At 67.1% G+C, this 57,113-nt stretch carries 49 protein-coding genes (2 of these 49 running past the window's edge); 28 read left to right on the forward strand and 21 right to left on the reverse strand.

Features of this window, described 5'->3' with window-relative positions; all coding sequences use genetic code 11:
* Positions 1–101, reverse strand: the 5' portion of a protein-coding gene (locus tag P2PM1_RS06185; RefSeq protein WP_186398521.1) for a VOC family protein. It extends 331 nt beyond the left edge of the window; 101 of the gene's 432 nt are visible here — the first part of the coding sequence; its start codon is at positions 99–101; the stop codon falls past the left edge of the window.
* A gap of 163 nt (positions 102–264) precedes the next feature.
* Here P2PM1_RS06185 and P2PM1_RS06190 point away from each other — a divergent pair, with 163 nt between their 5' ends.
* Entirely contained in the window at positions 265–891 is a 627-nt protein-coding gene (locus tag P2PM1_RS06190; RefSeq protein WP_305849905.1) for a TetR/AcrR family transcriptional regulator, read from the forward strand.
* Positions 892–909: 18 nt separating this feature from the next.
* Here the strand turns inward: P2PM1_RS06190 and P2PM1_RS06195 are convergent, their stop codons facing one another.
* Entirely contained in the window at positions 910–1,617 is a 708-nt protein-coding gene (locus P2PM1_RS06195; RefSeq protein ID WP_186398522.1) for a glutathione S-transferase family protein, read from the reverse strand.
* A 125-nt stretch (positions 1,618–1,742) separates the two neighbouring features.
* Between P2PM1_RS06195 and P2PM1_RS06200 the strand changes: the two genes are divergently transcribed.
* Positions 1,743–2,618, forward strand: coding sequence for a LysR family transcriptional regulator (locus tag P2PM1_RS06200; protein WP_186398523.1), 876 nt, complete (start codon positions 1,743–1,745; stop codon positions 2,616–2,618).
* A 68-nt stretch (positions 2,619–2,686) separates the two neighbouring features.
* Here P2PM1_RS06200 and P2PM1_RS06205 read toward each other — a convergent pair whose 3' ends face one another.
* The 6 genes from P2PM1_RS06205 to P2PM1_RS06230 form a co-directional block, all read right to left on the reverse strand.
* The gene (locus tag P2PM1_RS06205; protein ID WP_186398524.1) at positions 2,687–3,076 is read right to left on the reverse strand and encodes a DoxX family protein; all 390 of its coding nucleotides are present in this window, start codon (positions 3,074–3,076) and stop codon (positions 2,687–2,689) included.
* Between the two features lie 1,345 nt (positions 3,077–4,421).
* Complete coding sequence (locus P2PM1_RS06210; RefSeq protein ID WP_186398525.1) at positions 4,422–6,101, reverse strand: toll/interleukin-1 receptor domain-containing protein; 1,680 nt, start codon at positions 6,099–6,101, stop codon at positions 4,422–4,424.
* A gap of 844 nt (positions 6,102–6,945) precedes the next feature.
* A complete protein-coding gene (locus tag P2PM1_RS06215; protein WP_186398526.1) occupies positions 6,946–8,328 on the reverse strand; it encodes a DUF930 domain-containing protein in 1,383 nt (460 codons plus the stop codon).
* Between the two features lie 751 nt (positions 8,329–9,079).
* Complete coding sequence (gene rpoD / locus P2PM1_RS06220; protein ID WP_186398527.1) at positions 9,080–11,110, reverse strand: RNA polymerase sigma factor RpoD; 2,031 nt, start codon at positions 11,108–11,110, stop codon at positions 9,080–9,082.
* Between the two features lie 563 nt (positions 11,111–11,673).
* Complete coding sequence (gene dnaG / locus P2PM1_RS06225) at positions 11,674–13,770, reverse strand: DNA primase (protein ID WP_186398528.1); 2,097 nt, start codon at positions 13,768–13,770, stop codon at positions 11,674–11,676.
* A gap of 120 nt (positions 13,771–13,890) precedes the next feature.
* On the reverse strand, positions 13,891–14,346 hold the full coding sequence (locus P2PM1_RS06230; RefSeq protein WP_186387274.1) for a GatB/YqeY domain-containing protein: 456 nt from the start codon (positions 14,344–14,346) through the stop codon (positions 13,891–13,893).
* Between the two features lie 243 nt (positions 14,347–14,589).
* On the opposite strand from P2PM1_RS06230, the gene carA reads away from it, so the two are divergent.
* Positions 14,590–15,801 (forward strand): glutamine-hydrolyzing carbamoyl-phosphate synthase small subunit, encoded by a 1,212-nt coding sequence (gene carA / locus P2PM1_RS06235; protein ID WP_186398529.1) that lies wholly within the window; start codon positions 14,590–14,592, stop codon positions 15,799–15,801.
* Positions 15,802–17,006: 1,205 nt separating this feature from the next.
* Here the strand turns inward: carA and P2PM1_RS06240 are convergent.
* Entirely contained in the window at positions 17,007–17,459 is a 453-nt protein-coding gene (locus P2PM1_RS06240; RefSeq protein ID WP_186387272.1) for a MerR family transcriptional regulator, read from the reverse strand.
* A gap of 476 nt (positions 17,460–17,935) precedes the next feature.
* On the reverse strand, positions 17,936–18,979 hold the full coding sequence (locus tag P2PM1_RS06245) for an AraC family transcriptional regulator (protein WP_186387271.1): 1,044 nt from the start codon (positions 18,977–18,979) through the stop codon (positions 17,936–17,938).
* Positions 18,980–19,279: 300 nt separating this feature from the next.
* On the opposite strand from P2PM1_RS06245, the gene P2PM1_RS06250 reads away from it, so the two are divergent.
* The 5 genes from P2PM1_RS06250 to P2PM1_RS06270 all read left to right on the forward strand — a co-directional run bounded on the left by P2PM1_RS06250 (position 19,280) and on the right by P2PM1_RS06270 (position 27,195).
* On the forward strand, positions 19,280–19,624 hold the full coding sequence (locus tag P2PM1_RS06250) for a helix-turn-helix transcriptional regulator (RefSeq protein WP_244293022.1): 345 nt from the start codon (positions 19,280–19,282) through the stop codon (positions 19,622–19,624).
* A gap of 166 nt (positions 19,625–19,790) precedes the next feature.
* Positions 19,791–23,105: a carbamoyl-phosphate synthase large subunit gene (gene carB / locus P2PM1_RS06255; protein WP_186398530.1), complete on the forward strand. Its 3,315-nt coding sequence runs from the start codon at positions 19,791–19,793 to the stop codon at positions 23,103–23,105.
* A gap of 190 nt (positions 23,106–23,295) precedes the next feature.
* On the forward strand, positions 23,296–23,769 hold the full coding sequence (gene greA / locus P2PM1_RS06260; RefSeq protein ID WP_186387269.1) for a transcription elongation factor GreA: 474 nt from the start codon (positions 23,296–23,298) through the stop codon (positions 23,767–23,769).
* 1,639 nt (positions 23,770–25,408) lie between these two features.
* Positions 25,409–26,878: an ATP-dependent endonuclease gene (locus P2PM1_RS06265; RefSeq protein WP_186398531.1), complete on the forward strand. Its 1,470-nt coding sequence runs from the start codon at positions 25,409–25,411 to the stop codon at positions 26,876–26,878.
* A gap of 56 nt (positions 26,879–26,934) precedes the next feature.
* On the forward strand, positions 26,935–27,195 hold the full coding sequence (locus tag P2PM1_RS06270; RefSeq protein WP_186398532.1) for a hypothetical protein: 261 nt from the start codon (positions 26,935–26,937) through the stop codon (positions 27,193–27,195).
* An 89-nt stretch (positions 27,196–27,284) separates the two neighbouring features.
* On the opposite strand, the gene P2PM1_RS06275 is transcribed toward P2PM1_RS06270, so the two are convergent.
* Positions 27,285–27,755 carry an Lrp/AsnC family transcriptional regulator gene (locus P2PM1_RS06275; RefSeq protein ID WP_186387268.1) on the reverse strand — a complete coding sequence of 157 codons (471 nt, stop codon included), beginning with the start codon at positions 27,753–27,755 and terminating at the stop codon, positions 27,285–27,287.
* A gap of 223 nt (positions 27,756–27,978) precedes the next feature.
* Between P2PM1_RS06275 and P2PM1_RS06280 the strand changes: the two genes are divergently transcribed.
* The 3 genes from P2PM1_RS06280 to P2PM1_RS06290 all read left to right on the forward strand — a co-directional run bounded on the left by P2PM1_RS06280 (position 27,979) and on the right by P2PM1_RS06290 (position 30,948).
* Positions 27,979–28,989, forward strand: a complete 1,011-nt coding sequence (locus P2PM1_RS06280) for a mitochondrial fission ELM1 family protein (RefSeq protein WP_186398533.1) — start codon at positions 27,979–27,981, stop codon at positions 28,987–28,989.
* 34 nt (positions 28,990–29,023) lie between these two features.
* A complete protein-coding gene (trxB, locus tag P2PM1_RS06285; RefSeq protein WP_186398534.1) occupies positions 29,024–29,989 on the forward strand; it encodes a thioredoxin-disulfide reductase in 966 nt (321 codons plus the stop codon).
* Between the two features lie 62 nt (positions 29,990–30,051).
* The gene (locus P2PM1_RS06290) at positions 30,052–30,948 is read left to right on the forward strand and encodes a LysR family transcriptional regulator (protein ID WP_186387265.1); all 897 of its coding nucleotides are present in this window, start codon (positions 30,052–30,054) and stop codon (positions 30,946–30,948) included.
* A gap of 573 nt (positions 30,949–31,521) precedes the next feature.
* Here the strand turns inward: P2PM1_RS06290 and msrP are convergent.
* The 6 genes from msrP to P2PM1_RS06320 form a co-directional block, all read right to left on the reverse strand.
* Positions 31,522–32,484: a protein-methionine-sulfoxide reductase catalytic subunit MsrP gene (gene msrP, locus P2PM1_RS06295; protein ID WP_186398535.1), complete on the reverse strand. Its 963-nt coding sequence runs from the start codon at positions 32,482–32,484 to the stop codon at positions 31,522–31,524.
* A gap of 148 nt (positions 32,485–32,632) precedes the next feature.
* Complete coding sequence (locus tag P2PM1_RS06300; RefSeq protein ID WP_186398536.1) at positions 32,633–34,018, reverse strand: DHA2 family efflux MFS transporter permease subunit; 1,386 nt, start codon at positions 34,016–34,018, stop codon at positions 32,633–32,635.
* A 144-nt stretch (positions 34,019–34,162) separates the two neighbouring features.
* Positions 34,163–35,299, reverse strand: a complete 1,137-nt coding sequence (locus P2PM1_RS06305) for a PQQ-dependent sugar dehydrogenase (RefSeq protein WP_244301427.1) — start codon at positions 35,297–35,299, stop codon at positions 34,163–34,165.
* A gap of 140 nt (positions 35,300–35,439) precedes the next feature.
* On the reverse strand, positions 35,440–37,509 hold the full coding sequence (locus P2PM1_RS06310) for an elongation factor G (protein WP_186387261.1): 2,070 nt from the start codon (positions 37,507–37,509) through the stop codon (positions 35,440–35,442).
* Positions 37,510–37,936: 427 nt separating this feature from the next.
* Entirely contained in the window at positions 37,937–39,136 is a 1,200-nt protein-coding gene (locus P2PM1_RS06315) for a pyridoxal phosphate-dependent aminotransferase (RefSeq protein WP_186394466.1), read from the reverse strand.
* A gap of 210 nt (positions 39,137–39,346) precedes the next feature.
* A complete protein-coding gene (locus P2PM1_RS06320) occupies positions 39,347–40,369 on the reverse strand; it encodes a PAS domain-containing protein (RefSeq protein ID WP_186387259.1) in 1,023 nt (340 codons plus the stop codon).
* Positions 40,370–40,723: 354 nt separating this feature from the next.
* On the opposite strand from P2PM1_RS06320, the gene P2PM1_RS06325 reads away from it, so the two are divergent.
* The 9 genes from P2PM1_RS06325 (at position 40,724) to P2PM1_RS06365 (ending at position 47,129) form a co-directional block, all read left to right on the forward strand.
* On the forward strand, positions 40,724–40,990 hold the full coding sequence (locus tag P2PM1_RS06325; protein ID WP_186387258.1) for a hypothetical protein: 267 nt from the start codon (positions 40,724–40,726) through the stop codon (positions 40,988–40,990).
* Positions 40,990–41,205 (forward strand): hypothetical protein, encoded by a 216-nt coding sequence (locus tag P2PM1_RS06330; RefSeq protein WP_186398537.1) that lies wholly within the window; start codon positions 40,990–40,992, stop codon positions 41,203–41,205. The genes P2PM1_RS06325 and P2PM1_RS06330 overlap by 1 nt, the downstream gene beginning before the upstream one ends.
* Positions 41,206–41,482: 277 nt before the next feature.
* On the forward strand, positions 41,483–41,896 hold the full coding sequence (locus P2PM1_RS06335) for a DUF3775 domain-containing protein (protein WP_186398538.1): 414 nt from the start codon (positions 41,483–41,485) through the stop codon (positions 41,894–41,896).
* Positions 41,897–42,026: 130 nt separating this feature from the next.
* Positions 42,027–42,185, forward strand: coding sequence for a hypothetical protein (locus tag P2PM1_RS06340; RefSeq protein WP_186387255.1), 159 nt, complete (start codon positions 42,027–42,029; stop codon positions 42,183–42,185).
* Positions 42,186–42,243: 58 nt separating this feature from the next.
* Positions 42,244–43,194 (forward strand): DMT family transporter, encoded by a 951-nt coding sequence (locus tag P2PM1_RS06345; protein WP_186398539.1) that lies wholly within the window; start codon positions 42,244–42,246, stop codon positions 43,192–43,194.
* A 37-nt stretch (positions 43,195–43,231) separates the two neighbouring features.
* Positions 43,232–44,200, forward strand: coding sequence for a heparan-alpha-glucosaminide N-acetyltransferase (locus P2PM1_RS06350; RefSeq protein WP_186398540.1), 969 nt, complete (start codon positions 43,232–43,234; stop codon positions 44,198–44,200).
* Positions 44,201–44,374: 174 nt separating this feature from the next.
* Positions 44,375–45,523, forward strand: coding sequence for an anhydro-N-acetylmuramic acid kinase (locus tag P2PM1_RS06355; protein ID WP_371636447.1), 1,149 nt, complete (start codon positions 44,375–44,377; stop codon positions 45,521–45,523).
* Positions 45,520–45,951 carry a hypothetical protein gene (locus P2PM1_RS06360; protein ID WP_186394470.1) on the forward strand — a complete coding sequence of 144 codons (432 nt, stop codon included), beginning with the start codon at positions 45,520–45,522 and terminating at the stop codon, positions 45,949–45,951. The genes P2PM1_RS06355 and P2PM1_RS06360 overlap by 4 nt, the downstream gene beginning before the upstream one ends.
* 167 nt (positions 45,952–46,118) lie before the next feature.
* Positions 46,119–47,129, forward strand: coding sequence for a DUF1402 family protein (locus tag P2PM1_RS06365; RefSeq protein ID WP_208985201.1), 1,011 nt, complete (start codon positions 46,119–46,121; stop codon positions 47,127–47,129).
* Positions 47,130–47,159: 30 nt separating this feature from the next.
* Here the strand turns inward: P2PM1_RS06365 and P2PM1_RS06370 are convergent, their stop codons facing one another.
* The gene (locus P2PM1_RS06370) at positions 47,160–47,819 is read right to left on the reverse strand and encodes an MBL fold metallo-hydrolase (RefSeq protein ID WP_305849836.1); all 660 of its coding nucleotides are present in this window, start codon (positions 47,817–47,819) and stop codon (positions 47,160–47,162) included.
* Positions 47,820–48,330: 511 nt separating this feature from the next.
* Here P2PM1_RS06370 and P2PM1_RS25735 point away from each other — a divergent pair.
* From P2PM1_RS25735 to P2PM1_RS06400, 6 genes are all read left to right on the forward strand, one after another.
* Positions 48,331–48,882, forward strand: coding sequence for a cold-shock protein (locus P2PM1_RS25735; RefSeq protein WP_208984383.1), 552 nt, complete (start codon positions 48,331–48,333; stop codon positions 48,880–48,882).
* Between the two features lie 251 nt (positions 48,883–49,133).
* Positions 49,134–49,655, forward strand: coding sequence for a GNAT family N-acetyltransferase (locus P2PM1_RS06380; RefSeq protein ID WP_186387252.1), 522 nt, complete (start codon positions 49,134–49,136; stop codon positions 49,653–49,655).
* Entirely contained in the window at positions 49,652–50,515 is an 864-nt protein-coding gene (locus P2PM1_RS06385; protein ID WP_186398541.1) for a 23S rRNA (adenine(2030)-N(6))-methyltransferase RlmJ, read from the forward strand. The genes P2PM1_RS06380 and P2PM1_RS06385 overlap by 4 nt, the downstream gene beginning before the upstream one ends.
* Before the next feature lie 99 nt (positions 50,516–50,614).
* Entirely contained in the window at positions 50,615–51,061 is a 447-nt protein-coding gene (locus P2PM1_RS06390; protein WP_208984385.1) for a hypothetical protein, read from the forward strand.
* Between the two features lie 29 nt (positions 51,062–51,090).
* Positions 51,091–51,792, forward strand: coding sequence for a ribonuclease T2 (locus tag P2PM1_RS06395; RefSeq protein WP_186398542.1), 702 nt, complete (start codon positions 51,091–51,093; stop codon positions 51,790–51,792).
* Positions 51,770–52,837: a DUF1176 domain-containing protein gene (locus tag P2PM1_RS06400; RefSeq protein ID WP_186398543.1), complete on the forward strand. Its 1,068-nt coding sequence runs from the start codon at positions 51,770–51,772 to the stop codon at positions 52,835–52,837. Before P2PM1_RS06395 ends, P2PM1_RS06400 begins: the two co-directional genes overlap by 23 nt.
* A gap of 19 nt (positions 52,838–52,856) precedes the next feature.
* Here the strand turns inward: P2PM1_RS06400 and P2PM1_RS06405 are convergent, their stop codons facing one another.
* Positions 52,857–53,111, reverse strand: a complete 255-nt coding sequence (locus P2PM1_RS06405) for a hypothetical protein (RefSeq protein WP_186398544.1) — start codon at positions 53,109–53,111, stop codon at positions 52,857–52,859.
* 307 nt (positions 53,112–53,418) lie between these two features.
* Between P2PM1_RS06405 and P2PM1_RS06410 the strand changes: the two genes are divergently transcribed.
* Entirely contained in the window at positions 53,419–54,033 is a 615-nt protein-coding gene (locus P2PM1_RS06410; RefSeq protein ID WP_186387247.1) for a glutathione S-transferase family protein, read from the forward strand.
* 9 nt (positions 54,034–54,042) lie between these two features.
* Here the strand turns inward: P2PM1_RS06410 and P2PM1_RS06415 are convergent, their stop codons facing one another.
* The gene (locus P2PM1_RS06415) at positions 54,043–54,861 is read right to left on the reverse strand and encodes a phosphate/phosphite/phosphonate ABC transporter substrate-binding protein (protein ID WP_186398545.1); all 819 of its coding nucleotides are present in this window, start codon (positions 54,859–54,861) and stop codon (positions 54,043–54,045) included.
* A 168-nt stretch (positions 54,862–55,029) separates the two neighbouring features.
* Positions 55,030–55,701 (reverse strand): outer membrane protein, encoded by a 672-nt coding sequence (locus P2PM1_RS06420; protein WP_186387245.1) that lies wholly within the window; start codon positions 55,699–55,701, stop codon positions 55,030–55,032.
* Between the two features lie 480 nt (positions 55,702–56,181).
* Here P2PM1_RS06420 and P2PM1_RS06425 point away from each other — a divergent pair, with 480 nt between their 5' ends.
* A protein-coding gene (locus P2PM1_RS06425) for a calcium/sodium antiporter (RefSeq protein WP_186398546.1) crosses the window boundary here: on the forward strand, positions 56,182–57,113 show its 5' portion. 58 nt of this gene lie beyond the right edge of the window; 932 of the gene's 990 nt are visible here — the first part of the coding sequence; it begins with the start codon at positions 56,182–56,184; its stop codon lies beyond the right edge, outside the window.

Raw genomic sequence — 57,113 nt, forward strand, 5'->3', positions numbered from 1 at the left:
GCGCTGAAGGCGCGGCGAAAGCCGAAATGCGTCTCGTAGAACCGCGCGGTCGCCTCCACCTCGTCCGTCATCAGCACCGGGTAATAGCTCGTCACCTTCATGGCCTGTCCTTCCGTTTCTCGCCCGCCGCCCCTGCGGCCCGGCCGTCTCGCCCCTCGTTCGGTCCCGGCAGCAAACCCTTGCCTGCCGGCACCGCCGCATGTCACATACATGCAGCCTGTATCCATATACATACAGACAGTTTGTATGTAAAGGGACGAGCCGATGGACCATACGATGACCGAAAAGCCCGACCGGCGGCGCGGCAAGGGCCGCGGCAATTCCGAGCGCTCCGCCGAAATGCGCGGCGAGCTGATCGCCGCCGGCCGGCGCCTGTTCGCGGAAAAGGGCTTCGCCGACACCTCGACGCCGGAGATCGTCACTGCTGCCGGCGTGACGCGCGGCGCGCTCTATCACCATTTCGCCGACAAGACCGCGCTCTTCGCCGCCGTCTTCGAGGCGGAAAGCCGGGCGGTCGCGCGGGAGATTGAGGACGGCTCGTCCGAGGCGCCGTCCGCGCGCGCGGCGCTGCTTGCCGGCGCGCGGGCTTACTTTGCGGCGATGCGCGCGCCCGGCCGCTGCCGCATCCTGCTGGTCGACGGGCCGGCGGCCCTCGGCCCCCGTGAGGCCATGCGCCTCGACGCCCTGCATGCCGGCCGCACCCTGCGCGAGGGGCTGGCGGAGGCGCTTGGGCAGGGCAGCTTGCGCCCCCTGCCGCTCGATGCGCTGACGGGCGTGCTCTCCGCCGCCTTCGACCGCGCCGCGCTGGACATCGCCTCGGGCGCCAATGAGGCCGGCTTCCTCGCCGTCTTCGCGGCACTCATCGACGGCTTGCTCGCCCCGGAGCAGTAACACCCGCTCCCGCGCGGGTCAGGCGAGCCCCAGTTCCTCGAGCGCCGCCTCCAGCCGCACATGGCCGAGGAACCCGCCGGTGGACGCCGCCTCCTCGCCCGCTTCCATGCCGGCGGCAAAGCGCACCGCCGGATCGTCCGCCAGACGATCGAACAGCCCCTGCAGGCGCGGGAAGGCGCTGCGGTCCGGCACGCCGTGATACTCGGCCCAGCGCGCGATCCCGTGGAAATAGGCATCGGCCAGCGTCCGGTTCCCGCCCAGCAGATACGGTCCCTCGCCCAGCATCCGCTCCAGTTGCGCATGGGCGGCCTGAAGCTTTTCCCGCGCATAGGCGGCGAGCGCTGCCTTCGCCTCGCCCTCGACGCCGTGCTCATAGGCATGCCAGAGCGGGCTGAACCCGTCGAACAGCGCCGTGTTGAGAAAGGCCAGCATCTGGTTCAGCCGGTCGAAGCCCGCCGTCCCCTGGCGAAAGCCGAGGCCCTTTTCCGCACCCTGCGGCGCCAGGTGATTGAGGATCGCCATGCTCTCCGCCACCAGCCGTCCGTCGGTCGTGGCAAGGCTCGGCGTCTCGGCGACCGGGTTGATCCGCCGATAGGCCTCGCTGCGGATCTCCTCGCCGGCCATGTCGATGCGGCACAGCCGATACGGGACCTCCAGCCATTCCAGCGCGACGATGGAGCCGAAGGAGCAGCCCGCCGGCACGCCGTAAAACAGGATCGGGGTCATGATGTCGTGTCCCTTTGCTTGCGGGGCGAGGGGTCTCGCCCGGATGCCGGGACTATGCAATCATGGACGCTGCTGCTGTAGCCGCCAATCCGCCCGCTTCAAGTCCACAGATATGGACGACTGGCATGTATAATCTCAATGACCTGCGCTTCTTCGTCCGGGCGGTGGAGGGCGGCGGCTTTGCCGCTGCGAGCCGCCTGTCCGGCGCGCCGAAATCCACCGTCGCCAAGCGCGTTGCCGAGCTGGAGCGCCAGCTCGGCGTCCGGCTGGTGCATCGCAGCTCCCGCAGCTTCCGCCTCACCGAGGTCGGCCGCGACGTCTATGAGCATGCCCGCGCGGCGGTGATCGAGGCGGAGGCGGCCGAGGCCGTCGTGCGCCGCCGTCTTGCCGAGCCGAGCGGCACGGTCCGCCTCACCGCCTCCGTGCCCGTCTCCCGTTTCCATCTGGCGCCGAAGCTCGCGACGATCCTGCAGCGCCACCCGAAACTCTCGCTGAAGCTGCATGTTAGCGACCGGTTCGTCGACCTTGCCCATGAGGATTTCGACATCGCCCTGCGCAGCCACCGTGGGCCGCTGCCCGATTCCGGGCTGATGCAGCGGCGCCTGTCGGAGGAAGCGGTGATCCTCGCCGCCGCGCCCGCCTATCTCCGGCGCGCCGGCACGCCGCAGACCCCGGCCGACCTCGCCGGTCACGAGCTGATCGACATCGGCAACGCTGCGCCCTGGCAGATGGAAGGGCCGGACGGCGCCCGCGCCGAAGTCCGGCCCGGCACCCGCCTGTCGCTGGACGAGGCCGGCATGCTGCTTGCCGCCGCCTGCGCCGGCCTCGGCATTGCCTGCCTGCCGCAGCATGTCGCGGCCGGTGCGCTGAAGGACGGGGAGCTGCACCCCCTCCTGCCCGGCTGGCGCGCCGGCACCATCACGACGACCATTCTCACCCCGCATCGGCGCGGCGTGCTGCCGGCCGTGCGCGCGGTCATCGAGGCCCTTGTCGAGACGTGAGCCCGGGATGGCAAACGGGCGCGGCACTGCTGCCGCACCCACAGGATCATGGTCCTGCGCGAGAACCCTCAGGCCGCGCCGCGCATCCGGTCGATGCTGATCGGGCCGGGGCCCGCCGCCGAAAGATACAGGAAGGCGAAGCAGTAGAGCGCCGCCAGCTCGCCGCCGTTGAGGATCGGGTAGAAGTTCTGCGGCGCATGCACCATGAAATAGGCGACCGCCATCGTGCCGGAGGCGAGGAACGCGGCCGGCCGGGTGAACAGGCCGAGGACGATCAGCGCGCCGCACACCAGCTCGATCAGGCCGGCCGCGCCGCCCATAGTCATCGGCGAGGCGCCGGACATCTGCGTCGGCGGCAGGCTGAGATATTTGGTGGTGCCGTGCTGCAGGAACAGCAGGCCCGCCGCGATGCGGAAGACGCTGAGCAGCGGTGCGGAATAGCCCTTGAGGAAATTCATTCCAGCCTCCTTCGCGCCGCGCTCCCGATTGTGGGCGCCCGCCCTTTGAACCCGATACGGACGAGATCCCGGCGCGGCAGATGCCAGCCTATGCCGGAATACGGCGAAAGGGGGAGCCCCGTGCGGCGAGAGGACGGGGATAACCGGGACGCCCCCTGAGAGTGACGCCCGACCTCGCATCCTCTCGGAGGTCGCCCCGGACGAGCATCGCGAGAACCGGGGGCTATTGGTTGCCAGAGCGCTGGCGACGACACGCTGGCCGAGCCACGCGCGCCCCTCTCCCCCCCCCCCGCGAAAGAGATGAGGGGGAGATGTCGGCGCAGCCGACAGAGGGGGGTGTGCGGCGCCGGCGATGGAGCGCGAACCTCTCCTTGGCGTCCTCCCGCTCCGCCCCCTCCTCGCGTCCTCCCGGACGGCGCGCGAGCGCCGAGCCGGGACCGGCGAGCCAAGAGCCTCTCGGCCGCGCTCCCGAACGACGCCACACCCGCCGTGCCTCCCCGGTTCCGGGTCTCGCGATGCTCGCCCGGAATGACGCGGGGAGAGATCAAGTGCGACAAACATCCGCTGAGGGGGCCATTGGTTCCCGGTTCGCGCTCACGCGCGACCGGGATGACCTCCGTGGGGGAGGCACGGCCACGCCCCACCCTCGGAGGTCACCCCGGCCGCAGGCGAAGCCGGAGAGCCGGGGGCTATTCGTTCCCAGAGCGGCAGAGGCGGCACTCCGCACCCGTGTTGCGTCCTCCCGCTCCGCCCCCTCCTCGCGTCCTCCCGGGCAAGGCGAAGCCGCGACCCGGGACCGGCGAGCCAAGAGCCTCTCGGCCGCGCGCCCGAACGACGCCACACCCGCCGTGCCTCCCCGGTTCCGGGTCTCGCGATGCTCGCCCGGAATGACGCGGGGAGAGATCAAGTGCGACAAGCATCCGCTGAGGGGGCCATTGGTTCCCGGTTCGCGCTCACGCGCGACCGGGATGACCTCCGTGGGGGAGGCACGGCCACGCCCCACCCTCGGAGGTCACCCCGGCCGCAGGCGAAGCCGGAGAGCCGGGGGCTATTCGTTCCCAGAGCGGCAGAGGCGGCACTCCGCACCCGTGTTGCGTCCTCCCGCTCCGCCCCCTCCTCGCGTCCTCCCGGGCACGGCGGAGCGCCGAGCCGGGACCGGCGAGCCAAGAGCCTCTCGGCCGCGCGCCCGAACGACGCCACACCCGCCGTGCCTCCCCGGTTCCGGGTCTCGCGATGCTCGCCCGGAATGACGCGGGGAGAGGCAGGGGCCAGCCTGAACCGGAACACGGCGAAAGCGGGAGCCCCGTGAGGCGCGCGGGGGCACAACCGGCGGTCAGGGGGCCAATCACGAGGACCAGAACCACTCCGCCAGATCCCGCATCGATCTCGCCAGTTTCTGCACGGCCGGCGAGTCGGCGATCTTCGCCATTTTGCCGATCACATCCAGCGTCTTGTCGGCCAGTGCCGCCTCCTGGGCGAGAGCGCGCTTCTTCGCATCCCTGACACGGTTGCGGCGATCCTGCTCCCGCTGGGTGTATTCGGGATCGCCATCCGTCGGCACGTCCGGCGTGCGCAGGTCGAGAGTATCGCGAACGACGCGGGCCCGGTTCTCCACGGCATCGCGATAGCCCTCCGTGACGCTGTCATCCGCGAGAGCTTCCCTGACCGCGTCCCGGATCTCGTCCCGCAGCTTCCGGCTCTCGTCCGGGCTGAACTTCTCCTCGTCGATCTCGACCGCGCGAAGCAGGCGCTCGCGCTCCTGATCGAGCGGATAGTGGGTGAGCAACAGCGCATGATGCCGTCGCAGAGTGGCGATGGAGGTCTTGAGCCCGGCTCCCGAACACCAGTATTCGGCTTCCGGATCGTCCACCTCCGCCTCGACGAAGGCCATCTGGTCGCGCAGCACACCGAGGCTGCAATTCGCCCCCCGCGCCTCCAGTTCCGCTACATAACTGCGAAGCGCCGTCGCCAGACCGCGAGGCGCGTTTCTCCCCTCGAGTACATCCAGGATTGTGCCGATGAGGCCTCGCAGCCGCTCCGGCAGCTCGAACAGATCCTCATCGACAAAGGGCTGGTCGAATACCTTGTTGGGCAATGCATCGAGCTTTTGGCCGCTCGGATCGAGGCCGACATCCGGACTTGCGGCAGCCTTCATGGCCGCTCTCTGTGCCACACGGTCGCGAGGCGTAGGCCCGCCGCGAACGGCCCTCAGCACCGCTGCGCGTTCCTCTTCGGGAGAAAGACCCAGCAGAGAGGTCCAGACCAGCCGGCGGGCGAGTGGAGGCGGATCGCAGGGCCGCACCATGAACGGCACGATCTTGCCCTTCTTGCCCGAAGGATCGGCCGTATACGCCGCTTCCCATTCCGACTGGCAGTGGCTTGAGGAAAAATAGTCGGGCGAATAGGCCGCGATCATCCGCCCCATGCCCGCAAGGCCTCTGTTCATTTCGCCGACGAAGCTCTTGCCGGCCGTCATGTCGTTGAACTGCGAGAAGACCGCGTAGCCCTCGTCCTCCAACACGTCGGAGATGCGCCTGGCAACGGCGAGGTCATGCTGACTGTAGGACAGGAAGAAATCCCAGTCGGGAGCGTTGTCGTTCGTCCACTTGGGGTGGACGTAGAGGCCCTCACTTGTCCTGATAATTCTGCTGCCTCTTTCCAGTGTTTCCAGCCGCCACTGAACAACCGAAATAGTGTGGCTAGGGTGAGAGGCGGTCACCTCGGCGTGGATTTCCTCAAGCGTGGCCGGACGCCGGACCTCCTCAAGGAACCGCAAGATCTCGACCTCCGTCAAAGACGAATTTTCCGCCAATGTATAGGACGGCTCATACCCTCCGATCTCAGCGATTTCACTCAGGATATCTTCAGCGGATCGCGCGTTCGAAACCGTCCAGAACTCGTTCGGTCGGGTGGCGATGGCGATATCCGCCTTCTGGCCAAAAAGGCTGCGCGGCTTTGCATTGGGAGAGTTTTTCAGGATCGCTCGGTACCAGTCGACGACCAGCCCCCAGGGCCCGTTCTTCACCTCGTCTCGCGCTGCAAAACTGTCAAATGGCTGAAGGACCCAAGGTGGAGGATCCGGCTGGTGGGATCGATCACTCCCGGCATCCCAAAGCCAAAGTGGTTGGTCAATTAAACTTCCTTGCTCATCTGAAGCCGATAGCCAAAAACAATCAGACGACAGCGCCTCCCAAGCTAGGGCGTGGGCCGATTCTGCAGCAACTCCATCTCCAGAATATGCATAAGCTGCATCCCTACAAGCTTCCGCACTATAGCTAGCCGCAGCGAGAGCCGATTGGCCGTCATGGAAAAACGTACCAGCAGACTTTTCGATCGCAGCAATTGACCTGGTGACCGAAGTGACTGCCGTAGACTGTCTAATGGTCTCAGATTGTCTTTCGCCTCTGTCGGAAATAAGAGAGTTAGCCTCGCCTCTATAAACAAGAGACAGCCTTCTGCTTATTAGAATGCGTCTATATTTCGAGGAGTTGAATAAATTAAATGCCACAAAATATGAATCTAGGAGGAATATTTTTATTCTGTGATCAAACTGCTCTGTCCGCAAGATTTTATACACGTCAAACACCAGCGGAAACACCCGCAGCGCCGCGCGCACGGCAATGACCTGCGCCCACTCTACCGGCTTGTCTTTCAGCCACGCTTCCAGTGCTTCCGGACTGTCGATCTTCGGCCGTTCGTGCTCTTCCGCCAAGCCTGCCCCCGCAGTGCCGCGCCGCAGCGCGTTCCCCAACGCCAGTCTGGCGGGAGCCTCGAGAAACAACAACCTCTTTCAACGGGCCTTTCAGGGCTTTCAGGGCTTGGCGCGCCGCCGGACTGTCCAGCGCCCGCCGATGATGCAAGCCCTCGCCTCAATTCCTCGGGAAGCCGCGGGCCGACCAGTCCGAACGCGGCACCGGCGCGCCGACGCGGAAGGTGAAGCGTTCGACGCGGGTCACCTGCGTGTTCAATTCGCAGCGGAAGGCGAGGTCGTACCACTGGCCGCCGGCGCGGAAGGCCGCCCGGCGCGGCTCCAGCACCGTGCCGCTCTCCAGCCGGAACGAGGGCAGAAGGTCGGCGTGATAGGGGGGCGTCGCGACCCTTAGCTGCGCCCGCAATTCGGTCATGCACAACAGGTCGACACGGGCCGAGTGCGGCATGCCGTTCATCGCCGTGCGCATGCGCGGATCGTCGGAAATCTCGCGCGAGAACAGGCGTGTTGCCGTCGTACCGCCGGCCAGATCCCCGGAAAGCCCGCTTCCGGCGCCCCTGCCGGGGCGGGCGAAGTCCAGCCCGCCGGAGCCCGGCGTCGTCGCGGCAATCGCCCGCGCCACCGCCTCGGCCCGCGCGCGGGGATCGGCGGGCGCCTCGGCAAGGCGGGCGATCTCCTCCGGCTTTGCCCGTGGCAGGCCGATGCCCTCGCCGATCACGTCGCCGATCTCGTCACCCGCTGCCGCCAGCGCCGCGGGCACCTCGACATCCGTCGCTGTCTCGGTGCGGCCCGGATCGGTCAGCGCCGCCACCTCCGTCTCTGTCTCCGTCTCTGTCTCCGGCTCCGGCTGCTCAGCCGGCGCGTCGGCCGGCTCGTCAGCCGTCTCCATCTCCGGCGCGGCGGCCTCCTCTTGCGGCGCGCCCTCGCCAGCCTGCTCGCCAGCCTGCTCACCAGTCTCAGTGCCAGCCTCAGTGTTAGTCCCGGCGGGCGCCTCGTCCGCCTGCGCTTCCCCGCCTGCGTCGGGCGTGGGCTCGCTGGGAGGGTCGGTGCTCTCGCGCGCGGCGATCTCGCCGTCCCGCTCAGTGCCGCCGCTGTCCTCCTCGGCGAATTCGGTGACGGGGATGAGCACGCGCGGCGCCGCGGCCGTCTCCGACTGGGGGAGCGGCGGCTCCTGCGGCTCGGGCGGCGTCTCCGCGGCCGGTTGCTCCTCTTGCTCCGCGTCCTCGGCAGCCGGCTCTTCCGCCGGCTCCTCTTCCGGGGCGGGCGGGGGCGGCGGCTCGGCCTGCGCCCCCTCCTCCTCCGCCGGCTGGTTCTCGTCCCGCGCGGGCGGCGGCGGGGCGACCAGCACCACCTCGATCGGCTCGTCGGTGACGGGAGGCAGCACGCGCGCCGCCTCCGGGCCGAGCAACACCAATGCGGCAATCGCCCCGTGCAGCAGCAGCGACAGGGCAAGGCCGGCGCCGATCCGCCCGCGCCCGGCCGGCCCCTCGCCCGGTTGCCTCGCGGCCTCGCCGGGGGCGGCCTCGGCCGCGACATCCGGCATAGCGGCGGGCGCGGCAGGAGGTACGACAGGGGACACAACAGGGGACACGACGGGGGGCGCGGGCACGGCGTCGCCCGCCCGCTCGCCCGGCGGCGAGGGGAAAAACCCCGGCTCCTCAGTGTCGCTCGGCTGTCTCAGGGTCGGGCCCCGTCTCTCCGGTTGGTGGGTCGGGCCGCGTGTGTCGCCCGCCCGCTGCTACGCCTACCCCAGCTTCGGGGAAAAAGGGAGGCGGCAAACGCGCGCCGCCCCGCTCTCGCGCGAGCGTGATCGATGGTACGCCCCTCCCTGCGTCCTCCGGCGCGGCAGTCCCTCCCCGCGTCCTCCCGGACGGCGCGCGAGCGCCGAGCCGGGACCGGCGAGCCGAGGGCCTATGGGGGCGCTCCCGGCCGTCCCCACACCCGCCGTGCCTCCCCGCTTCCGGATCTCGCGATGCCCGTCCGGGGAGACGCGGGGAAAGGTCGAGTGCGACAAACCTCCGCTGAGAAGGCCAATGGTTCCCGGTTCGCGCTCACGCGCGACCGGGATGACCTCCGAGAGGGAGGCGAGGCCTCACATCCTCTCGGCCGTCACCCCGGCCGCAGGCGAAGCCGGAGAGCCGGGGGCTATTCGTTGCCAGAGCGGCAGCGAGGACGCCCCAAACGACAGGGCCCGGCGTTGCCGCCGGGCCCCAAAGCCATCCCCAGAACCATCCCCAGAACCATCCCCAGAACCACCCCCGAAGGGTCCTTCCGCGCCGGAAAACGCCGCGCGCCTAGCTGTCGAGGAACGAGCGCAGCTTGCGCGAGCGCGAGGGGTGCTTGAGCTTCCTCAGCGCCTTCGCCTCGATCTGGCGGATACGTTCGCGCGTCACCGAGAACTGCTGGCCGACTTCCTCCAGCGTGTGGTCGGTGTTCATGCCGATGCCGAAGCGCATGCGCAACACGCGCTCCTCGCGCGGGGTGAGCGAGGCCAGCACCCGCGTCGTCGTCTCACGCAGGTTCGACTGGATCGCCGCGTCGATCGGCAGCACCGCGTTCTTGTCCTCGATGAAGTCGCCGAGGTGGCTGTCCTCCTCGTCGCCGATCGGCGTCTCGAGCGAGATCGGCTCCTTGGCGATCTTCAGCACCTTGCGGACCTTTTCCAGCGGCATCTGCAGCTTTTCGGCCAGCTCTTCCGGGGTCGGCTCGCGGCCGATCTCGTGCAGCATCTGGCGCGAGGTGCGCACGATCTTGTTGATCGTCTCGATCATATGCACCGGGATGCGGATCGTGCGGGCCTGGTCGGCGATCGAGCGGGTGATCGCCTGCCGGATCCACCAGGTCGCATAGGTGGAGAACTTGTAGCCGCGCCGGTACTCGAACTTGTCGACCGCCTTCATCAGACCGATATTGCCCTCCTGGATCAGGTCCAGGAACTGCAGGCCGCGATTGGTGTATTTCTTGGCGATGGAGATGACGAGGCGCAGGTTCGCCTCCACCATCTCCTTCTTGGCGATGCGCGCCTCGCGCTCGCCCTTCTGCACCATCGAGACGATGCGGCGGAACTCGGCCGTCTCCAGGCCGGTCTCAGAGGCAAGGCTCTGGATCTCCTGGCGCAGCTCGCGGATCGTTTCCTTCTCCTGGGCGACGAAGTTCTTCCAGCCCTTGGAGGCAAGATTGGCGACCTTGCGGATCCAGTTCGGGTCCAGCTCGTTGCCCTGGTACTGCTTCAGGAAGTCGCCGCGGTCGACGCCGTGGCTGTCGGCGAGGCGCAGCAGCCGCCCCTCATAGCCCATCAGCCGCTTGTTGATGTCGTAGAGCTGGGCGACCAGCGCGTCGATGCGCTGCTGGTTCAGCGACAGGCTCTTCACATCGACGACGATGTCTTCCTTCAGCTTCTTGTAGCGGCGCTCCTGGGAGGGCGACAGGGTCTTGTTGGCGAGCTTGTTCTCGACGAGCTGGTCCTGCAGCCGGCGCAGCTTCTTGTAGTCGTCGGCGATGCGGTCGAAGGTCTCCAGCACCTTCGGCTTCAGCTCGGCCTCCATCGCGGAGAGCGAGATGTTCGCCTCGAACTCGTCGTCCTCCTCGCCGTCGCCCTCGCCCTCGGTCTCGCCGGAGGCTTCGGCCTCGCCTGCCGGGCGGCCGCCCTCGCGGGCGGTGTCCTCGCGGGCCGCGCCGGCGGTGCCGGCGCTGCCGCCCTCAGTGGCGCCCTCCTCCTCGCTCTCCTCGGCATCGTCGCCGCGGAAGTCGGGGCCGGCATAGGTCGCCTCGAGATCGATGATGTCGCGCAGCAGGACCTTGCCCTCGTTGAGCTCGTCCCGCCAGATGATGATGGCCTGGAAGGTCAGCGGGCTCTCGCAGAGCCCGGCGATCATCGCCTCGCGGCCGGCCTCGATGCGCTTGGCGATGGCGATCTCGCCCTCGCGCGACAACAGCTCGACCGAGCCCATCTCGCGCAGATACATGCGCACGGGGTCGTCGGTGCGGTCGGTCGGCTCCTTCGCCGTGGTCTTGGCGACCGTGGTCGGGCTCGCCTCGACGATCTCGCCGCCCTGGTCGTCCGCCTGGGCCTCCTCGGCCTCTTCTTCCTCGATGACGTTGATGCCCATGTCGGACAGCATCGCCATCGTGTCCTCGATCTGCTCCGAGGTGACCTCCTCGGAGGGGAGCACCTCGTTGAGCTCCTCATAGGTCACATAGCCGCGCTTCTTGGCGAGCTTGATCATCCGCTTGACCGCGGCATCGGAGAGATCGAGAAGCGGACCGTCGGAGGTCTCGGTCGCGGGTTCCTGGGTCTCTTCCGCCTGCGTCGATTTGGCTGCCATTGCTGTCTCCGGCCCCGCCGGCCCTGCGGCCTGGCGCTGTCGTTCGTGGTCTGTCGTTCGTCTCGCTCAGTGCCCGCCTTGCGGGCCCGGTTCCGCTTTCCGCGCCTATCGCGCCCGGAAAGCCGGAGGACCGGCTGAGTCATTCATGTCGCGGCGGAATACCGGATCCCGTGCCGGCCACGGCCTTTCGGCCATGCGGATCCCCTGCCCGCGACGCGCCGCCACGCCGGGGGGGACAGAAAGCCAGTCTTAGTCGCTGTCCGTTAAGTGCCACTTAACCCTGCAAACCGGTTCGACAAGACCAGACACCGGCCTGGCCGAAAAGCGCCTGACGCTCCGGCCATCCGGTTCCACGCGGGATCTCGGCAGGCAAAATGATTTCATGCCGCCATGTCGGCTCCCTGTCACGGCTTGCGACCCCTTGTCCTGGGACCGGGTCTGCGTGGCTGGCCTGGCGCGGCTCTGGATGCTGCCTGAAGTGCTTATGTAGCGCAAAGGTCCGGATTCGCAAGAGTGATTCGTTGGCCGTCAACCAAAGAGCGTCTGCGATCCACAGGCTCGCATCAGCCGCCGGCGGCCGCCCCTTGCGCTATCGCCGCGCGTGCGCGCGCCGCCGCCCCCGCCGGCGTGGCGGCGACCGGGCGGGCCGAGCGGAACACCTTGCCCCGTTCGGCAATCTCCTGCTCGATGCGGGCGCATTCCTCGCGCCGGCGGGCAAGGTCCTGCGACTGGGCACGGATGCGCTCCCAGTCCGCCTCGTCGAGCCCGTCGCCGAGCGCCGCCAGTTCCGCATCGAGATCCTGCTCCAGCGCGCGCAGCTCCAGCACGTCGAGAGTGTGGCAGAACAGGTCCTCGATGAACTCCGCCGGCGGCTCGTGCCGCAGGATCGGCAGCCGCTGCAACAGATCGTGGAAACGGGCGACCATCCGCCGCCCCCCGCCCGAGCCACTGCCCGAGCCACTGCCCGAGCCACTGCCTGAGCCGCTGCCCGCCTCCTCCGGCCCGTCCAGCGCCTCGGACAGGATCTGGAAGAAGCGCGTGTCCAGCGTCTCGAAGAAACCGCTCACCGGCACGTCCTGCAGCTCGGTGGCGATGCGGCACAATTCGTCGCGAAAGCGCGCATGCAGCATGTCGCCGAACTGCGCCTGCGCCAGCCGCTCCACATGCCGCTCCAGCAGTTCGGGATATTTCAGGCACAGCCCGCACAGCATCCGCTCATGGCCGAACATCGAGCTTTCCGGCAGATCCGAGCCGCGCGCCTGGCCGGACGGCACCTGCTGGAACGCGTTTCCCTGTCCGAAAGCCTGTCCGAAATTCTGGCCGCTTCCCTGGCCGCCGCCCTGGCCGAAGTTCTGGCCGCGCACGGCCCGCGCCTGCCGGTAGAACAGGTTGGACAGCCGCAGCCGGATGTCGAGCTGGTAGCCGCGCCGCACCCGCTCGTCGGCGATGGTGCGCACCAGGTCGTCGAGGCTCTTTTCCAGCGCCGCGCGCCGCTCCGGCGTATCGATGCGCGCCGCGTCCACCTCGCGCGACCACAACACGTCGATCAGCGGCTGCGAACCCGCCAGCGCCTTGGTGAAGGCGGCCAGCCCGCCTTGCGCGATCAGGTCGTCCGGGTCCTTGCCGTCGGGCAGGAAGACGAAGCTGAAGGAATGGCCGCTGCGCAGCCCCGGCAGGATGCGGTCGACCGCCCGGTGCGCGGCGGCGATGCCGGCCGCATCGCCGTCGAAGCAGATCACCGGTTCGGGCGCCAGCCGCCACAGCCGGCCGACCTGCTCCTCGGTAAAGGCGGTGCCGAGCGCGGCCACCACATTGCCCATGCCGGCCTGGGCGATGGCGATGGCGTCCATATAGCCTTCCACCACCACCGCCTGGCCGCTGCGATGGGCCGGCTCGCGGGCGCGGTGGAAGTTGAAGACCATCATGCCCTTGTGGAACAGCGGCGTCTCCGGCGAGTTGAGATATTTCGGCTGGCCGTCGGGGTCGAGCGTGCGCCCGCCAAAGGCGATCACCCGGCCGCGCTCGTCCTGGATCGGGATCATCAGCCGGTTGCGGAAGCGGTCATAGGTCGGCCGCCCGTCGTCCGGGCGGATCACCAGCCCGGCCTCCACCATCGAGGCCTCGTCGACGCCCTTGCCGATCAGATGCCGCTTCAGGGCGTCGCGCCCGTTCGGGGCGAAGCCGATGCGGAACTCGCGCACTGTCTCCGGGCGCAGCCGGCGGCGGGCGACATAATCGCGCGCCTGCTCGCCGCCGCTCATCGCCAGCGCGTCCTGGAAGAAGCGCGCCGCCATCTCGCAGATTTCCGCAAGGCTGGCGCGCTCGGCCGCCCGCGCCGCCGCCTGCGGATCGGGCGCCGGCAGCGCCACGCCCGCCTGCTCGGCCAGCCGCTCCACCGCCTCGGGAAAGGCCAGCCCCTCCGTCTCGGTCAGGAAGCGGAAATGATCGCCCGAGGCGCCGCAGCCGAAGCACTTGTAGCGGCCGCGCCGGTCGTCGACATGGAAGCTCGGGGTCTTTTCCTGGTGGAACGGGCAGCAGGCCCAGAAGTCGCCGCGCGCCGGCTGCGACTTGCGCCGGTCCCAGCTCACCCGCCGCGCCACCACCTCCGACAACGGCACTCGGGCACGAATCTCGTCGAGGAGACCGGGGGAAAATCGCATGGGCTACGGGCTTTCGACAGCGGCATCGCCGGCGCGCGGCCCCTTTCGGGGCGGCTGCGCCAGCCTTCAGGATCAAGGTAGGACAGACCGGCGGAAAATTCCACCGGCGCGGAGGCGCGCCTATTCGCTGCGCAGCAGATCCTTGACCATGCAGCTCGCCCGCACGAAGTCCATCTGCCCCGGATAGCGTTCCTTCAGCGCGCTCATGCAGCGGCCCATGTCGCGCAGGCCCCGCGCGTTGATGTCGCGCACCACGTCCTCGCAGGCGTTCTGCATTGCCCGCTCGTCGAACTGGGGCGGCAGGAATTCCTGGATGATCGCCATCTCCTCGCGCTCCTCGGCGGCAAGGTCGATCTGGCCCGCCTCCTCGTAGTCGCGGGCCGAACCCTCGCGCTGGCGCAGCATCTTGTTGAGGATCTCGCGGATCTCCGTGTCCGGCACGACGTCGTGACCGAGCTCGCGGCAGCGGGCATCGCGGTCGCGGATCGCCACCTGCACCAGCCTCAGCGTCGCCGCCCGCCGCTTGTCGTCGTTCTCCACGGCGTCCTGCAACGCCGCATCGATCCTCTCACGCATGCTCTGCCCTGTCGTTTGCCCGGGACGGAAGCGCGGAAACTTTCCTCAAAGCTTCGGCTCCACTGCCGGACACCTCGTCCATCTCGTTGATTTTCAAGGATTATTTTTATAAAGTCAGTCAGTTGACCCTCACGCGCGCTTCCCCTAGAGTGCCGCGCGAGCCGCACCGTTGACAGCCGAGCCCCGCTCCGTCAAGGCGCGCTCAGCGAAATCATGTCATCGAACCGATCGGGAAAGCAAGATATGACGACCGCCGACGTCTGGTCCGCGCCGCCGACCACGGCCGTTCTCGTCCTGGCCGACGGCACAGTGATCGAGGGCCAGGGCTTCGGCGCCACCGGCCAGGCCTGTGCCGAAGTCTGCTTCAACACCGCCCTCACCGGCTATGAGGAGATCCTCACCGATCCCTCCTATGCCGGGCAGATCGTCACTTTCACCTTTCCGCATATCGGAAATGTGGGGACGAACGAGGAGGATGTCGAGACCGTCAACATGGCCTCGGCCTCCGGCGTGCGCGGGGCGATCGTCCGCGCCGACGTCACCGAGCCGGCCAATTACCGCGCCTCCCGGCATTTCGATGCCTGGTTGAAGGCGCGCGGCATCATCGGCCTGTCGGGCATCGACACCCGCGCCCTCACCGCCCTGATCCGCGAGACCGGCGCCGCCAATGCGGTGATCGCCCATGATCCGGACGGCAAGTTCGACATCGAGGCACTTAAGCTTGCCGCCCGCAACTGGCCGGGTCTCGTCGGCATGGACCTTGCCAAGGACGTCACCTCCTCGCAGAGCTACGGCTGGACGCAGACCCCCTGGGTCTGGGACCAGGGCTACGGGACGCGCGAGGGCGGTGAATTCAACGTCGTCGCCATCGACTACGGCATCAAGCGCAACATCCTGCGGCTTCTGACCGATGCCGGCTGCAAGGTGACGGTGCTGCCCGCCGATGCGAGCGCTGAGGATGTGCTGTCGCGCAAGCCCGACGGCGTGTTCCTGTCCAACGGTCCGGGCGATCCGGCGGCGACCGGCGAATATGCCGTGCCGGTGATCCGCGATCTGGTCGCGAGCGGCCTGCCGGTCTTCGGCATCTGCCTCGGCCACCAGATGCTGGCGCTCGCCCTTGGCGGCGACACCATGAAGATGCATCAGGGCCATCACGGCGCCAATCATCCGGTCTTCGACCGCACCACCGGCAAGGTCGAGATCACCTCGATGAACCACGGCTTCGCGGTCGATGCCAAGAGCCTGCCGGAGGCGGTCGAGGAGACCCATGTCTCGCTGTTCGACGGCTCCAATTGCGGGTTGCGGCTCAAGGACAGGCCGGTCTTCTCGGTGCAGTACCACCCGGAAGCCTCGCCCGGCCCGCGCGACAGCCATTACCTGTTCCGCCGCTTCACCAACCTGATGCGCGCCCGCGCCGGCACCCCGGCGATCCCGGAAAAGGACGCCGCCGCCTGACCGGCGCATCGCGGCCCCTCATCTGACTGCATCAAACGCACGCCACGCCGCCCGCCTCGCGGGCGGCGTTTTCTTTTGCTCCGGGGAGACGCCTTCGTGCTCCTGCCCACCCCGGCGGATACTGGATACCTGCCTTCGCAGGCATGACGGCCGTTGAGGTGGCAACGCGCTCCCGTCTCACGCCTGCCGAGGGCGCCAATGGTTCCCGGATCTTCGGCCTTCGGCCTCGTCCGGGACGACGTCCTGAGAAAGTGCGCGGCCTGGCCTTCACTCACCGCCTCGCCCCATCCCCTCTGCCGTCACCCCGGCCGCAGGCGAAGCCGGAGAGCCGGGGTCTATTCGTTCCCAGAGCGGCAGCGAAACACGCACAGGCCATGCCCCACGCTCAGCCTGTCGTCCCGGTCTCAGTGAAGCCGAAGACCGGCAACAGTAACCCCGAACGGTTCGAGTGAGGTCCCGGCGCTGCCGCCACCAGGCCGGAGGCTGCTGCCTTGGCGCCGCCATCCGCCCCGGCGGATACTGGATACCTGCCTTCGCAGGTATGACAGCCGGGGCGGTGGCAACGCGCTCCCGCCTCACGCCTGCCGAGGGCACCAATGGATCCCGGATCTTCGGCCTTCGGCCTCGTCCGGGACGACGTCCGAGAGGGAGGCATGGCCGAGACGACAGCCGGTGAGACTGGCAAAGACCCCGCGCCCCCTCCGAGGTCACCCCGGCCGCGCGCAAGCGCAGAGCCGGGGGCCATTGGCTGCCAGAGCGGTGGCGAGGACGCGCCCGCACGAACCCCACGCTCAGCCTGTCGTCCCGGTTTCGGCGCAGCCGAAGACCGGGACCCAGTAACCACAGGTCGCGCGGATCGAGCCGTGACGGTGCCACAGGGTCACCGACGGCCGCCGGAACGCCGGAGGCGGCTAGCTTCACGCCACCACCAGCCCCGGCGGATACTGGATAACTGCCTTCGCAGGTATGACAGCCGGGGCGGTGGCAACGCGCTCCCGTCTCGCGCCTGCCAAGGGCACCGATCCCGGATCGCGGCTTCGCCTTGCCCGTGATGACCGCGGACAGGGGGAGCGACCGGGCTCAGAGACCAGATCCAACAACAGAGTTGATGACGTCGGACCGCAACACCCGCCCCCACACGAAAACGCCGCCCGGCATCCCGGACGGCGCTGCTTGTCTCGATCGCAGGGCGCGCGGCCCCTTGGTCACGCCTGCGGATTGGCCTCGATCAGCCCGTCGAGCGCGGCGAGGACATCCGTGGTCTCCTTCGCCTGATCCCTGATCTGGGCGAGTTGCTCGTTCAGCAGCTCTTCCTGGCGCGCGCACATCTCGCGCAGGGCGCGAAGCTGCGACATGCGGCCGGTCTTGCCTTCCAGAAGCGCGATCACCTCGCGAATCTCGACCAGGGTCAGACCGATCCGCTTGGCCTGCAGGATCACCTTCATCCGCCCGATCTCGCGGGCGCCGTAGAAGCGGCGCGCGCCCTTGCGCTCCGGGCGCAGCAAGGCCTTTTCCTCGTAGAAGCGCAGCGCCCGCAGGGTGACGCCGAAGGTTTCGGCCATCTCGGCGATGGAGAGCCGCGCCTCGTTCTTGCCGTCGATCTGGATCGGACCTGCAAGGTCCGGTCCGAACGCAGAAGTTCTGGAGAGTTCCGTCATTTCACTTTCCATAGGTCCCGATCGAATGGCGCGGCCCGGAACGCGCACAACGGCGCAAACTATGCCACCACCTTTCCGTCACGACCTTCTCCCTACGTGCCAATCTTTTATCCTTACGTTCGTTTCGAGAAAAAAACGTCAGGCACCTGTTCCAGGCGAAGAGGTCACGAGAAAGCCTGCCCTCCGGCACAACGGCAACAAACGTAATATCACTATCCGATACCTGGTGAATAATCGGGCTGATCTTTACAACAACAGGTATTATGCAAAGTCATACAAATGAAGGACATAAGAAAACAAACCGGCATCCGAAATTCAGGAAAATCGTTTCTCCAGAAGAGATCCTTTAAGACGAAAGTATATACGTGAAACGACAGAGCCGGCGGGCGGTTCGCCCCGCGCACCGCGGGCGTTCTGCCTGCCCCCGCGACCTCTCCCAAGACCTGACCCGTGTCGTTACGGCAGATGCCGCCGGATCAGCCCACCAGGGCGCCGCGCCGGCACTCGCTCGGCGGCCGGCCGAACCAGCGCCGCGCCGCCCGCGAGAAATTGCCCACCGCCGAGAAGCCGAGCCGGAAGGCGATCTCGGAGATCGGCAGCTCGGTCTGGGCCAGGTAGTCGGCGGCCATGCGGCGGCGCACCCCGTCATGCAGGGCCTGGAAGCTCGTGTCCCGTTCGGCCAGCCGGCGCTGCAGCGCCCTGACGCTGATCGCCATGTCGCGGGCGACTTCCGCGATCGTCAGCAGCGGATCGGCGATCCGCTCGGCAATGGCATCGTTGACCATCGCCACGAAGTCCTCCGCCCGCCGCCGGTCGTCGAGCCGGCGCCGGTTCAATTCGCACAGGGCGGCGAACAGGTCGTCGTCGCGCAAGGGATTGGCCCCGCGTCCGCCGGCGATTCGGAAGCGCAGGCTGTTGCGCGGCCCGCCGAAGCGCACCGGCACGCCGTAGAACAGGTCGTGCAGCCCGACATTGAGCGGGCGCGCGCGCCCAAGGCGCACCGCCAGCGGCTGCACCGTGCCGCCGCCGATGCGCATCAGCCGGGTGAACACCTTGCTGGCCACCCGGTCGTGCAACTGGTCGCAGCGCACCAGTTCCGGCGAGAAGCCGAAGGCGACCTCCGCCTCCTCGCCGTCGAACTCGACCCGGATCTCGGCGGCATCGACGACGATGCGCGTGAAGCGGGCGCTGGTCTCCAGCGCCGTGCGGAAGTCCGGGGCGTGGCGCAGCGCCAGCGACACCGTGTCCTCCGGTCCGGGGCCGAGCGAGCGGGTCCAGCCGAGGCCGAACGTATCGTCGCCGGCCAGCCGGCTCGCCGTCTCCAGCGCGCTGTTATGGGCGCGCAGGCTGATATAGCCGCCCAGCGAGGCGCTGACGGGGTCCCGGTCCAGTCCGCTCTCGCGCAGCACCGCGTCGAAGGGAACGCCGCGCAGCCGGCAGTAATCCGCAAGGCCGATCTGGGCGCGGGAATGAATGAGAAGCGTATCCGCCGAGGCGGCCACATCGTATCTCACCAGCATTTCGGCAACGATCCGTCCAGGGAGACCGGCAGGCTGCGCCGGTAGGGCAGGATCCGGGGGCCGGACCGCCGCGGATAGTATATGAAACGATCGCGATTATGGAAGCTCGCGTCGGACGCGTCCCGATCAGGGTAAACGCGCTGATTGCCGTTTGACTTTTGCGTGCCCGCGTCACATCAAGTCGGGCGCAAAGGTTGCGCTTCAGGCGCGGCGTTTTCCACCGCAAACGCCACGCTCGAAACGCCACACTCGAAACGCAACACCCGGCGCAAGACCAACGCGAACCCGACGAGACGGCCCATGGCGCCCCCCCGCGAAGATCGCTCCCCGACCGCTCCCTCGATGACGCCCGAACTGTTCCGCAAGTGGCGCAAGTCGCTCGGGCTGAAGCAGAAGGACGCCGCCGAGGTGCTCGGCCTCAAGAAGCGGATGATCCAGTATTACGAGAAGGGCGACCGCAACGGCCGTCCGGTCGAGATCCCCAAGGCGGTGCGCCTCGCCTGCTTTGCGCTCTCCGCCGGCATCGCCGATTTCGACGGCCTCGCACCGGTTCCGGCGCCGCTCGGCGCCCCCCTTCGCGCCGCCCTTCCGCCCGCCTCGTCCGCCGCGGCGTCTCCCGCCTCCGAGCCGGCCGTCGGCGCGTGACCGCACGCCCCCGCGCCAGGAGCTGGAAACATCGCGCGGATGGGGTTTCGCCTCCCGCGCTTTTTGCCTATAAGGCGCGCTCAGCCGTAGATTTCACCCATCAAGTCGCCAGCGACCGGATCCCGCCCGTGCGGGGGAGCCGGCGAAGGCCAGCCGCGAGCCCAGTATGCCCAGACGCACAGACATCTCCTCGATCCTGATCATCGGCGCCGGGCCGATCATCATCGGCCAGGCCTGCGAGTTCGATTACTCGGGAACCCAGGCCTGCAAGGCGCTGCGCGAGGAAGGCTATCGGGTCATCCTGGTGAACTCCAATCCGGCGACGATCATGACCGATCCGGATCTCGCCGATGCCACCTATATCGAGCCGATCACGCCCGAGATCGTCGCCATGATCATCGAGAAGGAGCGCCCGGACGCGCTGCTGCCGACGATGGGCGGCCAGACGGCGCTGAACTGCGCCCTGTCCCTGAAGAAGATGGGCGTGCTGGAGAAATACGGCGTCGAGATGATCGGCGCCACCGCCGAGGCCATCGACAAGGCCGAGGACCGCGAGCTGTTCCGCCTGGCGATGGAGAAGATCGGCCTGGAGACGCCGCGCTCGCGTCTCGCCCATTCGCTGGGCGAAGCGCTCGACGCGCTCGACGACATCGGCCTGCCGGCGATCATCCGCCCCTCCTTCACCCTCGGCGGCACCGGCGGCGGCATCGCCTACAACCGCGAGGAATATCTCGACATCATCGAGCGCGGCCTCGACGCCTCGCCGACCACCGAGGTCCTGGTCGAGGAATCGGTGATCGGCTGGAAGGAATACGAGATGGAGGTGGTCCGCGACCGCGCGGACAACTGCATCATCATCTGCTCCATCGAGAACATCGACCCGATGGGCGTGCATACCGGTGATTCCATCACCGTCGCGCCGGCGCTGACGCTGACCGACAAGGAATACCAGATCATGCGCGACGCAAGCCTTGCGGTGCTGCGCGAGATCGGCGTCGAGACCGGCGGCTCCAACGTCCAGTTCGCGGTCAATCCGCAGAACGGCCGCCTCATCGTCATCGAGATGAACCCGCGCGTGTCGCGCTCCTCCGCGCTCGCCTCCAAGGCGACCGGCTTCCCGATCGCCAAGGTCGCGGCGAAGCTCGCCATCGGCTACACGCTGGACGAGCTGGAGAACGACATCACCGGCGGCGCCACCCCGGCCTCGTTCGAGCCGTCGATCGACTATGTCGTCACCAAGATCCCGCGCTTCGCCTTCGAGAAGTTCCCCGGCGCCGAGCCGACCCTGACCACCGCCATGAAGTCGGTCGGCGAGGTCATGGCCATCGGCCGCACCTTCGCCGAGAGCCTGCAGAAGGCGCTGCGCGGCCTCGAGACCGGCCTCACCGGCCTCGACGAGGTCGAGATCCCCGGCCTTGGCCAGAACGACGACAAGAACGCCATCCGCGCCGCGCTCGCCTCGCCGACGCCGGACCGCCTGCTCAAATGCGCCCAGGCCTTCCGCCTCGGCACCGATATCGACCAGGTCTACCGCTCCTGCCACATCGATCCGTGGTTCCTGCGCCAGCTCAAGGCCATCGTCGACACCGAGGAGAAGGTGCGCGCCCACGGCCTGCCGGACAATGCGGTCGCCATGCGCGGCCTCAAGGCGATGGGCTTTTCCGATGCGCGCCTTGCCTCGCTCGCCGGTCTCGACGAGGCCGACGTCAAGGCGCTGCGCGGCAAGCTCGACGTGCACCCGGTCTACAAGCGCATCGACACCTGCGCTGCCGAATTCGCCTCGCCGACCGCCTATATGTACTCCACCTATGAGACGCCGTTTGCCGGCAAGCTCGCCGACGAGGCGCGGCCGAGCGACAGGAAGAAGGTGGTGATCCTCGGCGGCGGCCCGAACCGGATCGGCCAGGGCATCGAGTTCGACTATTGCTGCTGCCATGCCGCCTTCGCGCTGCAGGACGTCGGCTTCGAGACCATCATGGTCAACTGCAACCCGGAGACCGTCTCCACCGACTACGACACCTCGGACCGGCTGTATTTCGAGCCGCTGACGGCCGAGGACGTGCTGGAGATCCTGCGCACCGAACAGACCAACGGCACGCTGCACGGCGTCATCGTCCAGTTCGGCGGCCAGACGCCGCTGAAGCTCGCCCAGGCCCTGGTCGAGGCCGACGTGCCGATCCTTGGCACCGCGCCGGACATGATCGACCTTGCGGAGGACCGCGACCGCTTCCAGAAGCTGCTGCACCGCCAGGGCCTGAAGCAGCCGCAGAACGGCATCGCCTATTCGGTCGAGCAGAGCCGGCTGATCGTCGCCGAGCTCGGCCTGCCGCTGGTCGTGCGCCCGTCCTATGTGCTCGGCGGCCGCGCCATGCAGATCATCCGCGACGAGGACGCGCTCAACGCCTATCTGCTCGGCACCCTGCCGGAGCTGGTGCCGGCCGACGTGCGCGCCAAGTATCCGAACGACAAGACCGGCCAGATCAACACGGTGCTCGGCAAGAACCCGCTGCTGTTCGACCGCTATCTCGACGGCGCCATCGAGGTCGATGTCGACGCGCTCGCCGACGGCAAGGACGTCTTCGTCTGCGGCATCATGGAGCATATCGAGGAGGCCGGCATTCACTCGGGCGACAGCGCCTGCTCGCTGCCGCCCTATTCGCTCTCCGAGGAGATGGTGGCCGAGCTCACCCGCCAGACCGAGGTGCTGGCGAAGGCGCTGGCCGTCGGCGGCCTGATGAACGTCCAGTACGCCATCAAGGACGGCGAGATCTTCGTGCTGGAGGTCAACCCGCGCGCCTCGCGCACCGTGCCCTTCGTCGCCAAGACCGTCGGCGTGCCGATCGCCAAGATCGCCGCGCGGGTGATGGCCGGCGAGCCGCTCGCCTCCTTCGGCCTGAAGAGCGAGACGCTCGACCATGTCGCGGTCAAGGAGGCGGTGTTCCCCTTCGCCCGCTTCCCCGGCGTCGACACGGTGCTCGGCCCTGAGATGCGCTCCACCGGCGAGGTGATGGGCCTCAACGGCACGTTCGAGGTGGCCTTCGCCAAGTCGCAGCTCGGCTCCGGCACGCGCGTGCCGACCAGCGGCACGGTGTTCGTCTCGGTGCGCGATGCCGACAAGGAGCGGGTGCTCGATCCGATCCGCCGCCTGGCGCGGATCGGCTTCAGGATCATCGCCACCCACGGCACCCAGAGCTTCCTGGAGAAGCAGGGTATTTCCTGCGACAAGGTGAACAAGGTGCTTGAAGGCCGGCCGCACATCGTCGATGCTATCAAGAACGGGGAAGTCCAGCTCGTCTTCAACACGACCGAAGGCGCCCAGGCTCTCTCCGACAGCAGGTCGCTGCGCCGCGCGGCCCTGCTGCACAAGGTGCCGTATTACACGACCTTGGCTGGTGCGATCGCGGCCGCAAAGGGGATCGAGGCCTATGCCTCGGGCAACCTTGAAGTGGTTCCGTTGCAGGCCTACTTCACGAAGGCCTGAAATCACGAGGGCCTGAAATCACGAGGGTGTAACTCCGGGTCTGAATGGCTCTGAGTCTGAGTGAGTTCAGGCACGAGTGACTCCGGACCTGAGTCTTGTGAGCGTTCCGGCCGGGCCAAGCCCTGCCGGGCGTCATTTTTTTTGACGCGCGACGTCTGTGGGCGGCGCGAAGAAGAAGGGTCGAAGACCTATGGAAAAGGTTCCGATGACAAGCGCTGGCTATGCCATGCTCGAGAAGGAGCTGAAGCAGCGGATGTCGGAAGAGCGGCCGCGCATCATCCAGGCGATCTCCGAAGCGCGCGCCCATGGCGACCTGTCGGAGAACGCCGAGTATCACGCCGCCAAGGAACAGCAGAGCCTCAACGAGGGTCGCATCAGCGAGCTTGAGGACAAGCTCGGCCGCGCCGAGGTGATCGACGTCACCAAGCTGTCCGGCGACACGATCAAGTTCGGCGCCACGGTCACCCTCATCGACGAGGACACCGAGGAAGAGAAGAAGTACATGATCGTCGGCGATGTCGAGGCGGACGTGAAGCTCGGCCGCATCTCGATCTCCTCGCCCATCGCCCGCGCGCTGATCGGCAAGGCCGTCGGCGACAGCGTCGAGGTCACCGCGCCCGGCGGCGCCCGTGCCTACGAGATCATCAACGTCACCTTCGGCTGATCCGCGGCTCGGCCGCATCACCGGTTGCCGGTCGGGCTTCTTGTCCGATCGGCGGTTCGGTGGTTCGACTGATCCGCAGTTCGTCCGCATGACCGGTTGCCTGCCGAACTGGCCGACAGATGGACTGATCGCCCGTTTGGGTGATCGGCTGACCGGCAGTGCGACTGATCCGCAGTTCGCCTGCATGACCGGTCGTCCGCATGACCGGTTGCCTGCCGGGCTGCTCTTCAGATCGTCTGATCGGCTGATCGTCTGGCCGCATGATCTCCTGATTGTCCGCATGACCGGTTGTCCGCCGGGCTGCTCTTCAGATCGGTGGTTCGGTGGTGTGTCCGATTGGCTGATCAGTTCATCGGCTGGCTCACTGATCGTCCTCCTCCTCCGCGCACCGCCCTCTCTCTTCGTCATCCCGGGCAAGCGAAGCGCGACCCGGGGCCGGCGAGCCACGGCGCCGGCCCCTTGCAAAAAGCGCCTCCGCAACCGCCCAGCTCTCTTATCCTCCACCCTTGAAAAATCGCGTGGGGGATAAATCCGGAACCCGCGCCCTTGCGGCCGCCTTCCTGGCGCGAACGGAACCGAGACAGGAAGCGCCTTCGCCACCCGCTCCCGCCCCTGCGGACGGCTTGCCGAACGGCCGTTGGCCGATCCCGGAACCGGTGGCGATGCAGGCGCGCCGGGTGTCCGACAGGACGAGCCGTCCGACCCGTTCGGAGCCGCCGTCTCAATTTTCGCGGATTTCGAGAGCGATTTTTGCAAAATTCTTATCGAAATTTGCGCGCGCAAAGCAGCTCGATTAGGTCAATTATTTCAAATGCCTAAGACCGGAAACCCGAACAGCTTCGCGAAATTTTCGAGACTCCCCTCTCACTCTCGTTTTGCCGCTATCCCCGCCCGCGCCGCCTCCGCCCATCCCGCCTTGTCCCCCCGTCCGTGGTCGTCTCGGGCAAGCGGAGCACGGCCTGGAGCCGGCGCCCCCGCCGGGGATAACCGCCGGATGGCGGCCGGCATGAGGCGGGACGGCGTCGCCCCCTCCCTCCGCTGTCACGCCTGCGGCGGCAGGCGTCCAGTAGCCGCCGGGGCGGGCGGCATCGCGAGGCGGAAAGTCGCCCGCCGTCTGGCGGCACACGACCGGCCGGCGTGGGAGGAAAGAGCACTCGCCACCGGTCCCGTCCTGCCGGCCCTTCTTGCAGCGCCTCCGGGCCCCGCCTCTTCCGCCGCCTACGGGAACCGCCCTTCTTCCGCCGCCCCTTCTTGCAGCGCCTCCGGGAACCGCCCTTCTTCCGCCGCCTACGGGAACCGCCCTTCTTCCGCCGCCCCCTGGCACCGCCCTTCTTCCGCCGCCCCCTGGCACCGCCCCTCCTTCGTCATTCCGGGCAAGGCGCAGCCGCGACCCGGAACCGGCGAGCCACAGCGCTTGCGGCTCCCTTGCCGAAGCCCCGCCGCAGTCGCCCTCGGCTCTCCGATCCCGCATCTAAACCAACCACCTGGATTGTATTGACTTGCATGGCATCGAAAGGTGAAATCTTATGGCAGCTGCTTGAGAATTTAGGAATACTAATAACCAGCTCGCCGCCCCGCTTCAGCCCGCAAAAGGGGCACATCGCAGACAGATAGAATTATTCTAATATAGAGACAAAAAATGAACCTAATACACGAAATAGAGATATCCTACTTCCGCAGTTTTTACAAATTCAAGATGCGAGATCTATCTGATTTAAATATTATTTTTGGCAAAAATGACTCAGGCAAGTCAAATATTGTCAGATCACTAAATTTGTTCTTCTCAGGAAATCCAGAAACTTGGCAGGAGTTCGATTTTTCAGTTGATTTTTCAGAACAACGCCTGATAGAAGTAGAAAATTCTGAAGATTTGCGTAAATTTCTATACGTTAAAATCACATTTAACACACCAGCCAATTATCAAAGATCACTAGGTCAGCGCTTCTATGTAAAGCGCCAATGGACGGTATCTCGCGGCTCCGAATATATAGAAGAGATCTCGAATCACATTCCAAGCAGTCGAAAGCATATAGTCACAAGATTTCTGAACAAAATAAAGTTCATTCACATACCGGCCATTAAAGATATACACATATTCGAAATGCTCTTGGAAAATATACACGAAACGGTGGCCAATTCTGAAGTCTTCCTGAATGCAGTCGACGTTTTTTCGAAAGAAATACAAAATATCACCAGAGAAATGTTCCAAACTCTACCAACGGAAATTTCTAGCGATACAAAAATCGGCGCACCAACACAACTTGCTGAATTGTTTCAGACTTTGGATTTTGAAACACTGTCCGACGGTGAGACCAGCGCAAAATCACTAACACGACAAAGGGGAGATGGAATTAAGGTCCGGCACATTCCTGAATTGCTTAGGTTTATATCCAACAACGATAGCTATGATTACCACATATGGGGTTTTGAAGAACCAGAGAATTCTCTGGATTTCGTAGCATCGCAATCAGAAGCACAGAGATTCCTGTCCATCTCGAAAGAAAACAATGTTCAGGTGTTTATAACCACACATAGCCCTTCCTTTTATCTTCTGGACGACGCAGCTATTGCAAAAATTTACGTTTATAAGAAAGATGGAAAATCTGAACCAGTCCAAGGAAAAGAACTGTCTAAACTTGATCCGCAAACGGCCATAGGCGAAGGGTTTTACCTCCCAGCAGTCGCAGATGCTCTCAAAAACATCGCCAACATTGAAGCGCGGGCTAAGGTTGCGGAAGAACGTGTAAGTGACCTTATGCAGGAAATAAACAACGTGGCGATGCCTGTTCTGCTGACAGAAGGCCGCACAGATGCGCAAATATTAAGAACAGCCTGGAACCGACGTCGCGGCGGAGAGCCGCCCTTTGCGATCCGAAGCTGTGAGACAGGCGACGAGAATGCGGGTGGAGGAACAGGCGGAGGAGCACAGACTCTCGCCGTTCGCCTAAGGGGCATAGCAAATAACCATCCGCATACTGTAATCGGTTTATTCGACTACGATCAAGAAGGCAAAAGGGCATATCAATTAGATAAAAATTTTGTAGATCAAGTTATTAATAGAGAATCCTTCAAAAAAGCTCGCATGGACGCGCCTACGCTCTGCAGCTGAAGGCTCCAGCCTTCCGAGCTGATTGCGAGAAGTATACGAATCTTCCGATTGAATTCATGTTCAGAGATGAACACTTAGAAAAAGAGGAAGATGGAATAAAACTAGAGTTAAAACGAAAGAAAGCATCGAACATGCTTGGTGGCCATAAAATCGAAATCGAGCTAGATGATCACACTCACTTCAAAGATCCAGGTGATGGAAAAACACATTTTGCAGATGTAATTGTAGGCACCCTTCCAAGAGAAGCTTTCGACGGGTTTGATCGAATATTCAATATAATTATGGAAATAATTGAATATGATAGATTAAATCATTAGAATAATGCAACATCATACGCCCAGCGACAGCATGGCTTGCCATCAATTTATATCAAGCCATGCCGCGCCTTCGTCGCTCGGCTGCCCCCTCACTCCTTCACCGGCACCACGGGTTCGTTCTTGGTCTGGCGGATGGTGAGGGCCGTGCGGACGCTGTCGACATTGGGTGTGGCGGTGAGTTCGCGGATGATGAAGTTCTGGAACGCCTGCAGGTCCGGCACCACGCATTTCAGCAGGAAATCGACCTCGCCGGACAGCATGTAGCTTTCGCGAACCTCGGGCCAGCTCCGGACCTTCGCCTCGAAGGCGTTGAGATCGCTTTCGGTCTGCGAATGCAGGCCGACCATGGCGAAGGCGGTGACGTCGTAGCCGAGCTGCTTCTCGTCCAGCAAGGTGCGGTAGCCGGTGATCAGCCCGGCCTGTTCCAGCGCCCGCACGCGGCGCAGGCACGGCGGGGCGGAAATGCCGACGCGCCGCGCCAGCTCCACATTGGTGATGCGGCCATCCGCCTGCAGCTCTTTCAGAATGTGCCAATCAATCGCGTCGAGGCGAATTTTCACGCTGGTCTCCTTCACAAATCGCTGGCACAGACATGTCGTCGCCCCTTCGCCGAGTGCGGCGGCCACGCAAGCCGCCACCCCGCCGCCGGCAGGCGGGAGGGCCGGCCGGACGGGCAAGGGGCGCGTCGCGCGACGCATATCGGGGCCGACAGATCGCGCCTCCTGGTCATCCGGGCACTTATGATTCTTTGCCGAAACCTGCAATACTATATCAACACAGGTCATGACGAAGAAATATCCGGAAAGCAAAACCGCACAGGAACCGGCAACCGCCTGGGTGCTGACCGACGGCAAGGCCGGCGACGAGACCCAGTGCCTGGCGGTGGCCGAGGCGCTGGGGATCGAGGCCGAGCGCCGCCGGGTGGCGCCGCGCGCGCCCTGGTCGTGGGTCATGCCGCGCTTCGGGCTGATCGACCCGCGCGAGGCGCCCTTGCGCCCCGGCAGCCCGATCGCCCCGCCCTTTCCCGATCTCGTCATCGCCTCGGGCCGGCGCGCGGTCTCCTATCTCGCCCGCGTCAAGCGCGACAGCTTTGGACGCACCTTCACCGTGCTCCTGAAGGACCCGCGCACCGGCGCGAAGGCGGCGGACCTGATCTGGGTGCCCGAGCACGACAGTTTGCGTGGCGACAACGTGATCGCGACGGCAAGCGGCCCGCACCGGTTCTCGCAGGCGCGGCTTGATGCCGCACGCGCCGCGCCCCGGCTTGAGATCGCCACCCTGCCGCGCCCGCGCGTTGCCGTGCTGATCGGCGGCGACAGCCGCAACCACCGTTTCACGGAGGAAGACATCGCCCGCCTTATCGCCGGGCTGGCACAGCTCGCAGGCGATGGCGCCGGGCTGATGATCACCGCCTCCCGCCGCACGCCGCCGGCCCTGGCGCAAGCGCTTGCCGGACTGGCACAAAACGGCCCGCACCTGATGTGGGACGGGCGCGGAGACAATCCGATGCTCGATTATCTCGCCAATGCCGACGCCGTGGTGGTGACGGCGGACAGCGCCAACATGGTCGGCGAGGCGCTGGCGAGCGGGCGGGCAGTGCATGTTTTCCATCCGAGCGGGGGACACCGCAAATTCGATGCGTTTCTGGGGGCGGTTTCGGCAAGGAACGCCGTGCACCCCTTTCCCGGACCGCTTAAAGTGACTACCTGTGAGCCGATCGATTCAACCCCGGTGATCGCCGAGGCGATCCGACGGCGATTCGCGGTGCATCGCGCCGCTCTCGCGTCCGGCTGACAGGCACCCGGGCACAACAGGCAAGGACGAGGCGATGGCCGAACAGCACCACAGACTCCTGATCATCGGCTCCGGTCCGGCCGGCTACACCGCCGCCGTCTATGCGGCCCGCGCCATGCTGGAGCCGGTGCTGATCACCGGCATCCAGCCGGGCGGCCAGCTCACCATCACCACCGAGGTGGAGAACTACCCCGGCTTCGCCGAGCCGATCCAGGGTCCCTGGCTGATGGAGGAGATGCGCAAGCAGGCGGAAAATGTCGGCACGACAATCGTTTATGACACCATTCTGTCGGCCGACCTTTCGGTGCGCCCGTTCCGCCTGACCGGCGACAGCGGCATCACCTATACCTGCGACGCCCTGGTGATCGCCACCGGCGCGCAGGCCAAGTGGCTGGGCATTCCAACCGAGCAGGAGTTCATGGGCGCCGGCGTGTCGGCCTGCGCCACCTGCGACGGCTTCTTCTATCGCGGCAAGGAGGTGATCGTGGTCGGCGGCGGCAACACCGCCGTGGAGGAGGCGCTGTATCTCGCCAATCTCGCCTCCAGGGTGACCGTGGTGCACCGGCGCGATTCCTTCCGCGCCGAGCGGATCCTGCAGGAGCGGCTGGCCCGCAACGACAAGATCGAGGTGATCTGGGACAGCGTCGTCGAGGAAGTGCTCGGCGGCGGCATGCCGAAGGCGGTGACCGGCGCGCGCATCCGCAACATCCACACGGGCGAGACCCGCGACATTCCCGCCGACGGCTTCTTCGTCGCCATCGGCCATGCCCCGGCGGCGGAGCTGTTCAAGGACCAGGTGAAGATGAAGCCGTCGGGCTATATCTGGACCGCGCCGGACAGCACGGCGACCTCGATCCCCGGCGTGTTCGCCGCCGGCGACGTCACCGACGAGATCTACCGCCAGGCGGTGACGGCGGCCGGCATGGGCTGCATGGCCGCGCTCGAATGCGAGCGGTTTCTGGCCGAACATGAGATTGCGGAAGTGCAGGCCGCCGAATAGGCTGTCTGCCGGGAGGCTTCGGCCGAAATCGCTGGAACTGACGAGAACAGACAGAGGGTGTCGTGCCGCTTGACTGGGACAAGCTGAGGATTTTCCACGCGGCGGCGCAGGCCGGCAGCTTCACACATGCCGGCGACATGCTGAACATGAGCCAGTCGGCGGTCAGCCGGCAGGTCAGCGCGCTGGAGCACGACCTGAAGGTGCCGCTGTTCCACCGGCATGCGCGCGGCCTGCTGCTGACCGAGCAGGGCGAGGTGCTCTACCGCACCGCCCGCGAGGTGTTCATGAAGCTGGAGGCGGCGCAGGCCCGGCTGACCGACAGCCGCGAGAAGCCGAGCGGCGCGCTGAGGATCACCACCACCGTCGGTCTCGGCTCGACCTGGCTGACCCAGCGGCTGAACGAGTTCATCGACCTCTATCCGGAGATGGACCTGAGGCTGATCTTCGACGACGACGAGCTCGACCTCGGCATGCGCGAGGCGGACGTGGCGATCCGCCTGCGCCAGCCGACCCAGCCGGACCTGATCCAGCGCAAGCTGTTCACCGTGCATTTCCACGTCTATGCGGCGCCGAGCTACATCCAGCGCTTCGGTGCGCCGAAGTCCGTCGCCGCCCTCGACGGCCACCGGATCGTCACCTTCGGCGAGCACGCTCCGCCCTATCTGCGCGACATGAACTGGCTGGAAACCGCCGGTCTGCCGCCGGGCGAGTCCCGCCGCTGCGTGCTGCGGGTCAACAACGTGGTGGCGATCAAGCGCGCCGTCCAGCGCGGCATCGGCATCGCCATGCTGCCGGACTATATCAACGAGGATAGTTCCGGCCTCGTGCAGCTTCTGCCCGAGGCGGAAGTGCCGAGCTTCGACACCTATTTCGTCTACCCGTCCGAGCTGAAGAACACCGCGCGCATCGCCGTGTTCCGCGACTTCCTGCTGGCCAAGGCCGAACGCTGGACCTATTGAGGCCGCCCCGCCGCCCGCCCCGCCGACCATCGGGGAGAGGCGGGCGCGCCGCCGCCGGTATCGCAAGCCGGATCTCATCACGCGCCCCCGTGCTGCCTGCATGGGATGCAGGCACGGCGCTGCCTGACCGAAAGGCAGTCGGCAGCCGTGGCCTCATCCGTATTTGACCCTGTCGCACTGCGGCAGACTAGCACAGTGCCGAGAGGGCGGGCATAACGCCTCCGGCGCAGGCAGGAAATCCGCCGATTTCTCCGAATTTCGCAGGCAGATGGCTGAGCCATGACGAATTTGCATAGCAGATCTGCACGCGTGCTTCTTGCATAGGCGCGTTGTGCACTGCATATAAGCAACAGGCTGTTGGTCTGCTTCGTCGCTACCTCCTCCCAGCGACGCGTGATGCGACCAGCTGTTCCCCTCTGGAAGGTGATTTCGCCACGATGTGGCAAAATCAAATAACTGCCGGGTCTTCGGACCCGGCATTTTTTTTGCCCCGATGGCCAGCACGCAAAAAGGCCCGGCGCAGGGCACCGGGCCTCTCGGGCGTTAGGGCGGGGGAAGCCGGAAGCGCGCCCCTCACATGTAGAGCTTCTCGCCCTCCAGATCCTTGTAGAGATGGGCGACCTGCTCGCCATAGCCGTTGAAGAGCTGGGTCGGCACCTGCTCGCCGGTCGGCAGCAACTGCTCGCGCGCCTGGCTCCAGCGCGGATGCGAGACCTCCGGGTTGACGTTGGCCCAGAAGCCGTACTCGCTCGCCTGCACCTCCTCCCAGAAGCTCACCGGCCGCTCCTCGACGAAGGAGAAGCGGACGATCGACTTGATCGACTTGAAGCCGTATTTCCACGGCAGGGCAAGGCGCAGCGGCGCGCCATACTGCTTGGCGAGCGGCTTGCCGTAGACACCGGTGACCAGGAAGGCGAGCTCGTTGGTGGCCTCGGCCAGGGTCACCCCCTCCACATAGGGCCAGGGATACCAGGACGCCCGCTGGCCGCCGGCGGTGGCGGGATCGAGGAAGGTCTCCATGCGCAGGTACTTCGCCTCCGCCTTCGGCGAGGCGAGACGCACCAGTTCGGCAAGCGGAAAGCCGGTCCACGGCACCGCCATCGCCCAGGCCTCGACGCAGCGGAAGCGATAGAGCCGCTCCTCCAGCGAGACCTTCTGCATCAGCTCGTCGAAATCCAGCACCTGCGGATTGTCGCAAAGCCCGTCGATCTTTACCTCCCAGGGGCGGATCTTCAGCGCCTGCGCGGCGGAGGCGATCTGCTTGTGCGAGCCGAACTCGTAGAAATTGTTATAGATTGAGGTGACCTTTTCCGGGGTGATCTCGCGGTCGAGCGTGTAGGCCTCGTTGCGCGGCGCCGGATAGAGCCCGGCATTGGGGTCCTCCTCCGCGAAAGCCGGCCTCGGCAGGCCCGCCCCGGCCATCGAAGCTCCGGCAATGCCAAGCCCGGCCAGCACCGCGCGGCGGTTGAAAAACACGGCCTCCGGCGTCGCCTCGCGCTCCGGCAACTCCCAGCTCCGTCTGCGGATGATGTTCATCGTGATCCGTCCTCTTCCAGCCCGTATCGCCCAGCCCGTATTGTCCGTCCGGTCTCCAATTGACCTAGCGCGCGCGCTCCTTCGCGGCAAATCAACAGCGATTGAACGCCAAATGCCGGGCGCGTGAAAGCGCGCCGCCGGCCGCCGCTCAGGGCAACTCGCGCAACCGATGGCCGGAGGCCTCCTGCCCGGCGGTTGCCGGCAGAACGGCGAAGATCGGCAGGGAGACCAGCGCCAGCGCCCCCGCCACCGCGAAGGCGATGTGGAAGTTGACGAGGCCGAGCGCATCGCCGGTGACCCAGCCCGTCGCCTCCAGCACGAAGCCGGCCAGCGCCACGCCCAGCGCCAGCGAGACCTGCTGGAACACCGAACTGAGCGCCGTCGCCTGGCTCGCCTCGCCGTCGTCGACGCTGGTGAACATCAGCCCGTTGGAGGCGGTGAACAGGAACGAGCGGGTCAGGCCGGCGCCATAGAGCACCAGCACGAAGATCCACACCGGGGTTCCCGGCGCGAAGCCGGCCATGGCGAAGGACAGCAGGGCGCCGCCGAGCGAGGCGATCACCATCGCCGTGCGGAAGCCGAGCGCGGCGAGCGCCCGCTTGACGATGAACTTCATCGAGATGGCGCCGAAGGCCCCGGTGAAGGTGATGAGGCCGGATTGGAAGGCATTGTAGCCAAAGCCCGTCTGCAGCATCAGCGGCATCAGGAAGGGCATCGAGCCCGACGAGATGCGGAAGATGTTGGTGCCGATCAGGGTCAGGCCGAAGGCGCGGTTGCGCAGCAGGGCGGGATCGAGGATCGGGTTGTCCCGCCGGCGGGCATGGGCGAGATAGGCGGCAAGGGCGGCAAGGCCGACGACGGTGGTCACAAGGCCGACGGCCGGCGGCAGCGCCGGCAGGCTGATCACCGACAGGCCGAAGACGATGCCGGCCGCCGCCGTGCCCGTCAGCAGGAAGCCGGTCCAGTCGAGCCGCGAGGTCTCGCGCTGCGGGATCTCCGGCAGGTAGATCCCGCAGAGCCAGATGCCGGCCAGCCCGATCGGCACGTTGATGATGAAGATCCAGTGCCAGGACAGATAGGTGGTGAGAAACCCGCCGATCGGCGGGCCGGCCATCGGGCCGATCAGCCCGGGGATCGTCATCAGGGTCATCGCATGCAGCAGGTCCTTCTTCTGGAAGGTCCTGACCAGGATGAGGCGGCCGACCGGCACCATCATCGAGCCGCCCATGCCCTGCAGGAAGCGCGACAGCACGAAGGTCAGCAGCGAGTCGGAGAAGGCGCAGGCGAGCGAACCGATGACGAAGACGACGATCGCCCAGCGGAAGACGCGCTTGGCGCCGAACGTGTCGGCCATCCAGCCGCTGACCGGGATGAAGATGCCGAGCGCCACCAGATAAGAGGTCAGCGCCAGTTTCAGCGCGATCGGGCTGGTGCCCAGATCCGCGGCGATCACCGGCAGCGACGTGGCGATGACGGTGGAATCCATCATCTCCATGAAGAACGCAAAGGCGATGATGAGCGGGACGGTATTCATGATGTCCGGGGGCAGGCGCGGCGCGGGAGGGAGGGCCGCCCCTCTCAATAGCCCGAAAGCGGAGGGCTGCAAATGGCGAAACGGCAAAAGCCGCAGCACCGGGCAGCGCCGCCGACGCTGCCCGGTCCCGTCTTGCGCAGTCGATCAGGGCGCGCCGGAAATCCGGTAGACCCCGCCCTCGCCCTCGTCGGTGGAGAACCACAGGGCACCGTCCGGGCCGTTGCGCAGGGTGCGAATGCGGCCATAGGCGCCGACGATGAGCCGTTCCTCCGCGGTCACCTGGCCGTTCTCGACCGTCAGCCGGGCGATCAACTGGTCCTTCAGCGCCCCGACGAACAGGTCGCCGCGCCATTGCGGCACCGCATCGCCGGTGTAGAAGGCCATGCCGGAAGGGGCGATCGACGGATCCCAGTAATGCACCGGCTGCTCATAGCCCTCCGCATGGGTCCCGACGCCGATCCGCGCGCCGGAATAGTGGCGGCCATAGGAAATCACCGGCCAGCCGTAATTCTTGCCGGCTTGCGGAATGTTGATCTCGTCGCCGCCGCGCGCGCCATGCTCGACGGTCCACAGAACGCCGGTGCCGGGCTCGATGGCCGCGCCCTGGATGTTGCGATGGCCGGTGGACCAGATCTCGGGCAGCGCCCGACCGCCGCCGGCAAACGGATTGTCGGCCGGGATCGATCCGTTGGCGGCGATCCGCAGCACGGAGCCGGCATGGTCGCGCGGATCCTGTGCCCGCTCGTCCTCGCCGCGATCGCCGAGGGTGACGAAGAGCGTGCCGTCGGGCGCCGGCACGATGCGCGCGCCGAAATGCCGCCCGCCGGAGGTCTTGCGGTTCATGCTCGCCAGAACCGTGACGTCTTCCAGCCGTGCCGCCTCCCCCTCGACGACCAGACGGGCACGGGCGGCGGCCGTTCCCGCCCCGCCCTCTCCCGGTTCGGAATAGGTGAGATAGACCGTGCCGCTCTCGGAGAAATCGGATGCCACGACGAGGTCGAGCAACCCGCCCTGCCCCGAGGCGCGCACCTGCGGCACGCCGGCGACCTCGACCCGCCTCTCCCCGTCGGGCGAGACCAGCAGCATGCGCCCGCCCACCTCGTTGACCAGCACGGAGCCGTCGGGAAGGAAGTCGAACCCCCAGGGGTGAGACAGGCCGGCAACAATGCGGGTCACGGAGAAGCTGACATCGCCGGCCCTGTGCACCGATTGGGCGGAAACGCTGGCGCAGGCGGCGACAAGAACCGCGCTGCCTGCCATGACGGTGAGTGCTGAGCGCAAGGAATCCTCCCCTAGCAGTGGCCCCGGGGTTAGCTAGGGTGCACAGGGAGAATGGCAAACGCCAAGCGGGCATCTGCAAGCGGCGGCCGGGCGCGGCGCGGCGGGTGCCGCGCCGTCCCGTGTGGTCCCGGACGGTCCCGTCACGCCGCCTGGCGGCCGTGCCGGGCCAGAACCTGATCAGCGGCCTTGCCGGTCAGTTCCGCCAGATGGTCGAAGCAGCTCGAATAGGTGGCAACCCCCGCCGTCGCCGAGCGCAGCTCGACGATCAGGCCGGAGAGCTCGCTTTCGGGCATCAGGGCGCGGACCTCGTCCCAGCCGCTCCAGCCCGGCCTTGCATCGAAGCCGAGCAACTGGCCGCGCCGCGCCGAGACGATGGCGTTGATCCGCGCCGTCGCCTCGCTGGGGCAGGCGATGGTCACCTGGTGGATCGGCTCCAGCAGCACCGGCCGGCACTCCGGCAGTCCCTCGCGCATCGCCTGGATCGCCGCCATGCGGAACGCCTGGTCCGAGGAATCGACGCTGTGATAGGAGCCGTCGGTCAGCGTCACGGCGATATCGACCGTCGGAAAACCGAGCGTGCCGGTCTTCAAGGCTTCCTCGACCCCCGCCCGCACCGAAGGGATGTACTGCTTGGGGACCACGCCGCCGGTGATCGTATCGGTGAAGACGAAGCCCTCGCCGCGCGCAAGCGGGCGGATCTCGATGGCGACATCGCCGAACTGGCCGTGGCCGCCCGACTGCTTCTTGTGACGGGCGCGCACGGACGCGCCGGCGCGGATCGTCTCGCGATAGGGGATCGCCGCCTCCCCCGTCTCCACCGTCAGCCCGTATTTGCCGGTCAGCCGCTCCAGCGCCACCCGCAGATGCATCTCGCCCTGGCCGTCGAGACGGGTTTCACTGGTGTCCTGCGCCTGGGTGACGACGAGTGCCGGATCCTCCTCGCACAGCTTGGTGAGCGCCGCCGACAGCTTGACCTCGTCGCGTCGCTCGCGCGGAGAGATGGCAAGGCCCAGAACCGGCGCCGACACGCTCAGCGGGGCGAGTTGCGGCGCCGGGGCTGTTCCCCCCAGCGTGTCGCCGGTCCTGACGCCGTCGAGCTTGCCGAGCCCGACCGTGTCGCCGGCCTCCGCCGGTGGCCGCTTGACCGCCTGCTGGCCCATCACCCGGTAGAAGCCGGAGATGCGCACCTGCTCGCCGTCGGGCCGGGTCAGCGTGTCGGCATCGGCGAGCCGGCCCGACAGCAGCCGGGCGATGGAGAGCTTGCCCGCATGCAGCGTATGGACGGTCTTGAGGATCTGCACCACCGGACCGTCGGTCTCCTCCAGACCGAGGCGGGCGCGGGTGGCGGCAACGCCCGGCGCGTCGTGACGCAGCGTCTTGAGCAGCCGGCCGACGCCGTTGCCATGTTCGGCCGAGCCGAACAGCACCGGGCAGATCAGCCCGTCCCGCATCTCGGTGCTGATGTCGGCGAAGATCCGCTCGCGCTCCGGCGCGATGTCCTCCAGCAGCGATTCCATCAGGACGTCGTCATGGTCGGCGAGCGTCTCCAGCATGGAGAAGCGCGCCTCCACTTCCCGCGCCATCGCCTCGTTGGGAATGTCGATGACCTGGCTTTCGGCGTGTTCGCGATAGACATAGGCGCGCTCGAGCGCCAGATCGATGAAGCCGGTGGCAATGCCCTCGTTCCAGATCGGGATCTGGCGCAGCACCAAGGGCACGGCCGAAGCCGGCTGCAACATCGCCAGCACGTCGCGCAGCCGCGAGCCGGTCTTGTCGATCTTGTTGAGGAAGAGCAGGCGCGGAATGCCGCGATCCTCCAGATGCTTGAGGATAACCTGCAAGGCCGCGACCTTCTTCTCGTCGGCCTCCGCCACGACCACCGCAAGGTCGATCCCCGGCAGGACGCCGGTCATGTCGCCGAGAAAATCGATCGCGCCGGGGCAATCGAGAAAGGTGAAGCGGTCGCCGAGATACTCCGCCTCGGCGGCGTTGACCTCGACGCTCATGGCATGGCCGCGCGCTTCCGGCGCGCCGTCCCCGACCGTGTTGCCGGCTCCGACCGATCCCTGCCTGGCTATGGCCCCCGTGCGGGCGAGCACTGCTTCCAGCAACGTCGTCTTGCCGCTGCCGAACGGCCCGAAGATCCCGATGCACCGGGGCCCGGTTTCTCTGCCGCCGGCTGCACCGCCATTCACCCTGTCTGCGCCCATGTCGCGTCTCCTTCTCCCGTCGGCCCCGCAGGGCCGCGTGTTGTCAGGAGGAGCCGGGCGCGGCTGACCTAGTGTGGTGAATTTGAAATACGCCTCATTTTTGCAGCGTGCCGGTGAGCGTATTTCAAGTTCGAAAACCACACTAGAAACATAGACTTGTTAGTCACCCTTTTGAATCTGAAGTTCGTTCAGAGCATGCCGAGAAATGTGACGAACTTCAGATTCGGGTGACTAGCGGCACCGCGCACCGGCACCGCCGCCCGCCGACAGCGGGCGGACACTTATCGTCGCGCCGAAATCGCGATGAACGCAAGGGAAACCTGTACCGCACTGCGGCAAGCTGCGGCAGGCCAGGGTCCCGGAAACGGCAGCGGCCGGCGGCATTGCTGCCGCCGGCCGCAGGACGCGGGACAATCCGTCGCGGCGTTTACGCGAGATTGCCGCAGAAGCGCTGGATGCGGGTGCAGGCCTCCTCCAGCGCCTCGGTGGAGGTCGCGTAGGAGATGCGGAAGTTGGGGCCGAGGCCGAAGGCCGAGCCCTGGACGACGGCGACGCCCTCGGCCTCCAGCAGTTCGGTGACGAAGTCCTCGTCGGTCTCGATCACCTTGCCGGACGGCGCGGTCTTGCCGATCGTGCCGGCGCAGGACGGAAAGACGTAGAACGCCCCTTCCGGCATCGGGCAGGTCAGCCCCTTGGCCTGGTTCAGCATCGACACGACGAGATCGCGGCGGGCCTTGAACACCTCGTTGTTGGCCGCAATGAAGTCCTGCGGACCGTTCAGCGCCTCGACCGCCGCCCACTGGGCGATGGAGCTCGGGTTGGAGGTCGACTGGGACTGCACCTTGGCCATCGCCTTGATCAGCTCGACCGGGCCGCCGGCATAGCCGATGCGCCAGCCGGTCATGGCATAGGCCTTGGAAACGCCGTTCACCGTCAGGGTGCGGTCGTAGAGCTTGGGCTCGACCTGGGCCGGCGAGGTGAACTCGAAGCCGTCATAGACGAGGTGCTCGTACATGTCGTCCGACATCACCCAGACATGCGGGTGCCGCAGCAGCACGTCGGTCAGCGCCTTGAGCTCGTCACGGGTATAGGCGGCGCCCGACGGGTTCGACGGCGAGTTGAAGATGAACCACTTGGTCTTCGGCGTTATCGCCGCCTCCAGCGCCTCGGCGGTGATCTTGAAGGTCGACTTGTCGGCCTCGACGATCACCGGCTCGCCGCCGGCCAGCAGCACCATGTCCGGGTAGCTAACCCAGTACGGCGTCGGAACGATCACCTCGTCGCCCGGATTGATGGTGGCGATCAGCGCGTTGTACAGCACCTGCTTACCCCCGGTACCGACGGTGATCTGCGAGGGCTCGTAGGTCAGGCCGTTCTCACGGCTGAACTTGGCGCAGATCGCCGCCTTCAGCTCGGGGATACCGTCGACGGCCGTGTATTTCGTCTTGCCCTCGGTGATCGCGGCGATCGCCGCCGCCTTGATGTTCTCCGGCGTGTCGAAATCGGGCTCGCCCGCGCCGAGGCCAATGACGTCGCGCCCGGCGGCCTTGAGTTCGCGAGCCTTGTTGGTCACGGCGATGGTAGCGGACGGTTTGACGCGCGAAAGTGCGTCGGCAATGAAGCCCATGATGCTCTCCCGATGAGGCAATTGCCCGATAAGGCAGGGATTGAAAGCGCGCGGGAGACTACTTCCCGCACCCCGGCCACGCAAGGGAAGATGGTGCGCACGGCCAAGGTTTTGCGCGCAAGACAACGACCCGGCGCGCCCCGAGGATCGCTTTGCCATCTATCCCGTCGGCCGTTGCGAACGCAGCCGGGCCACGCGGCCCGGCGTAAGCTAGTGCTTGGTCTCGATCAGCAGGTAATGCGTCGGCCCGCTCTCGATCAGCATCACGCGCATGCGCTTGCTGCGCGTCACTCCGTCGAAGCCGCTCACGGTCGCCTGCAGCGGCGTGTTGCCGCCCTTGCGGGCGTGATCGACCAGCGTGACGAAGGTCTTGGGATGCAGCATCGTCTCGGTGATCGGCGCGGATTCCATCAGTTGCTCGGTCACGGCAAAGGTCTTGCGCGCCGCGTTATTTGCCGAGACCAGCATCCGGGTGCGGACATCGACGACGAGCATCGGCGCATAGACGCAATTGAAGATCTGCTGGAAGTCGACCCCGCGCTCCTTGACCTTGGTGGCCGAGAAGACGATGCCGCCGAGCCCGGCCGAGACGCGGAACGGGATCACGTCATAGTTCAGCGTGAAGGAATCGCCGCTCGCCAGGAAGAACCGCTTGCTGCCGTCCATCGGCGCGCGCCGCGCCAGCGCCGTCAGCACCACCGAGGCCAGCGTCTTGCCGACCCGGTTGGGGATATGCGCAATGTTGCGACCGATGCACAGCGAGGCGTCGGGGATCTCGAACAGTTTGTTGAAGGCATCGTTGGCGTAGCGCAGGTAGCCGAAGCTGTCGACGACGAGCACCGACTTCTCGCTGTCCTCCACCAGATGCCGGATCAGCGGCGCGACACCGCGCACCGCCGTCCCGTTGGCCTCGTCCTCGACCTCCGAGCCGGAGACCGCGATGACGAACGTGCGCCCGCCCTCCGCCTGATAGCGCATCGCGACCAGCGACAGGCCGGCGCCGAGATCGTCGCCGCCGAGTTCGATCGGCCCGGCGGATCCGCCTTTCACCGCCTGCTGGATCAGCCCGAGGATCTGTTTCTGGTCGTTCTGGGCCATGTGGCGCATGGCCGTCGACAGCGACGCCTCGTTCAGTCCCGAGCGGTGTTCGAAATCGAGCGAGCGCGGCTCCAGCCAGACGACCCGCTTGGCCTGGATATCGACCATGAAGAACGACAGGCCAGCGATCGACATTGCCGGCGCCCCGCTTGCGCCGGGCACCGGCCGCACGACAGCCTCGCCGTCCGGGTCTCCAACCTCAGGCGGGCGGGCGCTCTTCTCCATTGCATCCATTTGGCTTTTCCGGTTGCTTGCGGGCGAGCCGGGGCCGGCGCGCACAGGACCTCTAACTGTCTGGTTTCCATCCTGACCGGGAGCTCCTGAGATTCGGTAAAGCCGAAGCTCGAAATTGACCGGAACCCGAAGATCGGCCCTGCCTTGGTTCTGCCGCGAAATGACACCGGAAGCGCCTGAAAGGCGGCTTGGGGAAGTCCAACTCGCCGATCACCTTGCCAGCATCAGGCACGTCCGTTTGGTCGGAGATAAGTCATGCGTTCCAGTACCCGGTCATCCCGCTCCCGCTTCGGCAGGACATTCAATGCCCTCGCGGTTGCCGTGCTCGGCGCCCTCCCCGCCCTGCTGATCGCCTCCAGCGCCCGTGCCTCCGGCAGTTCCTTCGTCGAGGACTGGACCATGGGTGTCCTGCTTCTCGCCTTCGGCAGCATGCTCGTTCTGGTGACCATGCTGGGCAAGCGCCTGTCGCAGGGTCTGGCGAGCGGCAGCCGCCTGCGCTCCGACGCCCGGGGAGAGCGCTGATGCGCAGCCCGTCGCCCAGCCTTGCCGACCGCATGCCCGCGCAGAACCGCCGCGACGAGGGTCATGGTGCCCTCCTGCTCGCCGCGGCCATCGGCATCGGCCTGCTCTTCGCCGGCACGCTGACCGTGTTCGGCGAGCCGCTGACCCACTCCCTCAAGGATCTGGCCCTCAAGGATCTGGCCTCGGCCGCCGCCCCTGCCGACCCCTCCCGCTGAACATGCATGCGGCCGTCCTTTCGGCCTCGTTCTTTCCACCATTGGCAAAGCGCCCTGCCAGCGCGTAGGCTCTTGCAGGGACGGGCCGTATCCCCCCACGCCCCGGATCTTGCGATGGATCAAGGATCCGGCGGCGGGGAACGGCAATGGTCCTGACAGGGACGGATTCCGGAGGCAGGCCGACAGGCGCCCCACGGGGCCACGAGCTGGTGTGCATCGCACGCGGCCCGTGCGGGCGGGGTCCGGTTCCCCTTGCGACGGGAGCGGAGTTCGAGCCATGGCGGTCAACCTGACACTTTCCCCGGCAACCATGCGCATGCTGGTGCAGAAGGCCCGCGCCGCATCCGCATCGGCGCTGGACGGCGGCTATGACGACGGCCGCGACCGGGAGATCGAGTTCGACGTCGACAGCCTGCAGGACACCCATGCCCATGACGGCCTCGCCGAAGAAGAAACCGAGGACCTGTCGGCCGAGGAACTGAGGGAACTCATCGAAGATCTTAACGTCGATGAGGCCGCCGAACTCGTCGCCACCGTCTGGATCGGCCGCGGCGACTACGAGGCGGACGACTTCGACCAGGCTGTCGAGGATGCGCGCGAACGTGCCCTTGGATCAACCGCCAAGTATCTGATCGGAATGCCACTTCTTGCCGATCACCTGGAGGCGGGGTTGGACGCTCTCGACCTCTAGGGTCGACCCGCTCCACAGGCGCCAGCCTTTTCTCTGGATATCCGTGCCTGCCGCGCCACCGGGGGGTTTACAGATTGTTAACCATGACGGTTAACTCTCCGATGGCGCGAAAACAGGTCGGAGACACCGCATGAGCTTCACGGATCGCAGCCAGAACGACGAAAAAGCCGGTGCCTATGCCGACATGCTGACGAGCGCCAAGCCCTCTCCCTGGCCCATCGCCCTGCGCGTGACCAGCGCCGCCCTGCTGCTGACCCTGATCATCTGCTACGCCTTCCCCAACGGCTGATTTCGCGCGTCGGATCAACCCGCTTGCAGGGGGCTCCGCTTTCCGATAGCGCAAGCTGATGAGCCGCACCCTTGCCAATTCCCTCCTGCTTCTGACCGCCCTGATCTGGGGCTCCGCCTTCGTCGCGCAGGCGACGGCGATGAAGCATCTCGGCCCCCTGACCTTTACCGGCCTCCGCTTCCTGATGGCCGCGCTCGCCGTCCTGCCCTTCGCCCTGGCCGAGGCGCGCCTGCGCCGCGACCGGCCGCTGGACCTGCGCAGCGCAGCGGCCTTCACCGGGCTCGGACTGGTGTTCTTCGCGGCGATCACCCTGCAACAGGTGGGCCTGCTCACCACCACCGTCACCAATGCCGGCTTTCTCACCGGCATCTATGTGGTGCTGACGCCGCTGGTGGCGCTGGCAGCCTTCCGCGAAATGCCGCATCCGATTGTCTGGCCGGCCTCGCTGGTGACGCTCGCCGGCATCTACCTGCTCGGCGGCGGCGCGCTTTCCGCGCTCACCACCGGCGATCTGCTGATGCTGGTCTGCGCGGTCTTCTGCGCCCTGCATGTCGGGCTGATCGGCAGCGTCGTGCGCCACTGCGCCCGGCCCGTGCTGCTGTCGGTCTGGCAGTTCGCCGTGGTGGGAACGGCGGCGATTATCCCCGGCCTGCTGCTGGAGCCGGTGAGCCTTGCGGCCGTGCTCGCGGCCTGGCCAGAGCTGCTCTACACGGGCCTCGTCTCCGGCGGCCTCGCCTTCACCCTGCAGGCCATCGGCCAGCGCTGGACACGGGCGGCCGATGCCGCGATCCTGCTGTCTTCCGAGGCGCTGTTCGCCGCCCTGTTCGGCGCGCTGCTGCTGGGCGAGCGGCTGGGACCGACGGGGCTTGCAGGCTGTGCGCTGATCTTCGCCGCGATCCTCGCCGTCCAGTTGGTGCCGATGCTTGCCCGCCCGCGGCGGGCAGCGCCTGCCGCACCCACCCTTGCGCCGACCGCTGCCGCCAAACCGGAGCCGGCGACCTCCGCCTGAGGAAACGGCCCGACCGTCGCACAGGAGACGAACTGCCGTGACCGACATCGTCCCGCCCCCCGCAGGCCGCTCCCCCGGACGGATCGACGCCCTGGACGCGGCGCGCGGGCTCGCGCTCGCGACGATGGCCGTCTATCACTTCTCCTGGGACCTGAAATGGTTCGGCGTCGTCGACTGGCCGGTCGATTCGGCCGTCGGCTGGCGGGCCTTCGCCATGGCCATCGCCGCAAGCTTCCTGTTCCTGGTCGGCGTCGGCCTGGCGCTGGCCTATCGCGAGGGCCTGCCCCCCCGCCATGCCCTTTGGCGGGCGGGGCGGATCGCGCTGGCCGCCGCCGCCATCAGCCTGGCCACCTATGCGGCGCTCGGCGACCAGTATGTGCGCTTCGGCATCCTCCACGCGATCGCCGCCGGATCGCTGCTGGCGCTGCCGGCCCTGCGCGCACCGCTGTGGCTGGTGACCGGCCTCGCCCTTGCGGCGCTGGCGCTGCCGCACCTGGTCAGCGTGAGCTTTCCCGGCGATGCCTGGTTGATGTGGAGCGGCCTTGTCGCCGCCCCGCCTCTGTCGGTCGACTATGTGCCGCTGCTGCCGTGGATCGCGCCGATCTTCGCAGGCATCGTCGCGGCGCGCGTGGGGCTTGCCACCGGTGTCTTCGCACGGCTGTCGCACTGGACCGCGCGGGGGGCGCCCGCCCGTCTCGCCGCGCTTGCCGGCCGCCACTCGCTGCTCGTCTATCTCTTGCACCAGCCGATCCTTTTCGGCCTGGTGTGGACGGCGGCCAGTCTCGGACTGACGCCCGACCGCGCCGCCGCGACCTTTGTCGAGCAATGCGTCCAGAGCTGCACCCTCACCGGCGAGGAAGCCGCCTGCCGCAGCACCTGCTCCTGCACCGTCGAGGCGCTGCAGGCCGACGGCACCTGGGCGGCGCTGCTCGCCCGCCCCGACGATGCCGCGCTCAACGACCGGCTGGCCGAACGCTACCGCCTGTGCCGCGACCAGGCGCAGTAGCGGCCCTCACCGGAACGTGACACAGGTCACTTCGCGGCCCACCGTGCAAACGCATTCTCATGCTACAGTCACGAGGCGAGCAGGGACCACCACAGACATGACGGCACAGGCACGATCCGACCGGCGGGATGCCACCGACCGGCCGCCGCAGCCCTGTCCCACGGGAGCCACAGGATGATCCGGCAGGAATGGACCGTCGGGCTGATGACCGGCACGGTGCTGGACGGCAATATCGACGTGGCGCTGCTGCGCAGCGACGGCGAGAGCATCGCCGAATTCGGCCCCTGGACGCTGGCGCCCTATCCGGACGGCCTCAGGCCCCTGCTGGTCGAGACCCTGGCACAGGCGGCCGACTGGGGGTTTTCCGGCGACGAGCCGGCGATCTTCGCCGAGGCCGAGGCCCGTGTCACCGAAGCCCAGAGCGAGGCGGTCGCCAGGTTTCTCGAGAAGGTCGGCCTGCCGCGGGCGGAGGTCGCCGCCATCGGCTTCCACGGCCAGACCGTGCTGCACCGCGCGCCGACGCCGGGCCGCAAGGGCCGCACCCGCCAGCTCGGCGACGGCGCCGCCATGGCCCGGCAACTCGGCATCACGGTCGTCAACGATTTCCGCAGCGCCGACATGGCCGCTGGCGGCCAGGGCGCGCCGCTGGCCGCGATCTACCACGCCGCCCTGCTGAAGCGCGCGGATGCCGGCCCCGAGACCGCGGTGCTCAATCTCGGCGGCGTCGCCAACATCACCTGGGTCGATGCGGACGGCGTGCCGCACGCCTTCGACACCGGCCCGGCCAACGCGCCGCTCAACGACTGGATCGGCCGCAAGGACCTCGGCGGCATGGATCGCGACGGACGGATCGCCGCCACCGGCAGGGTCGACGAGGCGCGGCTCGCCCGCCTGTTCGAACATCCCTATCTCGCCGCCCCCTATCCCAAGTCGCTCGACCGCAACGACTTCACCTCGGCCATGGCCGACGGCCTGTCGGACGCGGACGGCGCGGCGACGCTGACCGCCTTCACCGCCGGCGCGGTCGACAGGGCGCTCGCCCGCCTGCCGCAGCGCCCGCAGCGGCTGGTGCTGTGCGGCGGCGGCCGCCACAACCCGGTCATGCGCCGCGAGATCGCCGAGCGCGCACGTGTCGAGGTGCTGATGTCGGAGGATCTCGGCTGGCGCGGCGATGCCGTGGAGGCCGAGTGCTTCGCCCTGCTCGCCGCCCGCACCCTGCGGGCCCTGCCGATCAGCTTTCCGACCACCACCGGCGTCGCCCGTGCCCTCGGCGGCGGCGTCGTCCACGCAGCGCCGGCATACCTGCAGGCCGGTGCCCGATGACCCTGCGACCGCCACAGAGCCTGCGGCCGCGCCGCGCGGACGACCTGCTCCAGGATCCCTTCCGCGAGGAAGCGGCGGCCGAGCGTGTCGCCTCGCTGGTGCGGCTCAACCGGGCGCTGGCGAGCGCGCTGGAGCGGCTGGAGAGCGCCGCCCGCCGGTTCCGCGAAGCCGGGCGCGAAGCCCGCGACGAGGCGCGCCGGCACTGGCGCCGCCGCCATGCCGAGGCCGGCGAGGCACTGTGGAACGTGCTGATCCAGCGCGAGACGTGCGGCCTGCATCGCCACGAGGGGTACTTGCGCGAATTCGGCGTGCCCGGCTCTGTGCACCTGCTGATGGGGCCGGCGGCAACGGCAATGGATCCGCCCGATCCGCCGCCGCTCGCCGACCCCGCCCCCGCCGCTCCAGACCGGACATCGCACCCTGCATGACCCCGTTTCCGCCCTCCACAGCCACCCCTTCGTGGGACGAAGGCAACACCTTGCGAAATGTTCTCTCCGGCCGGACGACAAATGCGAGACAAGCCTTCCCACGGAGCAAGCCCCCGGTATATGGACAGGGCTTCCAAAATCCCCAGCGCCGGACCGCCGTGCCGACCATGAGCAGACTTCTTGCCCGAAGCCGGAAAGCGGCTGTCAACGCGGCGCTCGCCACCATGCTGCTGGCCTTCGTGCCGGCGCCGGAAGGGCCGCGCGGCCTGCCGTCGATGACGGGTCAGGCGCAGGCCGCAACCACCGTGCCGCCCGGCAACCGCTCCGCCGCGCAGCCGCGCATCCCCTTCGCCTCCGCCCGGCGCACCGCCGCCGGCGGATCGGGCTATGAGGCCAAGTTCGACCGGATCATCGGCGTGCTGCGCCGCGACACCCGGCTGATCCGCGACATCAAGCGCGTCGCCGATCTCTACGGCATCGATCCGGTGCACATGCTCGGCGCCATCGTCGGCGAGCACACCTATAATTACGACAGCCTGGACAGCGCCCAATCCTACTACGTCAAGGCGCTCAGCTATGCCGGGATCCGCATGGAATTCTCGCTCGGCGGCGAGCATGTGCAGGATTTCGTCGAACGGCCGCAGTTCGAGCGCTGCAATGCCGGGCGCAGGGACACCAACACGCTGTGGAACTGCTACCAGCGGGTCTGGAACGCCACCTTCCGCGGCAACCGCGTGGACGGCATCCGCTATCCGGACAAGACCTTCAACGAGGCGTTCTTCCAGCCGCTCTTCGCCGGCCAGAGCTTCGGGCTCGGGCAGCTCTCGCCGCTGACCGTGCTGATGATGAGCGACAAGGTGGCGAGCACCAGCGGCCTTGCCAAACTGTCGCCGCGCGACGAGCAGGAAATCTACCGCGCGGCGATGGATCCGGGCCGCTCGCTCCACTATATGGCGGCGATCCTGCGCGATGCCATCGACGCCTACAAGTCGGTCGCCAATGTCGACATCTCGAAGAACCCTGGCATCACGTCGACGCTCTACAATCTCGGCGACCCCTGGTCGCGCGCCGCGGAATACCGGCGCCGGCGCGCCGCCGGCACCCAGCCCTGGCCGGTCGAGAACTACTATGGCTGGCTGGTAAACGACAGGATCGAGGTCCTGCGCGGGCTTCTGTAGCCGCCGCCGAGCACCGGGCGCGGAGCCGCCTCACCTCAGATACGGATTGGTGCGCCGCTCGTGGCCGATGGTCGAGGCCGGACCGTGGCCGGGCAGGAAGGTCACGTCGTCGCCGAGCGGCAGCAGCTTGTCCCGGATCGAGGCGATCAGCGTCTCGTGATTGCCGCCCGGCAGGTCGGTGCGCCCGACGGAGCCGGCAAACAGCACGTCGCCGGAAATCGCAAAGCGCAGCTCCGGGTCGAAATAGACCAGATGGCCCGGCGCATGGCCCGGACAATGCAGCACCTGGAAGCTGCGGCCGGCCATGGTCAGGTCGTCGCCTTCCGACAGAAAGGTGTCCGGCTCGACCGAGCGGGCCTCGCCGACGCCGAACTCGCGCGCCTGCTGCTCGACCCGCTCCAGCAGCGGCCGGTCCGCCTCGTGCGGCCCCAGCACCGGCACCGCCAGCCGCTCGGCAAGGTCCGCCGCGCCGCCGACATGGTCGATATGGCCGTGGGTGAGCACGATCTTCTCCACCTTGACCCCGTGCTCGGCCAGCGCCCCGAGGATCCGCTCGACATCGCCGCCCGGGTCGATCACCGCCCCGGCCTTCGTCTCCCGGTCGAAGATCACCGAACAGTTCTGCTGGAAGGCCGTAACCGGGATGACGATGATCTGGATGGGTGGCTCCTGGCCCTGCGGTTCCGACATGACGGCTCCCGTGTTGGGGGTTACGCTGGCGCGGCACACTCGCCCTGACGGGGCCGCTGACACGCGCTCAGGTAACCCGTCGGCTGCCGATCTGGCAACCGCCGGCGACGGAAATGCCCGGCCCGCGCCGCCTGTCCTGTCATTTCCGGCAGGGCAAATGCCGCGCTGCAGCCTCTCTCCTTCGGAAAAAACCGTCACACACGCGGATTGCAAGGGTTTTCCTTGCCCGAAAGGCGCCTGAGACCGTATGATATTCACGCGGTTGGCAAGGCTGGAGCGGTGCGCGGGTGCCGAAAGCATGAGTTCGGGCGGTTCGGCAAGACACAAGTCATCCAAATTGGTCACGCTGCACGCTCGCGACGGTTTTCCCTTGGGGAAATCGGGCGCGGCGATGTGGCGGGCAGCCGCATGTGGACCCTGGCGTGGCAAGGACTGAGAAGGCAGCCCTGCGCCGGAAGATGGTGATCTGCGAGCCTGCTGCTGTGGCAGGCCGTTACAAGGTGATGTGAACATGGAAGACTGGCGTTCGGACAATCGTCGGCAGGGAAAGCGGCGCGGCGGTTCGAAGGACTATGGTGGGGACGGGGACGAGTTCGACGCTGGTTTCGACCATGGCAAACGCAACAAGCCCGAACGCGGCGGACGGCGTGACAGTTTCGGAGAAGCCGGTTGGACTGCCCCGGAGCCGGGCCTTGCGCCGGAAGAGCCTTATGCGCCGGCTGACCGGTTTGGCGGCGGCGGTGATCGCGGCCCGCGCGGCGGCGGCTTCGGCGGCCCCCGCGAAGGCGGCGATCGCGGTCCCCGGCGCGGCCCTCCGGCCGAGCGTGGCCCGCGCCAGACCGGTGTCGTGAAGTTCTTCAAGTCCGACAAGGGCTTCGGCTTCATCATGCCGGACAATGGCGATGCGGACGTCTTCGTGCACATCTCGGCGGTCGAGCGCTCCGGCCTCACCAGCCTGGACAGCGGCCAGCGCGTCTCCTTCGAGACCGAGCCGGACCGGCACGGCAAGGGTCCCAAGGCTGTCGAACTGAAGATCGAGGAAGGCGGCGGCGAGGAGGTCTGAGCGACCTTCCGACGTGCCGACCTTCGCAAGGAACTGCCGCGCGCTCGGGCCTGCGGCACCCATGCGAACCGACATGGCGGCGGCCAGCGATGGCCGCCGTCTTTCGTTTCGCCCGCCCCCGAAGCCTCGTCGCTCCGCCGGCTGCCTCCCGAGGGGCACCGGAACCGGCCGTGCCTGCAGCCGAGTTCGCGGCCGAGGTTCGCGCAACGGGAAGACTTGCAAGCCGCGCGGCAAGCAGCCATAGACCGGACATGATCGACATTCGCCCCTTCACACCTGCGGACACCGACGCCGCGCTCGCCGCCAACGAGGCGAGCCTGCCGGCCGTCAACAGCCTGACCCCGGACGAGTTGCGCGCCCTGGCAGCACAGAGCCGCCACACGCTGGTGGCCACTGGGCCCGACGGCCTCGTCGGCCTGATGGTCTGCCTCGACGAGACCGCCGACTATGACAGCCGCAACTTCGCCTGGCTGAAGCAGAACCTCGGACGGTTCTCCTATGTCGACCGGATCGCGCTGGCGCCTGCCGCGCGCGGCTCGGGCACCGGCGAGCGGCTCTATCGCGCGTTGCTCCAGCGACTGGCGGCCGATCCCGAGCGGGCCGGACTGCCGCTCGCCTGCGAGGTCAACACGCGGCCGGCCAATCCCGGCTCGCTGCGCTTCCACCAGCGGCTCGGCTTCGCCGAGATCGGCGCGAGCGATCATGGCGACAAGGCGGTCGTCTATCTGGCCCGGGCGGTGACGCTCGCGGAACAGGAAGGAGCTTCAGCGTGAACTATCGGCACGCCTTCCATGCGGGGAATATCGGCGATGTGCTCAAGCACGCGACGCTCGCCCGCATCCTCACCTATCTGAAGACCAAGGACGCACCGTTCCGGGTCATCGACACCCATGCCGGCCTCGGGCTCTACGACCTGACCAAGGGCGACGCCCAGCGCACCGGCGAATGGAAACAGGGCATCGCCCGGGTCCTGGAAACCCCGCAGCCGCCGAAGGTCGCGGACCTGCTCGCGCCCTGGCTCGATGTGGTGCGTGAGGTCAACGGCTGGTCGGAGGGGGGAAGCGGCAGGCTGACGCTCTATCCCGGCTCGCCGCTGCTCGCCCGCAAGCTGATGCGCGACCAGGACCGGCTGACGGCGACGGAACTGCATCCGCTCGATGCCGCCAAGCTTGCCGAGCTCTTTGACGGCGATCACCACACCAAGGTGATCGAGCTCGACGGCTGGCATGCGATCAAGAGCTTCGTGCCGCCGAAGGAGAAGCGCGGGCTGATCGTCGTCGATCCCGCCTTCGAGGAGCCGGACGAGTTCGAACGCCTCGCCTCCGGCCTCTACAAGGCCTGGCGGCGCTTCGGCACCGGTGTCTACATGGCCTGGTATCCGATCAAGGACCGCAAGCTGATCAAGCGCTTCTACGACGCGATGTCGGTCTCCGGCATCACCCGGATCTCGGTCGCCGAGCATCTCGCCGGACGTCCCGCGCCGGACAAGCCGATGGCCGGCAGCGGGCTGATCATGATCAACGCGCCGTGGGTGCTGAAGGGCGAGCTGGAAATCCTGCTGCCCTGGCTGACCGAAACCCTGCAACAGGGGCGCGGTGCCGAGTGGAAGGTCTTCGACCTGACCGGCGAATAGCCGGACATGGCGGCGGACGCGAGCGCGACGGGCGCTTGACCGGGGCTGCCCGCTGACGCATCGTCCACAAGCTCAGACGTGCCCCGAGGAGACCGCCGCATGACCGCCATCATCCGCCCGCTTCTGCGCAGCCTGTCTGGCGCCGCGCTGGCCGCCCTGCTGGCCCTGCCGGCAACCGCCGGCGAGCGGCCCTACTTTTCCTGGAACAGCGACCCGCGCGTGCCCGAATGCGAGGCGATGTCGGTGCAGGGCGCCGTCATGGGCCACATTGCCCGCGCCGATCCGGACTATGGCCGCGGCCTCAAGATCCGCGACATGCACCGGATCGTCGAGACCGGCTACAGGGTCAACCAGCCGAGCCCCTATGCCCGCCGCTATTGCGAGGCCCGGGCGCGGATGAGCGATGGCCACGAGCGGCGCGTCTACTACGCGATCATGGAGCATAGCGGCTTCGTCGGCGTCTCGTGGAACCTGCAGGCCTGCGTCGCCGGTCTCGATCCCTGGCGGGTCTATGACGCCCGCTGCCGGACAGTTCGTCCCAACTGAGCAGGCCCCGACACGGCGGGATAGGCGCGATGCGACAGCCCGGCCCTGCGCCGCTCCGACGGGCGCGTGTCCACCTCCGGGGCACGGCTTTCACGGTGCTGCTGCTGGCGCTTGCCTGCCTGCTGACGGGCGCGGGGCGGGTCGAGGCGCGAGACGCCGGCCGCTTCGACTACTATGTCCTCGCCCTGTCCTGGTCGCCCTCCTACTGCGCCCGCGCCGGTCGCTCCGCCGATCCGATGCAATGCCGGGCGGCGCGGCCCTTCCGCTTCGTGCTGCATGGGCTGTGGCCGCAATATGAGCGCGGCTACCCGGAGTTCTGCCGGCTGCCGCAGGGCAGCGACCTGTCGCGCGAGACCATCGAGCACATGCTCGACATCATGCCGAGCCGGGGGCTGGTCCGCCACCAGTGGCGCAAGCACGGCAGTTGCAGCGGGTTGGAGGCGGAGGCCTATTTCGATCTGTCCCGCCAGGCCTTCGCCAGGGTGAAGATCCCCGCCGCCTTCGCCACCACGGCGGCCGGCGGGCAGATGTCGCCCGATGCGGTGGAAACCGCCTTCCGCCTCGCCAATCCGGGCCTGCGCGACAATGCCATCGCCGTCACCTGCGAAGGAGGGCGGCTGAGCGAGGTGCGGGTCTGCCTGACGCGGGATCTCCAGTTCCGCTCCTGTCGCTGGGTCGACCGGCGCGGCTGCACCCAGAGGCAAATCAATGTCCCTCCCCCCGCTCGCTGACCGTTGCCACCCTCACCCAGGCCGGGCCGCGCGCGCGGCCGTCCTCGCCCTTGGCCTTGCCGCCGGGATGCCGCCCGCCGCCGCATTGGCCGAGGCCTTCGGCGACTGGCGGCTCGACTGCGCGACGCGCGAGGCCTGCCGCCTGTCCGTCGAGGGCCGCGAGGAGGTGACCGGCGAACCGCGCTTCACCCTGGCGCTCGCCGCCAGCGGCCAGGCTCTGGCGCTGGAATTCGCCTCCCGCGGGCCGCGCCCGGATGACGGCCGCGCCATGCAATGGGAGGTCGATGGCCAGTTGCTGCATGTGCTGCGCCCCGGCGAGTTCGCGCTGCATGGCGATGTCCGCCGCCTCTTCGTCACCGATGGCGCGGCCGGGCGCAAGCTCCTGGCGGCCATGCGCAAGGGTACGCGCCTGCGCATCTCCTATCTCGACGCGGTGGCCGAGGCGCATGACGCGGTGTTCTCGCTGGACGGGCTGACGGCAGGACTGCAGGCGCTGGCCGGCAAGGCGGAGCTTGCCGCATCGCCGCCGGTCGCAGCGCCGGCGCTCGCGGAAGTCGCCGCTCCCTCGCGCAGCGAAGCGGTTGCCGCTCTCGGCATTCCCTATGCGGTGCTGGAACGCCACGCCCGCACCAGCGACTGCGAGAGCACCGACAGCAGCGCCTTCCGCAACGTCGACATCCCCATCGCCGCACTCGGGCAGACGGCGGTGCTCTACGCCCTTCCCTGCACGGTGTCCGGCCGAACGGTGACCTATCGCCTCTACCTGCGCGACACCGGCGAGATCGGCGGCCTCGAAACCCTGTTCTTCGCCCTGCACGACCCGCGCTTCGGCTGGATCGGCACGGACCTGCTGGCCAATGTCGGCTTCGACGATGTGTCGAGAACCTTGCGGGCCGACTATGCCGGCCCGTCGGACCGGACCTGCGGCTATCGCGCCGCCTGGTCGTGGCAGGACCATGCCTTCCGCCTGGAAAGTTTCGAGGGACCCGGAGACTGCCGCGACGCTGGAAATCCGGGGCGCTGGCAGCGTCATCATCCCCGCTGAGGCCGACCACTCAACCGGACTACCGGCGCAGCATCTCGTCCAGCTTCTGCCTGACCTGCTGCGGCGAGGCGCGCAAGGGGTCCGCGACCATCGCCAGGGCCGGCGTCTTGTCCGAGATCACCTCGTTCACCGCCTGATGATAGCGGCTCAGCGGCATGTCGAGGATGTCCGGACGGTAGGGCGCAAGCGAGGGGCCGGACACCGCGTAGACCGCGGCCGACAGAAACAGCGCCTTGCAAAACGCTCCGAGCGGAGAGTGAAGCGACAGCCGCATGTCGGGCCCCTTGCGCGTGAGGGAGAAGGCGGAGAGGCCGCTTGCGGCCCCCGTGATCCCCAAGTGATCCCCACGCTAGAAACCGCCCTTTAACGAGACCTTACCGTGCTCCCGACAATTCGCCTCAACAACGTGCTGAAACCCTTGTTGTTTTTCAAGCCGTGGACAAACAACGCAAAACCGCGTTAACCAGAGAGATGCCATCCTGAAAAAAGCTGGCACTCCTTCCCCGTCCCCCGCAAGGCGCGCCCTGCGGCTTCAGTCCCACACCATCCGATCCGCGCCACAGCAACACCGGAGGTTTCCCGTGCTCGTGCTCCGCTCCTCCCCGCCCTCGCCCTTCGGCCGCAAGGTCAAGATCGCGGCCGCCGTCCTCGGCCTCAAGGACCGCATCACGGTCGAGATGACCGACACGCTCGATCCGCAGGATTCGATTCGCGGCCAGAACCCGCTCGGCAAGATCCCCGCCTTGGTGCGGGAGGATGGCAAGGTGCTGTTCGACAGCCGGGTGATCCTGGACTATCTCGACCACCTGGCCGGTGGCGGCCGCATCATCCCGACCGGCGAGGCCCGCTTCGACGTGCTGTGTCTTGCAGCTCTTGCCGACGGGCTGATGGATGCCGCCCTGCTGCAGGTCTACGAGGCGCGTTTCCGCCCCGAGGAACGCCGCCATGCCGACTGGCTCGCCTATCAGGGCGAGAAGGTGACCCGCGCACTCGCCGTTCTTGAGGCGAACCCGCCGGCGGCGCTTGCGGCCGGTGCCACGCCCGATGTCGGTCAGATCGGCGTCGCCTGCGCGCTCGGCTATCTCGACCTGCGCTTCGGCGGCGCCTGGCGGGCCGATCACCCGAAGCTGGTCGCCTGGCTCGACGCCTTCGAGGCGGCCGTGCCGGCCTTTGCCGAGACCCGCATCGCCGCGTGAGGCCTCCCCTCACGCCAATACGGGATATCCGAGCGCGGCCGCCTGCCGGTCGCGCTCGGCGATGACCGCATAGTCCTGGACATCGAAAGCGACGAAGCCCCGCAGCGACAGCGCCGTGCGCAGGTCGCTGGTTGCCGCCTCGATCGCCGCCACCACCGCCCGTCGCAGGACCGGAACCCACGCGTGATTCGCCCGTGCCGTGATCAGCGGCAGGCCCGGCGTCGGCGGCGTCTCCAGCAGCACCCGCACCTTGCGCGCCGCCGGCTCATGCGCCTGCGCCAGACGGAAGCTCACGGCATCGAGCGTGGCGGCGTCGGCCTGCCCGCCGGCCACCGCCTGCAGGGCGGCGCGGTGGGAGCCGGTCTCGATCACGCCGGAGAAGAACGCCCGCCCCTTGGCAAGCGGTGCCAGAAGATGGCGCAGCGCGCCCTCTCCCGATTGCGAGCCCGAATGATTGTAGGCGAGCCGCGCGCCCTTCAGATCGGCGAGCGTTGCCGCCGCGCTGCCCTGCGGCACGACCACCACCGAGCGGTAGTGGCCGGGCGGACAGCCGTCGAGGCCATAGTCGGGTGAGCCCAGCACGCAAACCGCCTCCGCCAGATGGCGCACCAGCGGCAGCCCGCAGGTCTGGCCGATCAACAGGGCGGGATCGCGCCAGGCCGGTAGGAGCTCGCGCCCGCGCTCCAGCCGCGCCGGGGCGGCGAGGCCGTGATCGCAAAGCGCCTCGCGCAGGAGGGACCAGAAGCGGTCGGTCTCGCTCCGCACCTCCGGCCAGTCATACATCGGCAGGAAAGCGAAGCCTGCGGGTTTGACGGAGGGAGAGGACACGCGGTGCCTGTCTGCTGGGAACAGTCGGAGAGGTGACGACGGGACCTTAGGAAGCAAACCGGAGAGAGGCAACCCGCCCGCAACACTGTAAAACGGCGCGGGATCCTGCAGAAACGACAACGGGGAGCCGATGTGGCTCCCCGTCGTGCAGTCCGTGCCGCAAGCGGCTCAGAACTTGTAGCTGACGCCGAACCGGACCTGATTGTTGTCCAGACGGGTCCTGTAGGTCTGGCCGCCGAGCCCGAACTTCGTGGTACCGTAGTCCTGGTACTGGTATTCCAGGCGCGCCGTGATGTTCTCGGTGACGGCACCTTCGACACCGGCACCCAGCGTCCAGCCGATACGCGCCACGCTCTTGGAGGCGCCGTTTGCCCGGACATCCACATCGGCAATGGCAAGACCACCGGTACCGAAGACCAGGAAGCGGTCGAAGGCCCAACCGGCGCGCGCGCGCACCGTGCTGTTCCAGTCGCTGCTGGTCTTGTAGTTGACGCCGGCAACCGTGCGCGACTTGTCGATGGCGCTGAGGCTGAAGTCAGCTTCGGCACCGACCAGGAAGTTCGGCGAAACCATGTAGTTGTAGCCGGCGTGCACACCGCCGGTCACACCGTTGTCGCGGGTGTTGAAACGACCGGTCACCGCATTGGTGGTGCGGAAATCGGACCAGTTCCATCCGAGATGCCCACCGAAGTAGAACCCCGACCAATCGAACCGTCCGGCCGGAGCCGGGTCCGCATAGGTGTAGCTCTGAACGGGCTGCGGAAGGTCGGCCGCGAATGCCGGGCCACTCGCCGCAAGGGCGGCGGCCGCAGCAAAACCGGCAGCAGCTAGACGCTTCATGTGAATACTCCAGTTACGCGTTGATCAATCAGACATGCAGGCGCGCACGCAGCACATGTCCGGCCCCCCAACGAACAAGTTATGGAGGCGAAATGTGGCGATGCCCGTAACGAAATGAGGAGATCCCGTGGCAGCGGTCGATTTTTTGGCGACGTGGTAACCAATTGGTTACCTTGGGGGATCGATAGATTTCACCAGGGGAGCGGACATGACGGACGGTCTCCGCCGACCACGCGGTGCCCCCGTATCAGACCCGAAACGTCCGCCGGAAGCAACCGTTTGCTGGCGGGTGGCTATCCCCGGACGCAGGGCAGCATCCCGCATGCCGGGCTTTTCATCTGCAGCCGAATACATATATAGGGCAGGCTTCAGGCAGGCAGCAGGTTGGCAGTCGAGCCGGGCTCCGCAAGGCGCCGCACTGCCCTACCGACCAAGCACGCTCGCACGTCAGTTCACCTCTCAACCGGGTGTCACAGCTTCATGCTCATCGACTATGTCAGCCTCGTCGGGGGTCTCGTCGTTCTGATCGTCGCCGGCGACGTTCTGGTTCGGGGGTCGGTGAGCGTTGCGGAACGGTTGGGCATTCCCACCCTGGTGATCGGACTGACCATCGTCGCCTTCGGCACCAGCGCGCCGGAACTCGTCATCTCGCTCAGCGCCGCCCTGGACGGTCTGTCCGGCATTGCCATCGGCAATGTCGTCGGTTCGAACGTTGCCAATGTGCTGGCCGTTCTCGGCCTGCCGGCGCTGTTCGCCGCGACCTCCTGCGACGAGAATGGCGCGGTGCGCAACTCGGTCTTCATGGTCGCGGTCAGCGCCATCTTCATCGGCATGTGCTTCTACAGCCCGATCTCGCGGATCGACGGCGGGATCCTGTTGCTGCTGCTGGCTCTTTTCCTCTGGGAGTCCGTCCGCGCCACCCGCAAGCACCGGGCCCAGAATGTCGGCGCCGCAGCGGTTGCCGATGCCGACGGCGACCTGCCCTTCGACGAGGTGGAAGGTGTCCCCGACAATATCGGCCTCGCGGTTCTCTTCATCCTTCTCGGCCTGATCGGCCTGCCGCTCGGCGCCCATTTCACCATCGAGGGGGCCTCGTCGCTGGCCCGGAGTTGGGGCGTGTCCGACGCGGTGATCGGCCTCACCGTCGTCGCGCTCGGCACATCGCTGCCGGAGCTGATGACCTCGCTGATGGCCGCGGTTCGCGGCCACGCGGCGGTGGCGCTCGGCAATGTGATTGGCTCGAACGTCTTCAATCTGGTCGCGATCATCGGCATCACCTCCATCGTCGTGCCGCTGCAGGTGCCGGAGGAAGTGCTGCGCTTCGACCTGTGGGTGATGTTTGCCTGCGCCCTTCTCGTGCTGGCCTTCGCCGCGTTCAGGATCACGATCCGCTGGCCCGCCGGCCTGCTCCT

It is taken from the genome of Stappia sp. P2PMeth1 (assembly GCF_900185735.1).
In the GTDB taxonomy this organism is placed as follows: Bacteria; Pseudomonadota; Alphaproteobacteria; order Rhizobiales; family Stappiaceae; genus Stappia.

Excerpts from the sequence above, each read along its gene's own strand:
- P2PM1_RS06190 (WP_305849905.1), top strand. The coding sequence starts at position 265 with ATGGACCATACGATGACCGAAAAGCCCGACCGGCGGCGCGGCAAGGGC.
- P2PM1_RS06195 (WP_186398522.1), bottom strand. The coding sequence starts at position 1,617 with ATGACCCCGATCCTGTTTTACGGCGTGCCGGCGGGCTGCTCCTTCGGC.
- P2PM1_RS06200 (WP_186398523.1), top strand. The coding sequence starts at position 1,743 with ATGTATAATCTCAATGACCTGCGCTTCTTCGTCCGGGCGGTGGAGGGC.
- P2PM1_RS06205 (WP_186398524.1), bottom strand. The coding sequence starts at position 3,076 with ATGAATTTCCTCAAGGGCTATTCCGCACCGCTGCTCAGCGTCTTCCGC.
- P2PM1_RS06215 (WP_186398526.1), bottom strand. The coding sequence starts at position 8,328 with ATGCCGGATGTCGCGGCCGAGGCCGCCCCCGGCGAGGCCGCGAGGCAA.
- rpoD (WP_186398527.1), bottom strand. The coding sequence starts at position 11,110 with ATGGCAGCCAAATCGACGCAGGCGGAAGAGACCCAGGAACCCGCGACC.
- dnaG (WP_186398528.1), bottom strand. The coding sequence starts at position 13,770 with ATGCGATTTTCCCCCGGTCTCCTCGACGAGATTCGTGCCCGAGTGCCG.
- P2PM1_RS06230 (WP_186387274.1), bottom strand. The coding sequence starts at position 14,346 with ATGCGTGAGAGGATCGATGCGGCGTTGCAGGACGCCGTGGAGAACGAC.
- carA (WP_186398529.1), top strand. The coding sequence starts at position 14,590 with ATGACGACCGCCGACGTCTGGTCCGCGCCGCCGACCACGGCCGTTCTC.
- P2PM1_RS06240 (WP_186387272.1), bottom strand. The coding sequence starts at position 17,459 with ATGACGGAACTCTCCAGAACTTCTGCGTTCGGACCGGACCTTGCAGGT.
- P2PM1_RS06245 (WP_186387271.1), bottom strand. The coding sequence starts at position 18,979 with ATGCTGGTGAGATACGATGTGGCCGCCTCGGCGGATACGCTTCTCATT.
- P2PM1_RS06250 (WP_244293022.1), top strand. The coding sequence starts at position 19,280 with ATGGCGCCCCCCCGCGAAGATCGCTCCCCGACCGCTCCCTCGATGACG.
- carB (WP_186398530.1), top strand. The coding sequence starts at position 19,791 with ATGCCCAGACGCACAGACATCTCCTCGATCCTGATCATCGGCGCCGGG.
- greA (WP_186387269.1), top strand. The coding sequence starts at position 23,296 with ATGGAAAAGGTTCCGATGACAAGCGCTGGCTATGCCATGCTCGAGAAG.
- P2PM1_RS06265 (WP_186398531.1), top strand. The coding sequence starts at position 25,409 with ATGAACCTAATACACGAAATAGAGATATCCTACTTCCGCAGTTTTTAC.
- P2PM1_RS06270 (WP_186398532.1), top strand. The coding sequence starts at position 26,935 with ATGTTCAGAGATGAACACTTAGAAAAAGAGGAAGATGGAATAAAACTA.
- P2PM1_RS06280 (WP_186398533.1), top strand. The coding sequence starts at position 27,979 with ATGACGAAGAAATATCCGGAAAGCAAAACCGCACAGGAACCGGCAACC.
- trxB (WP_186398534.1), top strand. The coding sequence starts at position 29,024 with ATGGCCGAACAGCACCACAGACTCCTGATCATCGGCTCCGGTCCGGCC.
- msrP (WP_186398535.1), bottom strand. The coding sequence starts at position 32,484 with ATGAACATCATCCGCAGACGGAGCTGGGAGTTGCCGGAGCGCGAGGCG.
- P2PM1_RS06300 (WP_186398536.1), bottom strand. The coding sequence starts at position 34,018 with ATGAATACCGTCCCGCTCATCATCGCCTTTGCGTTCTTCATGGAGATG.
- P2PM1_RS06310 (WP_186387261.1), bottom strand. The coding sequence starts at position 37,509 with ATGGGCGCAGACAGGGTGAATGGCGGTGCAGCCGGCGGCAGAGAAACC.
- P2PM1_RS06315 (WP_186394466.1), bottom strand. The coding sequence starts at position 39,136 with ATGGGCTTCATTGCCGACGCACTTTCGCGCGTCAAACCGTCCGCTACC.
- P2PM1_RS06320 (WP_186387259.1), bottom strand. The coding sequence starts at position 40,369 with ATGTCGATCGCTGGCCTGTCGTTCTTCATGGTCGATATCCAGGCCAAG.
- P2PM1_RS06325 (WP_186387258.1), top strand. The coding sequence starts at position 40,724 with ATGCGTTCCAGTACCCGGTCATCCCGCTCCCGCTTCGGCAGGACATTC.
- P2PM1_RS06330 (WP_186398537.1), top strand. The coding sequence starts at position 40,990 with ATGCGCAGCCCGTCGCCCAGCCTTGCCGACCGCATGCCCGCGCAGAAC.
- P2PM1_RS06335 (WP_186398538.1), top strand. The coding sequence starts at position 41,483 with ATGGCGGTCAACCTGACACTTTCCCCGGCAACCATGCGCATGCTGGTG.
- P2PM1_RS06340 (WP_186387255.1), top strand. The coding sequence starts at position 42,027 with ATGAGCTTCACGGATCGCAGCCAGAACGACGAAAAAGCCGGTGCCTAT.
- P2PM1_RS06345 (WP_186398539.1), top strand. The coding sequence starts at position 42,244 with ATGAGCCGCACCCTTGCCAATTCCCTCCTGCTTCTGACCGCCCTGATC.
- P2PM1_RS06355 (WP_371636447.1), top strand. The coding sequence starts at position 44,375 with ATGATCCGGCAGGAATGGACCGTCGGGCTGATGACCGGCACGGTGCTG.
- P2PM1_RS06360 (WP_186394470.1), top strand. The coding sequence starts at position 45,520 with ATGACCCTGCGACCGCCACAGAGCCTGCGGCCGCGCCGCGCGGACGAC.
- P2PM1_RS06365 (WP_208985201.1), top strand. The coding sequence starts at position 46,119 with ATGAGCAGACTTCTTGCCCGAAGCCGGAAAGCGGCTGTCAACGCGGCG.
- P2PM1_RS06370 (WP_305849836.1), bottom strand. The coding sequence starts at position 47,819 with ATGTCGGAACCGCAGGGCCAGGAGCCACCCATCCAGATCATCGTCATC.
- P2PM1_RS25735 (WP_208984383.1), top strand. The coding sequence starts at position 48,331 with ATGGAAGACTGGCGTTCGGACAATCGTCGGCAGGGAAAGCGGCGCGGC.
- P2PM1_RS06380 (WP_186387252.1), top strand. The coding sequence starts at position 49,134 with ATGATCGACATTCGCCCCTTCACACCTGCGGACACCGACGCCGCGCTC.
- P2PM1_RS06390 (WP_208984385.1), top strand. The coding sequence starts at position 50,615 with ATGACCGCCATCATCCGCCCGCTTCTGCGCAGCCTGTCTGGCGCCGCG.
- P2PM1_RS06395 (WP_186398542.1), top strand. The coding sequence starts at position 51,091 with ATGCGACAGCCCGGCCCTGCGCCGCTCCGACGGGCGCGTGTCCACCTC.
- P2PM1_RS06400 (WP_186398543.1), top strand. The coding sequence starts at position 51,770 with ATGTCCCTCCCCCCGCTCGCTGACCGTTGCCACCCTCACCCAGGCCGG.
- P2PM1_RS06405 (WP_186398544.1), bottom strand. The coding sequence starts at position 53,111 with ATGCGGCTGTCGCTTCACTCTCCGCTCGGAGCGTTTTGCAAGGCGCTG.
- P2PM1_RS06420 (WP_186387245.1), bottom strand. The coding sequence starts at position 55,701 with ATGAAGCGTCTAGCTGCTGCCGGTTTTGCTGCGGCCGCCGCCCTTGCG.